General features: G+C 63.7%; 55 protein-coding genes (2 of these 55 cut by a window edge). 28 read left to right on the top strand and 27 right to left on the bottom strand.

What is annotated here, in order from left to right:
- Positions 1-229: the start of a Rieske 2Fe-2S domain-containing protein gene (locus D2V17_RS18695; protein WP_220474162.1), read on the bottom strand. Its footprint begins 1085 nt before the window's first position; only the first 229 of its 1314 coding nucleotides appear in the window; it begins with the start codon at positions 227-229; its stop codon lies off the left edge, out of view.
- 348 nt (positions 230-577) lie between these two features.
- On the opposite strand from D2V17_RS18695, the gene D2V17_RS18690 reads away from it, so the two are divergent.
- Positions 578-2767: a TonB-dependent receptor gene (locus tag D2V17_RS18690; RefSeq protein ID WP_245978811.1), complete on the top strand. Its 2190-nt coding sequence runs from the start codon at positions 578-580 to the stop codon at positions 2765-2767.
- Positions 2768-2793: 26 nt separating this feature from the next.
- Positions 2794-3570 (top strand): SDR family NAD(P)-dependent oxidoreductase, encoded by a 777-nt coding sequence (locus tag D2V17_RS18685; RefSeq protein WP_119594666.1) that lies wholly within the window; start codon positions 2794-2796, stop codon positions 3568-3570.
- 182 nt (positions 3571-3752) lie between these two features.
- Here the strand turns inward: D2V17_RS18685 and D2V17_RS18680 are convergent, their stop codons facing one another.
- The 3 genes from D2V17_RS18680 to D2V17_RS18670 are packed head-to-tail and all read right to left on the bottom strand — an operon-like array spanning position 3753 to position 6618.
- Positions 3753-4682, bottom strand: a complete 930-nt coding sequence (locus tag D2V17_RS18680) for an electron transfer flavoprotein subunit alpha/FixB family protein (protein ID WP_119594723.1) — start codon at positions 4680-4682, stop codon at positions 3753-3755.
- Between the two features lie 25 nt (positions 4683-4707).
- The gene (locus D2V17_RS18675) at positions 4708-5454 is read right to left on the bottom strand and encodes an electron transfer flavoprotein subunit beta/FixA family protein (protein ID WP_119594665.1); all 747 of its coding nucleotides are present in this window, start codon (positions 5452-5454) and stop codon (positions 4708-4710) included.
- A gap of 27 nt (positions 5455-5481) precedes the next feature.
- Positions 5482-6618 carry an acyl-CoA dehydrogenase family protein gene (locus D2V17_RS18670; RefSeq protein WP_119594664.1) on the bottom strand — a complete coding sequence of 379 codons (1137 nt, stop codon included), beginning with the start codon at positions 6616-6618 and terminating at the stop codon, positions 5482-5484.
- A 409-nt stretch (positions 6619-7027) separates the two neighbouring features.
- Here D2V17_RS18670 and D2V17_RS18665 point away from each other — a divergent pair, with 409 nt between their 5' ends.
- Entirely contained in the window at positions 7028-8071 is a 1044-nt protein-coding gene (locus D2V17_RS18665; RefSeq protein ID WP_119594663.1) for an aromatic ring-hydroxylating oxygenase subunit alpha, read from the top strand.
- A gap of 87 nt (positions 8072-8158) precedes the next feature.
- Here the strand turns inward: D2V17_RS18665 and D2V17_RS18660 are convergent, their stop codons facing one another.
- The 4 genes from D2V17_RS18660 to D2V17_RS18645 all read right to left on the bottom strand — a co-directional run bounded on the left by D2V17_RS18660 (position 8159) and on the right by D2V17_RS18645 (position 14919).
- Complete coding sequence (locus D2V17_RS18660; protein WP_119594722.1) at positions 8159-9253, bottom strand: Zn-dependent alcohol dehydrogenase; 1095 nt, start codon at positions 9251-9253, stop codon at positions 8159-8161.
- Between the two features lie 83 nt (positions 9254-9336).
- Complete coding sequence (locus D2V17_RS18655) at positions 9337-10845, bottom strand: aldehyde dehydrogenase family protein (RefSeq protein WP_281270613.1); 1509 nt, start codon at positions 10843-10845, stop codon at positions 9337-9339.
- A 494-nt stretch (positions 10846-11339) separates the two neighbouring features.
- Positions 11340-12671: a PepSY-associated TM helix domain-containing protein gene (locus D2V17_RS18650; protein ID WP_191229296.1), complete on the bottom strand. Its 1332-nt coding sequence runs from the start codon at positions 12669-12671 to the stop codon at positions 11340-11342.
- Between the two features lie 28 nt (positions 12672-12699).
- On the bottom strand, positions 12700-14919 hold the full coding sequence (locus tag D2V17_RS18645; RefSeq protein ID WP_119594660.1) for a TonB-dependent siderophore receptor: 2220 nt from the start codon (positions 14917-14919) through the stop codon (positions 12700-12702).
- Positions 14920-15192: 273 nt separating this feature from the next.
- Between D2V17_RS18645 and D2V17_RS18640 the strand changes: the two genes are divergently transcribed.
- Genes D2V17_RS18640 through D2V17_RS18625 form a run of 4 tightly spaced genes read left to right on the top strand, consistent with a single transcriptional unit; the run spans position 15193 to position 19473 of the window.
- Complete coding sequence (locus D2V17_RS18640) at positions 15193-17319, top strand: TonB-dependent siderophore receptor (protein ID WP_245978810.1); 2127 nt, start codon at positions 15193-15195, stop codon at positions 17317-17319.
- A gap of 20 nt (positions 17320-17339) precedes the next feature.
- Positions 17340-17648, top strand: a complete 309-nt coding sequence (locus D2V17_RS18635; protein ID WP_119594658.1) for a hypothetical protein — start codon at positions 17340-17342, stop codon at positions 17646-17648.
- A complete protein-coding gene (locus D2V17_RS18630; RefSeq protein ID WP_119594657.1) occupies positions 17645-19198 on the top strand; it encodes a PepSY-associated TM helix domain-containing protein in 1554 nt (517 codons plus the stop codon). Before D2V17_RS18635 ends, D2V17_RS18630 begins: the two co-directional genes overlap by 4 nt.
- Positions 19195-19473, top strand: a complete 279-nt coding sequence (locus D2V17_RS18625) for a DUF3325 domain-containing protein (protein WP_119594656.1) — start codon at positions 19195-19197, stop codon at positions 19471-19473. The genes D2V17_RS18630 and D2V17_RS18625 overlap by 4 nt, the downstream gene beginning before the upstream one ends.
- A 24-nt stretch (positions 19474-19497) precedes the next feature.
- On the opposite strand, the gene D2V17_RS18620 is transcribed toward D2V17_RS18625, so the two are convergent.
- From D2V17_RS18620 to D2V17_RS18580, 9 genes are all read right to left on the bottom strand, one after another.
- Positions 19498-21495 carry a TonB-dependent receptor plug domain-containing protein gene (locus D2V17_RS18620; protein ID WP_245978809.1) on the bottom strand — a complete coding sequence of 666 codons (1998 nt, stop codon included), beginning with the start codon at positions 21493-21495 and terminating at the stop codon, positions 19498-19500.
- A gap of 53 nt (positions 21496-21548) precedes the next feature.
- Entirely contained in the window at positions 21549-22340 is a 792-nt protein-coding gene (locus D2V17_RS18615) for an energy transducer TonB family protein (protein ID WP_119594654.1), read from the bottom strand.
- A complete protein-coding gene (locus D2V17_RS18610; RefSeq protein WP_119594653.1) occupies positions 22337-22708 on the bottom strand; it encodes a hypothetical protein in 372 nt (123 codons plus the stop codon). The genes D2V17_RS18615 and D2V17_RS18610 overlap by 4 nt, the downstream gene beginning before the upstream one ends.
- A complete protein-coding gene (locus tag D2V17_RS18605) occupies positions 22705-23532 on the bottom strand; it encodes a DUF3325 domain-containing protein (protein ID WP_119594652.1) in 828 nt (275 codons plus the stop codon). Before D2V17_RS18605 ends, D2V17_RS18610 begins: the two co-directional genes overlap by 4 nt.
- On the bottom strand, positions 23529-23834 hold the full coding sequence (locus tag D2V17_RS18600; protein ID WP_119594651.1) for an iron transporter: 306 nt from the start codon (positions 23832-23834) through the stop codon (positions 23529-23531). The genes D2V17_RS18605 and D2V17_RS18600 overlap by 4 nt, the downstream gene beginning before the upstream one ends.
- The gene (locus D2V17_RS18595; RefSeq protein ID WP_119594650.1) at positions 23831-25474 is read right to left on the bottom strand and encodes a PepSY-associated TM helix domain-containing protein; all 1644 of its coding nucleotides are present in this window, start codon (positions 25472-25474) and stop codon (positions 23831-23833) included. Before D2V17_RS18595 ends, D2V17_RS18600 begins: the two co-directional genes overlap by 4 nt.
- An 18-nt stretch (positions 25475-25492) precedes the next feature.
- Positions 25493-27973 carry a TonB-dependent siderophore receptor gene (locus D2V17_RS18590; protein ID WP_191229295.1) on the bottom strand — a complete coding sequence of 827 codons (2481 nt, stop codon included), beginning with the start codon at positions 27971-27973 and terminating at the stop codon, positions 25493-25495.
- Positions 27974-28159: 186 nt separating this feature from the next.
- On the bottom strand, positions 28160-29137 hold the full coding sequence (locus D2V17_RS18585) for a FecR family protein (RefSeq protein WP_191229294.1): 978 nt from the start codon (positions 29135-29137) through the stop codon (positions 28160-28162).
- Between the two features lie 72 nt (positions 29138-29209).
- On the bottom strand, positions 29210-29707 hold the full coding sequence (locus D2V17_RS18580; protein WP_281270612.1) for an RNA polymerase sigma factor: 498 nt from the start codon (positions 29705-29707) through the stop codon (positions 29210-29212).
- A gap of 153 nt (positions 29708-29860) precedes the next feature.
- Between D2V17_RS18580 and D2V17_RS18575 the strand changes: the two genes are divergently transcribed.
- The 3 genes from D2V17_RS18575 (at position 29861) to D2V17_RS18565 (ending at position 33127) form a co-directional block, all read left to right on the top strand.
- Entirely contained in the window at positions 29861-32194 is a 2334-nt protein-coding gene (locus D2V17_RS18575; RefSeq protein WP_119594646.1) for a heavy metal translocating P-type ATPase, read from the top strand.
- Positions 32191-32598 (top strand): Cu(I)-responsive transcriptional regulator, encoded by a 408-nt coding sequence (gene cueR / locus D2V17_RS18570; protein ID WP_119594645.1) that lies wholly within the window; start codon positions 32191-32193, stop codon positions 32596-32598. The genes D2V17_RS18575 and cueR overlap by 4 nt, the downstream gene beginning before the upstream one ends.
- Positions 32599-32665: 67 nt before the next feature.
- Positions 32666-33127 (top strand): DUF411 domain-containing protein, encoded by a 462-nt coding sequence (locus D2V17_RS18565; protein ID WP_245978808.1) that lies wholly within the window; start codon positions 32666-32668, stop codon positions 33125-33127.
- Positions 33128-33146: 19 nt separating this feature from the next.
- On the opposite strand, the gene D2V17_RS18560 is transcribed toward D2V17_RS18565, so the two are convergent.
- Entirely contained in the window at positions 33147-34535 is a 1389-nt protein-coding gene (locus D2V17_RS18560; RefSeq protein ID WP_119594644.1) for an aminotransferase-like domain-containing protein, read from the bottom strand.
- A gap of 86 nt (positions 34536-34621) precedes the next feature.
- On the opposite strand from D2V17_RS18560, the gene D2V17_RS18555 reads away from it, so the two are divergent.
- Genes D2V17_RS18555 through D2V17_RS18545 form a run of 3 tightly spaced genes read left to right on the top strand, consistent with a single transcriptional unit; the run spans position 34622 to position 35965 of the window.
- Entirely contained in the window at positions 34622-35215 is a 594-nt protein-coding gene (locus tag D2V17_RS18555; protein ID WP_191229292.1) for a LysE family translocator, read from the top strand.
- Between the two features lie 11 nt (positions 35216-35226).
- Positions 35227-35610, top strand: a complete 384-nt coding sequence (locus tag D2V17_RS18550; RefSeq protein ID WP_119594642.1) for a YybH family protein — start codon at positions 35227-35229, stop codon at positions 35608-35610.
- A 43-nt stretch (positions 35611-35653) separates the two neighbouring features.
- Positions 35654-35965, top strand: coding sequence for a cupin domain-containing protein (locus tag D2V17_RS18545; RefSeq protein WP_119594720.1), 312 nt, complete (start codon positions 35654-35656; stop codon positions 35963-35965).
- Positions 35966-35994: 29 nt separating this feature from the next.
- On the opposite strand, the gene D2V17_RS18540 is transcribed toward D2V17_RS18545, so the two are convergent.
- Positions 35995-36429: a VOC family protein gene (locus tag D2V17_RS18540; RefSeq protein ID WP_220474161.1), complete on the bottom strand. Its 435-nt coding sequence runs from the start codon at positions 36427-36429 to the stop codon at positions 35995-35997.
- A gap of 81 nt (positions 36430-36510) precedes the next feature.
- Between D2V17_RS18540 and D2V17_RS18535 the strand changes: the two genes are divergently transcribed.
- Both D2V17_RS18535 and catB read left to right on the top strand, forming a co-directional pair.
- The gene (locus D2V17_RS18535) at positions 36511-37437 is read left to right on the top strand and encodes a LysR family transcriptional regulator (protein ID WP_119594719.1); all 927 of its coding nucleotides are present in this window, start codon (positions 36511-36513) and stop codon (positions 37435-37437) included.
- 189 nt (positions 37438-37626) lie between these two features.
- Positions 37627-38265, top strand: a complete 639-nt coding sequence (gene catB, locus D2V17_RS18530; RefSeq protein ID WP_119594718.1) for a type B chloramphenicol O-acetyltransferase — start codon at positions 37627-37629, stop codon at positions 38263-38265.
- 54 nt (positions 38266-38319) lie between these two features.
- Here catB and D2V17_RS18525 read toward each other — a convergent pair whose 3' ends face one another.
- The 4 genes from D2V17_RS18525 to D2V17_RS18510 form a co-directional block, all read right to left on the bottom strand.
- A complete protein-coding gene (locus D2V17_RS18525) occupies positions 38320-38937 on the bottom strand; it encodes an isochorismatase family protein (RefSeq protein ID WP_119594640.1) in 618 nt (205 codons plus the stop codon).
- Between the two features lie 189 nt (positions 38938-39126).
- The gene (locus D2V17_RS18520; RefSeq protein ID WP_119594639.1) at positions 39127-40011 is read right to left on the bottom strand and encodes a class I SAM-dependent methyltransferase; all 885 of its coding nucleotides are present in this window, start codon (positions 40009-40011) and stop codon (positions 39127-39129) included.
- 97 nt (positions 40012-40108) lie between these two features.
- Positions 40109-40756, bottom strand: a complete 648-nt coding sequence (locus D2V17_RS18515) for a LysE family translocator (protein WP_119594638.1) — start codon at positions 40754-40756, stop codon at positions 40109-40111.
- Positions 40753-41301 (bottom strand): RBBP9/YdeN family alpha/beta hydrolase, encoded by a 549-nt coding sequence (locus D2V17_RS18510; RefSeq protein ID WP_119594717.1) that lies wholly within the window; start codon positions 41299-41301, stop codon positions 40753-40755. The genes D2V17_RS18515 and D2V17_RS18510 overlap by 4 nt, the downstream gene beginning before the upstream one ends.
- Positions 41302-41466: 165 nt before the next feature.
- On the opposite strand from D2V17_RS18510, the gene D2V17_RS18505 reads away from it, so the two are divergent.
- The 8 genes from D2V17_RS18505 (at position 41467) to D2V17_RS18465 (ending at position 48185) form a co-directional block, all read left to right on the top strand.
- Positions 41467-42168, top strand: a complete 702-nt coding sequence (locus D2V17_RS18505) for a 2OG-Fe dioxygenase family protein (protein WP_191229291.1) — start codon at positions 41467-41469, stop codon at positions 42166-42168.
- A gap of 4 nt (positions 42169-42172) precedes the next feature.
- On the top strand, positions 42173-42712 hold the full coding sequence (locus D2V17_RS18500; RefSeq protein WP_220474159.1) for an AAA family ATPase: 540 nt from the start codon (positions 42173-42175) through the stop codon (positions 42710-42712).
- A gap of 515 nt (positions 42713-43227) precedes the next feature.
- Complete coding sequence (locus D2V17_RS18490; RefSeq protein WP_119594635.1) at positions 43228-43854, top strand: DNA alkylation repair protein; 627 nt, start codon at positions 43228-43230, stop codon at positions 43852-43854.
- 91 nt (positions 43855-43945) lie between these two features.
- Positions 43946-44674: an SDR family oxidoreductase gene (locus D2V17_RS18485; protein WP_119594634.1), complete on the top strand. Its 729-nt coding sequence runs from the start codon at positions 43946-43948 to the stop codon at positions 44672-44674.
- A gap of 8 nt (positions 44675-44682) precedes the next feature.
- Complete coding sequence (locus tag D2V17_RS18480; protein WP_119594633.1) at positions 44683-45837, top strand: alpha-hydroxy acid oxidase; 1155 nt, start codon at positions 44683-44685, stop codon at positions 45835-45837.
- Between the two features lie 86 nt (positions 45838-45923).
- A complete protein-coding gene (gene ribB / locus D2V17_RS18475) occupies positions 45924-47213 on the top strand; it encodes a 3,4-dihydroxy-2-butanone-4-phosphate synthase (protein WP_119594632.1) in 1290 nt (429 codons plus the stop codon).
- Positions 47214-47215: 2 nt separating this feature from the next.
- Positions 47216-47635, top strand: a complete 420-nt coding sequence (gene ribH / locus D2V17_RS18470) for a 6,7-dimethyl-8-ribityllumazine synthase (RefSeq protein WP_119594631.1) — start codon at positions 47216-47218, stop codon at positions 47633-47635.
- 238 nt (positions 47636-47873) lie between these two features.
- Positions 47874-48185 (top strand): hypothetical protein, encoded by a 312-nt coding sequence (locus D2V17_RS18465; RefSeq protein ID WP_119594630.1) that lies wholly within the window; start codon positions 47874-47876, stop codon positions 48183-48185.
- A gap of 33 nt (positions 48186-48218) precedes the next feature.
- On the opposite strand, the gene eno is transcribed toward D2V17_RS18465, so the two are convergent.
- Positions 48219-49505 carry a phosphopyruvate hydratase gene (gene eno, locus D2V17_RS18460; protein ID WP_119594629.1) on the bottom strand — a complete coding sequence of 429 codons (1287 nt, stop codon included), beginning with the start codon at positions 49503-49505 and terminating at the stop codon, positions 48219-48221.
- A 180-nt stretch (positions 49506-49685) separates the two neighbouring features.
- Here eno and D2V17_RS18455 point away from each other — a divergent pair, with 180 nt between their 5' ends.
- From D2V17_RS18455 to D2V17_RS18435, 5 genes are all read left to right on the top strand, one after another.
- Complete coding sequence (locus D2V17_RS18455) at positions 49686-50180, top strand: hypothetical protein (protein ID WP_245978807.1); 495 nt, start codon at positions 49686-49688, stop codon at positions 50178-50180.
- A gap of 3 nt (positions 50181-50183) precedes the next feature.
- Positions 50184-50648, top strand: a complete 465-nt coding sequence (locus D2V17_RS18450) for a phage holin family protein (RefSeq protein ID WP_119594628.1) — start codon at positions 50184-50186, stop codon at positions 50646-50648.
- Entirely contained in the window at positions 50641-51030 is a 390-nt protein-coding gene (locus D2V17_RS18445) for a hypothetical protein (protein ID WP_119594627.1), read from the top strand. The genes D2V17_RS18450 and D2V17_RS18445 overlap by 8 nt, the downstream gene beginning before the upstream one ends.
- Positions 51027-51518 carry a hypothetical protein gene (locus tag D2V17_RS18440; RefSeq protein ID WP_119594626.1) on the top strand — a complete coding sequence of 164 codons (492 nt, stop codon included), beginning with the start codon at positions 51027-51029 and terminating at the stop codon, positions 51516-51518. The genes D2V17_RS18445 and D2V17_RS18440 overlap by 4 nt, the downstream gene beginning before the upstream one ends.
- Positions 51519-51617: 99 nt before the next feature.
- Complete coding sequence (locus D2V17_RS18435) at positions 51618-51851, top strand: DUF4170 domain-containing protein (RefSeq protein ID WP_119594625.1); 234 nt, start codon at positions 51618-51620, stop codon at positions 51849-51851.
- A gap of 43 nt (positions 51852-51894) precedes the next feature.
- On the opposite strand, the gene greA is transcribed toward D2V17_RS18435, so the two are convergent.
- From greA to D2V17_RS18420, 3 genes are all read right to left on the bottom strand, one after another.
- Positions 51895-52362 (bottom strand): transcription elongation factor GreA, encoded by a 468-nt coding sequence (gene greA / locus D2V17_RS18430; RefSeq protein ID WP_119594624.1) that lies wholly within the window; start codon positions 52360-52362, stop codon positions 51895-51897.
- Between the two features lie 99 nt (positions 52363-52461).
- Positions 52462-55788 (bottom strand): carbamoyl-phosphate synthase large subunit, encoded by a 3327-nt coding sequence (gene carB / locus D2V17_RS18425; RefSeq protein ID WP_119594623.1) that lies wholly within the window; start codon positions 55786-55788, stop codon positions 52462-52464.
- A protein-coding gene (locus tag D2V17_RS18420; protein ID WP_119594622.1) for a hypothetical protein crosses the window boundary here: on the bottom strand, positions 55788-56111 show its 3' portion. 198 nt of this gene lie beyond the right edge of the window; only the last 324 of its 522 coding nucleotides appear in the window; the start codon falls outside the window, past its right edge; the stop codon is at positions 55788-55790. Before D2V17_RS18420 ends, carB begins: the two co-directional genes overlap by 1 nt.

Raw genomic sequence — 56111 nt, 5'->3', positions numbered from 1 at the left:
TGAACAGCGAGGCGCAGCGATGCGGACAACGATGGTCCATGATTCCCACCCGGCCCTCGCTGTCGCGGAAAGCGATCAGTTTCTCGCACAGAAGCATCAGCCGGACCGGATCACCATCAGCCACCAATTCCGACGAAAGACACGCCGGAATCCAGTACTGACGCATGAAGGTGCCCATAACGGTGCCGGGGCCCACGCGAGTTAGATCTTCACTGTCCTTGGTCTGCATCTCATCCTCGTAGTTTTTGTTTTGTCGTCAGTGCGGGCCCGACTTCCTGCCGGCCCTCATGTCTGCCCGGAGATCCGAACGCCATTTCCATTCCCGAGCTAGATCGTCAGTCCGCCGGTCCCCAATCGGATTATGGTTGTACCATTCAAAAAACGGGATGAAGCTATTGATATTCTTCCCGTTCGTCGCTCTTTCTGCGCTCGATAACAACGCGGGCCACAAGGTCCTAGGGAGAGACATCTAGAAATGAGACATATTTTCCAGACATTTACGTCGCTTACTGTCATTGCTGTATGCTGTGCCGCCCCGGCTGTTGCACAGGATGGCAACGCACCGACGTCATCGGATTTGGTCGGAGATACTAATCAGGGGCAGGCTACCCCTGCTGCTTCCTCTGCTCGCCGCAACGAAAGCCAGGATATCATCGTCACGGCACAGCGTCGCGAATCGACCGTACGCGAAGTGCCTTTCTCGATCGCGGCTTTCAGTGGCGGCGAACTGACCCAGCAGCAGGTATTCAGCCCCTCCGCGCTGACGACCGAACTTCCCGGCATCACCGTCAACACCTCTGACAAGTCCCTCTCGATCCTGTCGATCCGCGGCAATGTCTCGACCTTCCGCACCGCCACGCTGGACACGCCCGTCGCCTACTTTCAGGACGACATCTATTACGTCTTCAACAATGACCTGAACGCCAACTTTTATGACGTGGAGCGCGTCGAGGTCCTGCGCGGTCCGCAGGGCACGCTTTTCGGCCGCAACGTGGTGGGTGGCGCCATCGCGGTGGTGACCAACAATCCCAAGTTCGACGACGAGTTTTCGATGCAGGTGACTGCCGGAAACGGCGGCTACTTCCGTACCGAGGGCATGGTCAACACCACTGTGATCGAAGATAAGCTCGCAGCCCGCTTCGCCTTTTCGACCGAGAGTTCCGAAGGGCTGATCAAGACCCCCAACCAGCCTGGCAACTATGGCGAGACCGACGGCTACGCCATGCGGGGCAAGCTGCTGTTCAGGCCGACCGACACGCTGGAGATCGTGCTCGCGGGCGACTATTCCTACACCACAGGCAATGCCGGTTCGATCCAGCTCGGCATCGGCGGCGATCAGGTCGTGCCCGCCTCATTTGGCGACTTTACCAACGACGAGTGGACCAACAACGACTACGCCCCCTCGCCCTATCGCCAGCGTTTGCGGGGCGGCTATCTGCGCGGTGATCTTGACCTGTTTGGCGGCACACTGACGGCGATTACCGGCTATCGCATGAATGACAGCCACGCGATCAACGACGATATTCCGGTGGGCACGGTGGTTCCGGTCTTCGATCGCCGTCAGGATGTGAGGAATCGCAGCTTCACGCAGGAGATTCGCTTTGCCTCTGCGCCCAATCGTCTGTCCTATGTCGTGGGTGCCTACTATCTGAACGCGGATGTCTCGACGACAAACACCTTCTATTACAGTCCGCTGCCCGGAAGTGTGTTCGACGGCAGAATTCCCACCAATCCGGACGTCTCCAACATCACCCGTGTGCAGGACGGTCAGGTTCGTTCCTATGCCATCTTCGGTGAACTGACTTTCGAGGTTACCGACCGCCTCTCTGTGGTCGCAGGCGGGCGCTACACCAAGGACAAGAAGTCGATCGACTATCGCGCTTTCTCAACCACCGATCCCACCGGCATTCCGGGCCTTGGCTTTCCGGGTGAAGTGGATGCCTCCGGTGGCCAGAGCTGGGATGCGTTCACCCCTCGCTTCACCATCAAGTACGAGCCGGTCGATGGCGTGAACCTTTATGCGACCTACGCCAAGGGCTTCAAATCGGGCGGCTTCGTCGACAATGCCTATCTGAACCCCACCATCCCGCTCGACCCGGAGAAGGCGCGTAACTTCGAGATCGGTGCCAAGACGCGCCTGTTCGACAACATGCTCGATCTCAATATCGCGCTGTTCGACCAGCAGACCAAGGACCTGCAGAACTTCTCTGGCGCAGGAGGCGTTGCCCATACGTTCAACGGCACGCTGAAAATGCAGGGCATGGAGCTTGAATCGAAGCTGCGTCCGCTCGACGGTCTACTGCTGACCTTCAACTACACCTACCTCGATGGCGAATATACCTCGCTCTACGATCCACTGGTCGATGTCGACTATTCGGGCAATCCGGCAAAATATGCCCCGAGGCACTCGTTTCTGGCTCGCGTGAAATATGATGCCTACCTGCCCGATGGTGCCATTCTCACCCCGCAGGTCGAGTTCAACTATTCGTCGCGCATCTCGACCGACGATGCGAACGATCTTTCGACCTGGCAGAACCTCTATGACGACACGCGCGGGCGCACACTCAACGCGCGTCTGAATTATGAAAGTGCCGATGGCCGATGGAATCTGGGCCTGTGGGGCAAGAACCTCACCAATAACTACCAGATAATGCATGCCGACGACATCACGGCGTTCCTCGTCGTGCCGAACGGCCAGAGCCGATACTGGAAAATCTTCACCAACACCCCGCGCAGCTATGGCGTGACACTGGGCTATAAATTCTGAGCCCTTGGGCGCAACTGGATGGCAACATGACCCTTACCAAACTACCCGAACCCGGCTCCTTCTCTTTCGAAGGACGGACCGCAATGATCACCGGCGGCGCCAAAGGCGTCGGCGAAGCTATCTGCCGCGAAATCCATGCCGGCGGCGGGCATGTTGCGATCTGCGATATCGACCTGGCGGCGGCTCAGACCGTCGCCAGGTCACTCGATCCCTCGGGCGATACCGCGATGGTCGTTTCACTCGATGTCCGCAGCAAAGATGATTTCATCGCCGGACGCGATGCGGTGATCGCAAAATGGGGCAAGGTCGATATCGTGGTCAACAATGCGGGCTACGCCAAGCGCACGCCCGTGGACGACATCACGCCCGATGAGTTCGATGAAATCGTGGCCATCAACATGCGCAGCGTGTTTCTGAGCTGCCAGGTTTTCAAGGATCACATGGCGGAAAACGGCTATGGCCGGATCGTCAACATCACCTCATTGGCGGGCCAGAACGGCGGCACGGTGGCATCACCGCATTATGCTTCGTCCAAGGCCGGAGCGATCATGCTGACGAAGTACTTTGCACAGTTGCTGGCTGACAAGGGCGTCACGGTGAACGCGATTTCGCCGGGCCCCATTGCCACCGCCAAGGCACGTCTGTCGGACGAACAGATCGCCATGGTCGAAGGCAAGGTGCCGGTCGGACGTTTCATGGAAGTCAGCGAAATTGCAGCTGCTGCGGCGCTGCTAGCATCCGACCGTGGCGGCTTTTTCGTGGGCGCGACGCTCGATATGAACGGCGGGCTCTATGTTCGCTGATAAGGTTCGTTGAGTTCTAACGCCGCCTTCGGGAGCGATCCGTGAAGCGTTCTGGGGCGGGCTGATAATCCACCTTGTGCCTGCCTTTTGGTATTTCAGGAGGCCGCCACGCGCACTCGGCCAATAATAAGACCCCGCCACGTCCTCACCGACGTGGCGGGGCCAAGCGCATTCTCACTGGATCATAGTGCGGCGGTCAGTTCCGGCACGGCCTGGTAGAGGTCTGCGACGAGACCGATGTCGGCAACCTGGAAGATGGGCGCGTCCTCGTCCTTGTTGATGGCGATGATGGTCTTGGAATCCTTCATCCCGGCAAGGTGCTGGATCGCGCCGCTGATGCCGATGGCAATGTACACTTCCGGGGCGACGATCTTGCCTGTCTGGCCGACCTGATAGTCGTTCGGGACATAGCCTGCGTCCACCGCCGCGCGTGAGGCGCCCACGCCTGCGCCGAGCTTGTCGGCCAGCGGCATGACGATGTTCTCGAAAGTGGCGCTGTCCTTGAGCGCGCGCCCCCCTGAGACGATGATCTTCGCACTGGTGAGTTCCGGACGTTCACTCTTGGCGAGTTCCGCAGACACAAAGCTGGACTTACCCGCATCGTCGGTGGAGGCGACCGCCGCGATCTCGGCGGCTCCACCTTCGGCTTCGGCTTTGTCAAAGGCAGTACCGCGCACCGTGATGACGAGCTTGGCATCGCTGCTCTCGACCGTGGCAATGGCATTGCCTGCATAGATCGGGCGGGTGAACGTCCTCTCGCCCTCGACCGACAGGATATCGGATATCTGCATCACGTCGAGCAGTGCGGCCACACGCGGGGCAATGTTCTTGCCCGTGGTGGTGGCGGGGAACAGCACCGCATCATGATCCGTCATCAGCCCTGCAATCAGCGGCGCAATATTCTCCGCCAGCTGGTGTTCGCAGGCAGCATCGTCCGCGACATGAACCTTGCCGATACCCGCGATCCTGCTCGCGGCTTCGGCGACTGCACCACAGCCGGCGCCCGCAACCAGCAGGTGAACCTCACCCAGCTTCGAGGCTGCGGTTACCGTGGCCAGCGTCGCGTCGCCCAGATGCACATTGTCGTGAGCGACATAAACAAGTGTCTTCATCATTTCTTCCTTCCCACGCCTGTTCTCAAGCGACGCCCATGGCCTTCAGCCTGGCAATCAGTTCATCGACATCTGCGACCTTCACGCCAGCCTGCCGGACCGGCGGTTCGGACACGTTCAGCGTCTTGAGGCGCGGTGCGATGTCGACGCCGTAATCGGCGGGAGTCTTGATCTCGAGCGGCTTCTTCTTCGCCTTCATGATGTTGGGAAGCGATGCGTAACGCGGCTCGTTGAGGCGCAGGTCGGTGGTGATGATAGCAGGCGTTGACAGCCGCACGGTCTCCAGCCCGCCATCGACCTCGCGCGTAACGCGCACATGGTCGCCCTCAAGTTCGACCTTGCTGGCGAAGGTGCCCTGCGGCAGATTCATCAGCCCGGCCAGCATCTGTCCGGTCTGGTTGCTGTCGTCGTCGATCGCCTGCTTGCCAAGGATGATCAGGCCGGGCTCGACCTCTCCGGACACGGCCTTGAGCATCTTCGCAACCGCCAGCGGCTCTATCGCCTCTTCGGTCTCGATCAGCAGCGCGCTGTCCGCGCCCATCGCCAGCGCTGCGCGCAACGTCTCCTGCGCCTTTGCCGGGCCGATGGAAACGACCACGATCTCGTCGATCTGGCCGGCTTCCTTCAACCGAACCGCCTCTTCCACCGCGATCTCATCGAACGGGTTCATGCTCATCTTCACGTTGGCAAGGTCGACGCCCGACCCGTCTGCCTTCACGCGAGGCTTCACATTATAGTCAATTACCCGCTTCACGGGCACCAGGGCTTTCATGATTCCAGACTCTCCATGTTGGCGGGATTAGCGGAGCAGCTCGCGCGCAATGGTGTTCTTCTGAATTTCGGAAGACCCCTCATAAATGCGCGTGATACGAATATCGCGGTAAAGCCGCTCGATCGCGTAGCCCTTGCAATAGCCTGCGCCGCCATAGATCTGCAGCGCCGTGTCGACCGTGCGGCTGCCCGCCTCGGTTGCAAACAGTTTCGCCATCGAGGCCAGCTCGCGGCGCTTCTCGCCCTGATCGTAGCGCCAGGCCGCATCGAGCAGGATCAGGCGCGCCGCACGCATGTCGGTTGCCATCCCCGCAAGGTAGTGGCGGATGGCCTGGAAATCGGCAATGACACTGCCGAAAGCCGGGCGCACCTTGGCCTCCTCCGTGGCGAGTTCGAGCGCGTACTCGCCCATGCCCACCGCAGTGGCACCCACGTTCATGCGACCCTCGTTCAGGCATTCCAGCGCATAGTGGAAACCCTTGCCTTCTTCACCGATAAGCGCGTCGGGACCGACCTGACATTCGTCGAATGTGAGTTCGTAGACGGCGGGCGATGTCCCCATCAGTTCGATCACACCGGTGACCGCAAAGCCGGGCGTGTCAGCTGGCATCAGGAAGGCTGAAATGCCGCCGCGCGGCCCTGCACTCTTGTCTGTATAGGCATAAACCGTGACGTACTTGGCGTTCTTGCCGTTCGAAATATAGGTCTTCGAACCGTTGATCACCCAGCCATCGGCGTTGCGGGTGGCAGTGGTGCGCATCGAGCCCGGATCGGACCCCGATCCCGGCTCGGTGAGCGCAAAGGCCACCGGAATTTCGCCCGTCGTCATGCCGGGGATCAGCAGTTCCTTCTGCGCCTCGGTACAGTGATAGGCGATGTTCTTCGCGCCCGGCCCCATCAACGGGCGGATCTCGGTCCAGAACTGCGGTGGTAGGCGGGCAAGTTCGATCTGCACCGCCGCCTGTGCCAGCGCGCCGAGACCGAGTCCGCCATATTCCTCTGGCAAGGCCATGCCGAAATAGCCGTTCTCGATCAGCGTCTGGCGGACGATAGGCGGCACGACCCCCGTTTCAACGAAGTCGCGCTCCAGCGGCAGCAGGTCGTTTACAATGCTCCGGGTCGCCTCGCAGAAGTCCCTGATTTCGTCGGGAAGTTCAAAATCCATGATGTGCCTTTCAGGTAGCTTGATCGCCTTCCATCCTGAAGAAGCATAATGGTCCTACCATTGCAAGTGCCCATCGTTTAAATCGTGATGGCGGAATGGTCAGATTGGGCCCAAACCTAAGGGTGTCGGGACCGATGTGGCCGATGAGTTCATGATATAATATTGAATTAGTGTTATTTTATTGGCGACGACACAGGCGCATTCGATTTCGGTAACGCCATTCGAAGGTTGCCTCCTTGCGCCAATCCGGCTCGGCGGCGGCTATGTGCGTGAATTTTCGGCTCTCTCGATCCCGGAAATCTAATGGCATTATTCTATTGGAATTGGCTTGCCCGCACCCATCCACCATACTGAAAATACAGAGCAGAACACGGCCGCACCAATCGGCGAGAATTTTCTGGAGAGAGACATGTTCATCAAGAACACCTGGTATGTTGCCGCCTTCGCTGCCGAGATCGAAGCCGGCAAGACGCTTGCGCGCAAGTTCCTTAACAAGCCGGTGGTGCTGTTCCGCACCGAAGAGGGCGCGATTGCTGCGCTCGAAGATCGTTGCAGCCATCGCGCCATGCCGCTTAGCGCTGGTCACGTCGCAGGCTGCCGCATTCGCTGCGCCTATCACGGCGTCGAGTTCGAGGCCGACGGCAAATGCGCGCGCATCCCCAATCAGCAGCGCATTCCGCCCGCCGCCAATGTCCGCAGCTACCCGGTGGTCGAGAAGGATCATCTGATTTGGATCTGGATGGGCGATGCCGAACTGGCCGATCCCGAGCAGATTATCGACAATCCCGAACACAACGATCCACAGTGGACCTGGCGCCCGAACAACTTCCCCGTGAAGGCCGACTGGCAACTGATCGTCGATAACATCATGGATCTGACGCACGTGCCCTACATCCACGCTGGCACGATCGGTGGTAATCCGGAACAGCACTACGGTGCCGACACCAAGGTCGAATTTGACGGCAAACGTGTCGAACTGCTGCGCAAGATGCCGAACTCGGTTCCGCCGCGTTCCTATATCGATGCCGGCGGCTTCAAGGGCCGGGTCGATCGCTGGCAAGAGGTCCGCTTCCAGCCTGGGCGCGGCATGTGCCTGCGGGTCAATGCCGGTGGATGCGATGCCGGCACGGGGGCCTATGAAGGCAGGCGCGACAACGGTTTCGTGCTGGCAAACAACCATTTCATCACGCCTGAGACCGAAACGACCAGCCACTATCTCTGGACCATCTGCACCACTGCCGATCCGGCGACCGGCGTGCCCGAGACTCTGTTCGATCAGTTCTTCGACACGATTACCGAGGACGAGGAAACGCTGGAGCTGCAGCAGCAGCGTATCGACGATGAGCCCGAACGCAATTTCGTGGGCATTGCCAGCGACGGTGCCGTCAACCAGGCACGCCGCCTGTTGAGCGCGATGTACGAAGCTGAAAACGATCAGAACATCGCCGCCTGATCGGGCATATTTTCCCCGAACCTGAACGAAAGAAGGAGCGATGCCGCAGCACCGCTCCTTTCTTTTGCCTAACTGTATACAAAAGCCTCAGAACGACGTGATCACGCTGCGCGCGATCGCACCACCCTTCAGCTCGGCATAGGCATCGTTGATCTCGTCGATGGCAATCTCGCGCGAGATCAGATCGTCGAGATTGAGCTTACCCTGCAGGTAAAGCTCGGCATACATCGGAATGTCATGCTTGATATTGGTCGAGCCCATGTAGACGCCGCGAACATCGACCTGGTTGGTCAGGAGATCCACCGTGACGTTGACCTCGATCGTCTCTGTCGGGGCGTGGACGCCGATCAGATAGGCGCCGCCTCCCTTGCGCGCCATCTGGATTGCCTGCTGCGAAGTAGCCTTGGTGCCGACGACCTCGAACACGTGGTCGACGCCGCCGGAGATCAGTTCGCGGACCGCTTCGACGCTGTTGCCAGCTGATGCATCGACAAAGTCGGTCGCCCCGAATTTGCGGGCAAGTTCCTCCTTCTTGGACTGCATGTCGACCGCGACAATACGGCCAGCACCCGCCAGCTTTGCCCCTGAGATGACGTTGAGCCCCACGCCTCCGATGCCGATCACGGCGACCGTGTCGCCGGGACGGACGGAGGCGGTGTTGATCGCAGCACCGGCCCCGGTGATTGTGCCGCACCCGAGCAGCGAGGCCTGTGCGAAGGGCAGTTCCCTGGGCACCTTGGCCAGCTGGTTTTCATGCACCAGCGCCTTTTCCGCGAACGCCCCCGTACCGAAGACCTGGGTGACCGGCGCGCCGTGGCTGCACAGGCGCGGATGCTCGGCCTCATCGGTACGCAGGGTCTGCTCCGGCTGCGTGCATTGCCAGGTGCGACCGCCCTGACACGCCTTGCAGTGGCCGCAGAACTGGATCAGCGAACCCACGACATGGTCGCCAATCGCGAACTCGCGCACCTCGGGGCCTACGGCAATCACCACACCTGCCAATTCGTGCCCCAGCACGGCAGGAAGCGGCACGCCAAAATCGGTTTCGGCAAAATGCAGATCCGAATGGCAGAGGCCCGATGCCTTCACTTCCACCAGAACCTCGTGATCGCGTGGCTCGTCGATCTCGATTTCCTCGATCTGGAACGTACCATCGAGATTGTTGAGAATGGCTGCTTTCATGCTGTCCTCCATACGCGCCTTGACGCGGAAAATTCACTGCCGGTGCGACGGGGTAATGTCCCCGCCGCGCGCCAGCACCGGGATCACTCGTCCAAAAGGGCGGTGACGGTCTTGGTTTCGGTGTAGTGGAGCAGGCCTTCTTCACCGACTTCGCGGCCCCAGCCCGATTCCTTGACCCCGCCGAACGGCGCCGAAGGGTCGTTCATGCCGTGGGTGTTGATCCAGACCACGCCTGCCTCAAGCCTGCGGGCCGTCAGATGAGCGCGCGACAGGTCTCGAGTCCAGATGTTGGCGGCAAGGCCATAGCGCGTGTCGTTTGCCGCCTTCACCACTTCGTCGATATCGTCGAAAGGCGTGGCGACCAGCACCGGGCCAAAGATCTCTTCACGCACGATGCTGGCTTCAGGCGAAGGATTGGCGAAGATCGTCGGTTCGACGAAATAGCCGTCCTTCCCGCCGGTGCCGCCGCCCGTCACGACTTCTGCGCCGCAGTTGCGGCCCTGTTCGATATAGTCGAGCACGCGGCTTTGCTGCTGGCGCGACACCAGCGGGCCGAGCATGGTCTCCGGGTCGCGGCCATGGCCAAGCTTGAAGCTCTGCGCCGCCTTGGCGATGCCTTCCACCACCTCGTCATAGACCTTGCGCTCGACGAACAGCCGCGACGCCGCGAGGCAAACCTGCCCCGAGTTGAAGAAGATGGCGAGTGCAGCCCCCAGCGTCGCCTTTTCAAGGTCCGCATCTGCGAAGATCAGCGAGGGTGACTTGCCGCCGAGTTCCAGCGTCACGCGTTTGAGATCCTCGGCCGCCGTGCGCACGATCTGCTTGCCCACGCGGGTCGATCCCGTGAAAGCGATCTTGTCGATGCCGGGATGTTCGACCAGCGCTTGGCCCGCTGCCTGCCCATAGCCGGTCACAACATTGAGAACGCCCTCGGGCAGTCCCGCCTCCAGCGCCAGTTCAGCCAGCCGCAGTGCAGTCAGCGGTGTGAGTTCGGAGGGCTTGAGGACGATGGTGCAGCCCGCAGCCAGCGCCGGTGCAATCTTCCATGCGGCCATTGCCAGCGGATAGTTCCACGGAACGATCTGGCCCACCACGCCGACCGGCTCACGCACGGAATAGCTGTGATACTGCTGACCATCGCCCGAAATCGGGTTGACCTGCCCACCGATCTTGGAGGTCCACCCCGCCATGTAGCGAAAGATATCGACCGCCGCCGGCACATCGACAGCCAGCGCATGGTGCACCGTCTTGCCGTTGTCGTAGCTTTCGAGAAGGGCCAGTTCCTGAGCATTTTCTTCGATCTTGCGGGCAATGTTTTCGATGATCTTGCCGCGATCCAGCGGACGCATGCGCGCCCAGCTCCTGGCCTCGAAAGCCCGCCGCGCGGCCTTTACCGCACGGTCGACATCCTCGACGGAGCCATCGGGCACACTGGTGAACACCCGGGTGGTGGCAGGATCTTCGACATCGATGCTCCGCCCGTTTGCGCTTTCGACCCATTCACCGCCGATAAGCATCCGGGCTGGCGGCAGTCTGACCTCATGCCCTGCGTCTCCATGCAGCGCACCATGCGCAATTGTTGCTGCGTTCATCGATCTTCCTCAACCTTGCTTGCATCTCTTTTGGGCAACTTCGTACTCGTTCAGCGATCTTTCCTTACGGAAAGCGCCTGGTAACGTCGGTTTGGGAGCGCTGAGGAGGATCATTTGCGCCACTACGCTGCGGTCAGAAAGAGCATTTGCGCCCATCACAAGCAGCCGTGGTATCCTCTCCTCGGTCACGCATCTTCCACCGTGCGTATGTCGTATACGTAATCTGGGGCTGGCAGAGGAGCAAACGATTTAATGGAGGGGCCATTTGCATGGCGTGCACCCGAGAACGGCTGACTTCAGCCAGAAAATTCGCTGATCGGCTGCATCCGCTATCCAAAAATGAATAGCACAGCCAATTTCCAATAGGCGAAAAGGGGCAATAAAGTCGGTGCTGGTGATCCGTGCCGATTGTTTGAACACGACGATGACGGTCCATCGCGGTATTCGCCTTCTGTATGCAAGAGCAGATCTGAGCCGCCCGTCCTAAAGCGATCCTACCTTCGCCTCTGTAATGAGCGAGGACGAAGGCAATATATCCAGCTAAGGCCGACACCGAAGGTCGAGGCAAACCAGATCGCACCAATCACTGCGGTGCCCAGCGTCACGCCGGGCCATGCCGCGCCTTGCGGCGGACCGGCTGTAAAGGCTGCAACAACCGCCACCGCAAGACAATAGAGCGTGATCGCGATGCCTGTGCCAGCGGCAAGAGCTGTGCCCCGCCACCGCATGCCCGGTCTCTTGTTCAGCAGGCGTTGCAGGTGAAGCCATCCGCCGGTAAGCGACAGACCTGATAACGCCAGTCCGGACAGGCACCAGAGGATCTTTGTCGTCAGCCCGCCCCATGTCCCGAAGTGAATGGGATCGGCCATGTGGGTCCAGCGCCAGTAGGGGCTGAGGTCGGCGGCGGTCTGATAATAGACTACCTTGCCCGTTGCCGGATCGAGAAACATCTTGTTCGCTCGATCTCGCACCAGCAACGCGTCGGTCTGGCCCTCGACGTAGAAATAGCCTGCGCGATCGGCGCTCGCCCCCGTGATTTTGAGGCCGGGAGCATGGCGCTGAGCAGCGGCGATGAGCTTTTCGAAGGGCAGCTCTTCGCTGTCTTCGCAGTTCAACTCCGCTAGCTGATGCACCGCCAACGGATAGGAGTCCACCAGCGCGAACTTGCCGTCGATTGCCTTCAGCCGGGTTTCTTCGACCAGATACCAGGTGCCGGTAATACCGATCACCAGCGCAAACCACAGACTCCATAGTCCGGTCACCTTGTGCAGGCTGCTCCAGAACACCTTGGGACCCTTGTCGGTGCGCAGGTCGAAAAAGCGTCGCCACCAGCGCTTGTAGAACAGCAGCGGGGTCAGTGCCGAGATCAGCAGCGGAATCGCGAAGATGCAGACAGCGAACTTGCCCCAGCCAAGCAGCCCGAAGAAATCCATATGCAGATCGCGGAAGAACCGCTGAGTGGTAAGCGCCGAGGTACTGCCGGTCACCTCCAGTGACGCCGGGTCGACATAGACATGGCGCATCTGGCCATCGGGCATCGTCGCATGAACCAGTGCTGCGAAGTGCGCCCGGTCAGGGGCCCAGACATTAATGATGGTGGCATCGGGCATTGCCCTTGCCACTGCATCATGAATGTCGATCACGTCCGGCGGCGCCGTCTCGCCGGCACTCACCCGCATGGCAGGCGTGGTCAGCCAGTCCAGTTCGTTGGATATTGTCGCGAAGGTGCCGCTCCAGCAGATGATGAACAGCAGCAGCCCGGTGACGACGCCAACCCAGCTGTGCCACTCAAACCAGCGGCGCACCCCCGGCGGCTTGCGGGACACAGGCTTGGCGCTGGTTCTCGCAAGCACCTCAGAAGGTCACAGCGACCGACCCGAAGACCGTGCGCGGCGCGCCGATGCTGACACGCAGATCGCCGCCGCTCGCCGGATAGTATTCTTCGTCGAGAATGTTCTTCACCGAGAGCTGCAGGCGGACATTGTTGCTGCGCTGGAACAGGCCGAACGGCAGATTGTACCAGACAGACCCGTCCACCAGCGTGTAGCTGCCCAGATGCCAGCTGTTAGCATCGTCGCCATAGCGGTCGGACATGTAGAACGCACCTGCCCCCGCCCCGAGGCCGCGCAGCGTGCCGGCCTTCTGCTCGTAGCTCATCCAGAAGTTGAACGTGTGCTCGGCCACATTGCGCGGTCGATTGCCGGCGTCCGCGCCAGTCAGGATTTCGGCGTCGGTATAGCCATAGCCGGCCACGACATTGAGGCCGGGCAGCGGCTGACCATTGGCGCTGATCTCGAAGCCCTTGGAATCCTGCCCGTCGGTCAGCTGCGGCACACCATCGACCACCGAGAGCACGTTGGTCTTCTTGATCTTGTAGGCCGAGGCCTGAAGGTTGAGCTTGCGGTCGAACAGCTGAGCCTTGAGCCCCCCCTCGTATTGGGTGGAATCCTCAGGATCGAACAGCTTGCTGGTCGACGGCATTCCGCCGAGATCGAGCATGAAAGCCGTATTGGGCTGGAACGCTTCGGCATAGCTGACGAAGGCGGAGACATTGTCGACCAGCCTGTAGGTCAGCGCGGCCTGCGGTGAGAAGGCGCTCACCATTTCGGCCGGGCCATTGCCGTCGACATCGGCGAAATCGAACCGCCCGCCGAGCAGCAGCGAGAGCCTGTTGGTGAGGTCGATGTAGTCGTTGAGGAAAAAGCCGTAATCGCGGGTATCGTCGATAATCGGGTCGAGTCCGTCGATGGAAATCTGCGTGGGCAGCGTACCGTAAACCGGGATCTGCACGTCGAACAGCGGTCCGCCACCGCCATCGGCGACAGGCACGCCGTTGGTGAGGGGCGTCGCCGCGAAATAGCGGGTCGAACTGTACGAACGCCAGTTGCCTCCCAGCGCCACGCGATGGTTCAGCGCGCCCGTCATGAATTCGCCATTGATCTGCGCGTTGGCATACCAGGACGTCTGATCGTAATCCCGGCTTCCATCGGTGCGGCGCACGAGAAAGACCTGATCGGTAGGGTCGCCGAAGAATTGCTTGGGTATGGGGCGTCCGGTGAGGAAGCCATTCTGGATCGGGGCATCAGCGCCAAGGACGAGCACGGATGCCGGGCGCGACTGGAGGTCGTCGGAGTCCGAGTGCTCCCAAGCACCTGCAACACGGATACTCCACTGGTTGCTGAACTCATGCGTCAGGTCGGCGGTGGCGAATTGCACCTGCGTGTCGAACTTCTCGTAAGCCTCGCCGAAGCGCCGCGAGATCGGGATGTCGAGCAAGCGATTGACGATTTCGCGCCCCTGTGCGGTCGGCACTGTGATGGTGCCCCGGTCGAAGGTGCGGAACTCGTCGCGATATTCGTAGGACAGGTTGAGCCGGGTGCGGTTTGTGATGTCGTAGCGACCGGTCAGCGAGACCGTGTCGCGGCGGATATCAAACAGGTCGCGGAAGGAATCGGACCGCTCGCTGGCGGCGTTGATGCGTACTGCCACCTTGTCGCCCAGCGGCTGCGACCAGTCGAGCAGCAACAGGCTGCTGTCGTAAGAGCCAAGCCGGGCCTCGGCATAGATGCGCTGATCGTCGAGCGGCTTCTTGGTTACGATGTCGACCAGTCCGCCCGGCTCGACCTGCCCATAGGTGATCGAAGCGGGCCCCTTGATCACACGGACCGCCGCCAGATTGGTCGTATTGACGCGGAAGTTGGAGGCTGTGCGCAGCCCGTCGCGATAGACGGTGTTGCGGCGGAAACCGCGAATGAAGAAGTCATTGTTGCTGCCGCCGAAGCCATCGCCGAGGCTGACTCCCGGCACGTTGCGCAGCGCTTCATCGAGTTCGGTGACCTTCTGGTCGAGCAGGATCTGTTCGGGGATCGTCTCTACCACCCGCGGGAGTTCGAGGAATTCCAGCGCAATCCCGGTAAGTTGATCGACCGCATTGACATCATAGCGCTCCTGCGGCGTGCCGGTGACGATGATGACATCGTTGGAAGAGACCTGCCGATCCGCCTGTGCCTGTTCCTGAGCAAGTGCGGGTACGGCGACGGTCGCGAGAAGCGGTGCAATATGGGCGAGTTTCATGGGATCCCTCAGTTGATGGCTCGCCACTAACGCCAATCACTCGCAATAGCAATGATCGCTCATATTCGATTTCTCTAGCAGACCTGCGGCCGTTTCGGCTGCGCATCCGCCCAAGCCGGCGGCAAACGGTTGCTGCGAAGGCTATCGTTGACATCATGCGTAGCCCCCTCTAACCGACCCTCAAATGCGACTCATTCGCATTATTAATTTCACCAGATGGGGGCTATTTTGGCTATTCGCACAGCACTATTTTCCGCTTCGAGTTTGCAGACTTTGGCAATTTCGGCAGCGCTTGGCGCTATCGCCTTGGCCTCCCCCGCTGTAGCGCAGGCGAGTGACGAACGCGCCGGTTCTGACGAAAGCGCCGACATTATCGTCACCGGCTCCTACACCACTGACGCGAATATCGATTCTGCCACGGGGCTTGGCCTTTCGATCCAGGAGACCCCCCAGTCGGTCACCGTGATGACCGCACAACGGATGGAGGATCAGGCGATCCGTACCCTGTCGGACGTGGTGAACAACGCCGCCGGTGTTTCGGCCCGTGCCTACGACAGCGCCCGCAACGGGTTCTCGGCCCGCGGCTTCGGCATCAACAACTACCAGATCGACGGTGTGCCGCTGCAATGGGGCGCAGGCGATTCCGCTGGCGAAACGCTGCTCGACATCGCGATCTACGACCGCGTTGAGATCGTGCGCGGGGCCACCGGTCTGCTGACCGGCGCGGGCGAACCGTCGGCTTCGATCAATCTGGTGCGCAAGCATGCCGACAGCGACCGGCTGACCGGCACCATCTGGGCCAGCGCCGGGCGTTGGGATGCCTATTCGGTGATGGGCGACATCAGCAGCCCGATCACGGCCGACGGCTCGGTCCGGGCCCGCGCCGTCGCCAAATATGCCGAGAACGACAGCTACGTCGACCTGCTGCACGACAAGAAGCTGGTGCTCTATGGTGTGATCGATGCTGACCTCACGCCAGACACCAAGCTCAGCTTCGGCGCGAGCTATCAGGATAACGATCCGCGCGGCACGCTGTGGGGCGGCCTGCCTGTCTGGCACGCCGACGGATCGCGCACCGACTGGTCGCGCTCGAAGACCGTAGGCACCGACTGGAGCAGCTGGGCATCGACCAACGAGACCTATTTCGCCAACCTGACACAGGACATCGGATCGTCATGGTCGGTCGAGCTTTACGGTTCGCATGCGGTCAACAATGGCGACCTGCGGCTGCTTTATCTTTCCGGCCAACCCGACGAGGCGACCGGCCTTGGCATGGGGTCATCCGCTTACCGCGCCGATACCGAGCGCTCGCAAATTGACGTCGGCTTCCGTGCCAGCGGCACCTATGGTCTGTTCGGCCGGACGCACGATCTCGTCTTCGGGGCGAGCTATGCCAGCCAGGATTTCGAATCGCAGACCTCTCCCTCCGGTGCGCTGCCGCCAGTCGGCGATTTCAACGCCTGGGATGGCTCCTATCCTGAACCTGCCTGGGGTGCGTTCTCACAGGCCGTTGACCTGACCACGAAGCAGTGGGGCTATTTCGCCGTCACGCGTCTGTCGCTGAGCGATTCCCTGAAGGTGATCGGTGGCGGGCGTCTGTCGAGCTGGGAGCGCAAGGGGCTGAGCTATGGCGCGACTGTCGATTTCGGGGACGACAATCGCTTCCTGCCTTACGCCGGCGTGCTCTACGATATCGTTCCACACCACACGGTCTATGCGAGCTACACCAAGATCTTCAATCCGCAGAGCAACCGCGACCGTAATGGCGACTTTTTGCCGGCCGTAACTGGCGAGAACTTCGAAGCCGGTCTCAAGAGCAGCTTCTTCAACGGCACGCTGAACACGGCTTTGTCGGTGTTCCACATCAAGCAGGAGAACCTGGCTCAGCCCGACGTGGGCCAGATCGTGCCGGGCACCACCCCGCCCGCTCAGGCCTATTATGCCGCCAAGGGCGCGACCAGCACCGGCTTCGAGGTCGAGGCCAATGGTGAGATCCTGCCCGGCTGGTCGGTTGCCGCCAACTACACCCAGTTCACGGCGGAAGACGCCAACGACCAGCGCATCAACACGCTCTATCCGCAAAAGCTGCTGCGCGTGTTCACCACCTATCAGTTCGGCGGCGCGCTCGACGGCCTGATGCTTGGCGGCGGCGTCAACTGGGAGGACACGAGCTATACCGCCACCATCAATCCGGTGACGGGGCTCGACGAGCGGCTGGAGATCGAGAGTCATGCGCTCGTCAACCTGATGACCCGCTATCAGTTCGATAACGGTCTCTCGGCTCAACTCAACGTCGAGAACCTGCTCGACAAGACCTACTATTCGCAGATCGGGTTCTACAGTCAGCTCGCTTACGGTGAGCCGCGCAATGTCACCTTCACATTGCGCTACCAGTTCTGATCGACGGTGGTGAACTGACGATGGCAAGCAAGGCGGTCAAAGCCAGGACGGGCAACGGCTGGGGCATCGCGGCGCGCGTTGTTGCAGCGATACCGGCGAACTATCTGCTCACCTCGCTGGCAACGGCCTGCCTTGCGCGCCTGCTGCCAATGCCCACGGCGGAGGCGACCCTTACGGCGACACTGTTGTCATTCGCGTTGCTCGCGGTGATCGCCCTGATCGCTTTCGCCGTGCGCTCGGTGCGGGCGCTGTGGTTGTGGATGCTCGTAGCGGGCGGCGTCATGGCAGGCACCTTATGGCTGTCGATCGTGCTGGGAGGCCGGCTGTGAAGGATAGTCTGCGTCAGTCGATGGCCTTGCTGCATACCTGGGCCGGGCTGCTGTTCGGATGGCTGCTGTTCGCGGTCTTCGCCACCGGCACCGCAGCCTATTTCGAGAGCGAGATCACCCGCTGGATGCAGCCCGAGATCGTCGGCAGCAGCGATCCGTTGACGGCGGCGGAACAGGCGGTGGACTATCTCGGGCAGACCGCGCCCGATGCCGATAGCTGGATCATCACGCTGCCCAACAGCCGCAGCGCAACAACCCAGCTGTTCTGGAGCCCGTCCGAGGAGGAGGGCAAGACCTACAGCAGCGCGATTCTGGCTCCCGATGGCAAGGAAGTCTCCGCGCGGGAGACGAGCGGCGGCTACTTCCTCTACCGGTTCCATTTCGATCTGCATTACATGCCGGTGATTTGGGCGCGCTATCTGGTGGGGCTTGCGGCGATGTTCATGCTGGTCGCGATCCTGTCGGGCGTCATCACGCACAAGAAGATCTTTGCCGACTTTTTCACGCTGCGGTTCGGCAAGGGCCAGAGAAGCTGGCTCGACGCGCATAACGTGACGGCGGTACTGGCCCTGCCATTCCACCTGATGATTACTTTCACCGGGCTCGTGACACTGGCGACCATGTATATGCCCTGGGGCATCGCCGCCAACTACACCGCGCCGCAGACCTTCTTTGAAAGCCTGTTCTCATCGGCGCCGGAAGTTCCGCGAACGGGTGAAAAGACGCCGTTGGCGCCGGTCGATGCGATGATGCGGCAGGCTGCCGCCCACTGGGATGGCGCGATGCCCGGATCGGTCACTATCACCAATCCGGGCGACAGCTCGGCCAGCGTAACACTCAAAAGCTCATCAGAAGATGCCATCGGCGTCAGGGGCGAAGTGCTGCGCTTTGATGGCGCGAGCGGGCAACTGGTGCAGCCCGCACAGGCCAAGGGCCCCGCGCTGGAAACCGAAAGTGTGATGATCGGTCTCCACGCTGGCCGGTTTGCGGATTGGGGCCTGCGCTGGCTCTACTTCATCTCCGGTCTCGGCGGCACGATCATGGTTGGCAGCGGGCTGGTAATGTGGACCGCCAAGCGCCGCACGCGCCTGCCCGATCCGCAGCGCCCGCACTTCGGCTTCCGTCTGGTCGAGCGGCTCAACATCGCCGCCATCGCCGGGCTTGGCGCGGGTATAGCCACCTATTTCCTCGCCAACCGTTTGTTGCCGCTCGGCATGGAGCAGCGTGCCGATTGGGAGATCAACTCCATGTTCCTGGCCTGGTCTGCAATCGGGCTGTGGGGAGCGATCCGACCGGTCCGCCGCGCGTGGGTCGAAACGCTGGGCATAACGGCGGCGTTGTTCCTCGCGATTGTGCCGGTCGATGCGCTGACGACATCGCGCGGCCTGCTCGCCAGCCTGATGGCAGGCGACTGGGCCTATGTCGGGTTCGACATCGTCATGCTGCTGCTGGCGGCGGGCTTCGGCTTTGCCGCGCGCAAGGCCAGCGGTGCGAAGCGTTCGACCTCGGCGCGAAAGACCTACCGGACGCCTGAAAGGACACCGGCATGATTCACCTGCTTGCGATTGTCCTGTCACTGGTTGGCTTTGCCGCACTGGCGCTGGCGATGAAGCGGCACCAGCGCGAGGTGATCGGGCGAGCCCTTACCGATAAGGAACGGCACCTGACGAGGTCTGCCGGGGCGCTTGCCATCGCGGCGAGCCTTGCCGTCGCAATGGCGGCTTTCGGCGCTGGTTACGGGGCGGTCGCCTGGTTCGGTTACATGTCGGTTGCAGCCTGGATCGTGGTGGCGGCGCTGTGCTGGCATGCGCGCCTCAAGTCGTAACCCGAGACGCGCTTCGCCATCAGTTCAGAGCTGCCGCGAGAGGCTGAGCGAGACGCGCATTCCCTTGGTCCGGTCGCGCTGTTCGCTGCCCGTGAAAGCACCGATCCGGCTCGGGCGGTAGAAGCGGCGGCGGCGATAGTCGTCCTCACCGCCGATCGCGGTGAACGTCAAGGTAGCCTTGTATCCGGCCAGTGCCGTGGTTTCGACATAGCCTCCCCACACCGCCGCTTCGCGCCAGAACAGGTGCTCGGCGCTGTAGAACACCTCGCCCTGCTGGGCGGCCTTGTAGGTCACGCCCCATGAGGACCTGAGGGCAGGAACATCGTGGCGGAACTCTGCTGAGAGCTTGAACGGAAGCGCATCGTCCATGTCGCGCACTTCCTGCGTCAGCGGGTCGCGGAAATGCGAGCCGCGCACCGTTCCTTCAGCGCTCAGCCGCGCGCGGGGCAGCAGCGCGTCGAGCGGCAAGGCACCCTGCGCGGTAAGGCCCCATTGCCGGGCATTGCCGATAGTTCCCAGCGCCTCGTCGCCAGAAGGCAGCAGGAAGTAGCCCAGCATGCCTTCGTGCCATTGATGGAACCCTTCAAGCGAAAGCGCCCCGCCCCCGCCCCAGCGATGATCGAGCCGCAGCGACGCCTTCGTTACCCGCGCCGGACGCAGCTGGGCATTCCCACCGAGCGGACGGCCGTCAGCCTGATCGACCGAGGCGGCAAAATCGCCGAAGTCGAGCTGGTCGACTGTACGGCGCGCGCCGAGGCGCAGCTGCGTGTTCGCAGACAGCGACCAGACCAGCGCGGCGGACGGTTTGAGGTAGGACAGGCTCTCCTCGCTGGCCGTATCGCCGGTGACGCGGATGCGGGACATTTCGAAGGCCGCGCCCGTTTCCAGTTCAAGCCTTGAGGAAAGCCGCAAGGTCAGATTGGCGAAGGCCTCGCCGCGCAATTCGGAGACCCGCGTGTCGGCATTGCTGAGCGCGACCGGGACCAGACCTGCCCCGGTATCCTCGGCATAGTCGAGCGTGCTGGTGAGGCGGTTGTAAGCGATCTCCGCCCCAAGCTCGGGCCGGAAGGCCGCGCTGCCCCCACGCGTGATCGTGCCCCGCGCCACCAGTTCGAGCGGCTTCTGCTCAAGCGCGGACACGCCGCGATAGCCGGGCTCGGTGTAGTCCTCGTCCGAGGTAAAGGCCTCCACCCGGCCAAGGCCGACCAGCTTGGCGCTCCATCCTTTGCCGAGCGCGCGCGTCCAGTCGACGCCGAGTTCGCCGCTGGACTTGTCCTCATCGTAGTCGATGGTGCGATATCCGTCGGGCGCGCCGGACGCTTCGCCTGCAAACAGCGCGATTGTCTGGTCGATCAGGTAGGGATCCCAGTTAAGCCTGCCGTTCAGCGTCAGCGTGCCACCGAAAGCAGCGCGCGAGGCCGAGGCGGCAAGGCCCAGTTCGGGCGACCGGCCCGATATTTCCTCGATCCGTGTGGCGGTCAGTGCGCCGCCTGCGTCTGCAATGCGATAGACCGCATCGGAGGGATAACGCGCAATCTCGCCCGACAGTTCGATACTGGTCTGCCAGCTGCCGATTGCCCGTGCATAGCTGATCGTCGCCTGCGGGGAGATAATGCCATCGGCCGTATGCTCCAGGGTCAGCGTGGCGTTGCCCGATCCGGTGGCATCGGCGCGCAGCACGACATTGGCGACCAGCACCTGCCCCTGTGCCTCGGCTGTGTCCGCTCCGCGCAGCAGCACGATCCGTTCGACGCGGGCGGCGGGGATGCGGCGGAGCACTTCGCCGATCCCGCCAGCCTTCACCGTCGGGCGCTGCCCGTCGATCAGGACATTGCCCGCAGCGCCGCCAAAGCCGCGCACCGAGCTGCCTTCCGACAACGTGAAACCGGGCGTGCGTTCGAGCATGTCGAGCGCGGTTTGCGGCTGGAACGCGGCATAGAACTCCGCCGGATAGACCGGCTCGGGCTCTACCGTTACCGTGGCGGTGCGCTCAGGCGCGGCACCTGCGTTGGAGGCAGCCAATCCCGTTCCTGCCGCCACGGCGGCAAGGCTTGTAAACACCAAAGACATAATTTTTACCGTCCGCCGACAAAGAACTCGATGGGGACCACCAGCTCGATGGTCTGGCCCGTCACCTCTTCGGGAGGCGCGGGAAGTGGCGCGGCGCGTGTCGGCAAGCGCACCGCCTCATCGTCGAGCGCCCGGAAACCCGAGGAGCGCTCCAGCGTGACCGAGAGCACCTCGCCCTGCCGGTTCATCACGAAGCGGACCCACGGGACGCCCTGTTCACGGCGACGCTGCGCCGCCGCGGGATAGCGCTTCTTCTGGTTGAGCGCGGCCAGCACCCTGCCCTGCCACGTCGGCGCGGCATTGCTCACTTGCGGAGCGGGCGGCGCGGGGCGGCTTTCGGGTGCGGTGGTCTGCTCCACTGGCGGGGCCGGATCGGGAGCAGGCTGGATGTCGGGCAGCGTGATCGGAGTGTTGCGCGGGATCCGGATCGCGGGCGGCTCGATCTCTGGGCGGACCGGCTGGGGGACCGGCTTTTCCTGCTGCACTTGCTCCGGGCCGGGCGGTGTTTCGCTGGCAGGTTCGGGCGGCGCGGCTGGCGGAGCGACATCGAACACGCTCAGCGTGGTCTCTTCCTGCTGCACATAGCTGACGCCCCAGTTGATGAGGAACGCGCCGAGGACAACCACATGCAAGCCGATGGTAAGGATCAGACCGAAGGAGCGTTCGCCCGTGCCGTGCCCGGTGTAGCCGCCCTGATCGGTGAAGGTCTCCGGCACTTGGGCGACCGGCGTATAGGACGCATAGGCGTCGCCAATCGCATCCGCGGGCTCCTCCTCGGCAAAGTGCAGGAGGGTCATCGGCGGCTCCGCATCCAGCGCGCGCGGTCGTTTGCACGCGGCGGGCCGATCTCGTCGTGCTCGACGATGGCCTGACTTCCCGGCCCCTCGTTAAACAGCACGTAGTATCCAGTGGCTGGCCGCTGAAAGGTGAGTATCGACCCTTTGTCGAGCTTGCCAGAGAACACTGTCTGGCCCGAATAGGCGATCACCTCGATCGTGCCGCCGGGCGCGGCCTCGCCCTCGGCATAGCCGCCGCGGCAGCGCACGGTATCGGCATCGAGCAACACGCATTTGAGTACAGGCTCATGAGCGAAAGCCGGCACGGCGATACCGCCAAGGAGCGCGCCCGCCAGTGCACAGCGCAGAGTGTATCGCAAAGGTTTCATCGCGTCTTCTCCTGCTGCTCGAACCAGCGCACGGTCGCAGGCGAGACCTCGCTCATCGGCCATGATGCCCGGTGCACCGAGCCATCCTTGCCGACCACCGTCAGCCAGAGTTCGCTCTCGGCGGTGAGATTGGCGGGCAGCTGGATTTCCACGTCGCGGTCCCAGCTGTTGCCGCCGAAGGCCATGCCTGAAGCCCGCAGCGCGCGCGGCTTGTTCACCTTCAGATAGGCGCGCAGGATCTCCAGATCGCAGGTCTCGCAAAAGCGGATGCGGTAGGCCTTGAGCGGCACGTCGAGGTGCATCACCTCGGGCGGATCGCGGTCGATCTCGGCAAGGGTGAAGCTCCAGGGGCCGACCGTGCCTTCGATGGTATCTTCACGGCTCAGCGGCATCGTCTCGGTGCGCAGCAGCGACGCGATGCTGACCACGGCAGTCGCGGCGAGCAGGCTGAGGCCGATCCAGCGACGCGGCTTGCGCACCGGCGCGTTATCGTTGCTGGCCGCCTTTCCACGCGGAGCACGGCGCGGCGCGGATCTGGCTGCTTTTTGCCACGGAAGCTCGGGCATGAGGAACACCAGCGACACCCCGGTAAGGCTGAGCCAGCCGAGCCATACGACGATGCCCACCACTGCCGTCTCCATGCGCTGTGTGGCGAGGGCCAGCGCGAGGGCGAGCAACAGCCAGCCCATGATCCAGCTGGCCTTGCGTTCGGGCTTCGCGGGCTTGAACCCGACCAGTTGCGGAGCATAGCGCTCGGTGCCGATGGCCAGCCCGGCAAAGCCGAGCAGGTTGAGCGAGAGGATTGCCAGATGGGCACCAATCATGCCGCACCTCCTGCGCCCAGCGACCAGGCCGCCAGCGCAAGCATCGCCGTACCGAGGGCCATGACTGTCCATACACGGCGCAGGCTCCGGCAATGGAAGGCCCAGAGCACCACGATGGTATAGAGCACGAAGCTCAGCATGGATGCCGCCAGCAGCGCTTGCGCTTTTGGCAATGGCCAGAGCAGCGTCAACACGACGGTCGCCGCTGAGGTCAGCGCATAGCCGCCCAGAGCCGCCGCTGCGACACGCGATGCCACCGTCCAGCGATAGCGCGCCGACATCGTTTCGATCTTGCCGCTCATGCCCGGCTCTCCTTCAGGGTCGACGGCAGCGGCGACGGAATCGCCGCTTCGGCCGGTGGTGTTTGCGGCCTGAGCCGCGTCGTCACTTTGCGCGCGGTTAAGCCGAAGGCGGCGCCCAGCCCCAGCATGGTGAGGTCGAAGCCCGCCAGCGCCCAGTCGCCGTGCGCTATGGTCACGCCCAGATGCCGGTCGGTGGTCAGCGCATTGACTATCGGGATCAGCGCGAAGGCACCGCTTGTTGCCCACAGGAGTTCGCTCCACGCCTGGCGCAGGGGCCGCCCCAGCGCGTAGAACAGCGTGCCCAGCCAGACCGCGAACAGGCAGTGGAATTCCCAGGCGGCGCGGTCGGTCATCTCAACCGGCAGCAGCCGGTTGGCCCAGAAGAACCCGGCCACGGCGAGCGGCAGCCCGGCAATGGTGGCGACATTCAGTATTTCGACCAGACGGATGCCGAAATGCTCGTCGGCCTCGCGCCCTTCGCTCAGATGACGACGACGGCGTTTGGAGGCCCACAGCGACAACCCCGTGCCGATCATGCCGCAGCCGAGCAGCCCGGCGGCAAAGTAGAGCCAGCGCCCACCGATATTGACGAACTGGCCCTCGTGCAGCGCATACATGACCTCTGCCGTTGCCAGCGCGGTGCCGCCTTCGCGCGGCTCGTCAGGCAGGCGCGCGCCCGTATCGGCATTGAAGTGCAACTGGGCCGGACTGTAGTACTCGATGCCCGAAGCCACGCGCGAAAGCACGATCTCAGCCGGTTCGCCCGGATGACGTTCGACTGCAATCCCGGCGAGGTTGCCCTTCCCCCAGGCCTTCTCCGCCTGCGTAATCAGAGGCGCGATCGAGGCCGCCGGGCGGCTAATCGCCGCATGCTCATGGTCGCCGTAAAGTTCCTCGTAGTAGACATCGGCGTTGGCGTCGCCGGTGCCGTAGAGCACGTCACGCCCCGCGGGCATGTACTCGAACAGGAAGAAGACGAGCCCGGTGTAGGTAATCATCAGGAAGAACGGCAGCGCCATCACGCTCACGGCGTTGTGCGCATCGAGCCAGCTGCGCTGTCCCTTGCCCGGACGGAAGGTGAAGAAGTCGCGGATGATCTTCTTGTGCGTGATGACCCCGCTGACAATCGCCAGCAGCATCAGCATGGTGGCAATGCCGACGATGCGGATCGCCCATTGATAGGGCAGATAATGCAGCTGATAATGCATCCGGTAGAGGCCGAAGCCCCCCGATGTTTCGCGTGGCTCGGCTTCGGGCGGCAACACGGCCCCGGTCGCCGGATCGAGCCGTTCGCGGGTGCTCGCCCCGAAGCTGTGACCGGGTTGCGGCATTTCTTCCCAGCGGATGGAGAAGTCGGTCCATGCGCGCTTGCTGCCGTCCTGATGCGGCAGGGTGATGCTCCAGCTGGCGGCAACCGGAGCCACCTGTTCCAGCCGATTCATCGCCAGCGTGGCCAGCGCGGCAGGCTCGAACGCTGGCGGAGCGATTTCCAAAGGCCGCTCCGGCTGCATCCAGCGGGTGATCTCGCGTTCGAAATAGCCTGCTGTCCCCGTCACGAAGACGAAGAACAGCAGCCAACCGGCCACCAGCCCCACCCAGGTGTGGAGCCAGGCCGCTGTCTGACGGAGCGTTTCCTTCATGATCCTGCTCCCGGCCGATCAGAAGCGGTATTTTGCATTGAAGATCGCCTGCCGCGGCGTGCCATAAATGCCGACGTAATTGTGTCCGGCGAAGTAGGTCTTATCGAAGACGTTATTCACGTTCAGCGACAGGGTAAGCTGCGGCAGCACCGGGTATTGCGCCATCAGGTCGACGGTGATGAGCGCATCCTGCGTGAACCGCTCGCCGTTGGGGCCAACGTCGTCGATATAGGTTTTTCCCTGCCAGCGCATGTTGCCGCCGATCATGAGGTCTTGCAGGGCACCGCTGAAGCGATAGCTGGTGAACAGTTTGGCCGAATCCTTCGGCGCATAGGTGGTGAGCGGCTGCCCGTCGCGATCCTCAACCTTGGTGTAGCTGTAGCCACCGGCGATCTGCCAGTCGGGCAGCACTTCGCCGGAGACTTCCAGTTCCACCCCCTTGGATTCGGTGCCGCTGACGGCCTCGTAGGCCTGACTGCCGCTCGGGGTGAGCTGTCCCGGCACGGCCAGTGCGAAGTTGTCCTGCTCGATCTTGAACACGGCAAGGCTTGCGTTGAGGCGGCCTTCGTAAAACTCCGCCTTCAGCCCAGCCTCGTAGTTCGCGCCTTCCACCGGGGAGAGCCGGTCGCCATTCGCGTCCTCATTGGTTTGCGGGTTGAAGATGTCGGTATAGCTCGCATAGGCGGTGAGATTGTCCGTCAGATCGATGGTGATCCCGCCATAGGGCGTAAACACCCCCTTATCGCGTGTAAGCAGACGATAGATGCGCCCTTCGCCGGGGGCCTGATTCCATGCCTTCTCGGTCCAGTTGGTGAGTCGCGCGCCGAGAATGACCTTTACCCGGTCGTGCAGGTTCAGGCGGGTCGAGGCATAGGCCGCCAGTTGTTCGCTATACCCGCCAAAGCGTCCGCCGGTCGGCTCGTAGTTTCCTCGAGGCACTTCGCCGGTTTCGAGGAAGGCGATGGCGTCGGGGATGGGAAACTGGTTGGTGGCAGCTCCCGCGCCATACCATCCGGGCACTTCGGGGCCGTTGTCGCTGCCCCGGCTGTAGCTGCCGCCCAGCATCAGTTCATGGCTGCGCCCCAACAGCTCGAACGGCCCGGACAGGCGCAGCGAGGCCGACCATTGTTCGAGATCCGACGCCCAGCGCGTGGTGTAGAACTCGCCGCCTTCGCCGGTCACGGGATCGATGGTCGTCGCGTACATCCCGCCAAAGGTGGAATCGTATTTGGGCCGCGAATATTCCCCATCGAGCTTCGCATTCCAGCCGCCGCCCAGATCCTGCTCCAGCCCGGCGAAGATCATCATGTCGGAGTTCGTCATCTCGCTCCATGCGGAGCCGGAGTTGTAGTGCCGCGGCAGGTTTGCCTTACTGCCGTCGGCGAAGAACAGCGGCAGGCCGAAATTGGACGAGCCATCGTTCTCGAACCGCTGATACTGCGCCCCGAGGGTGAACAGCGTGCTGTCGGTGAGATCGGCTTCGACAATGCCGTAGAGGACATATTTCTCCGAGTGGCTGCGCGCGGTGAACCAGTCGCTCTGCTGGTATGCGGCAACGATCCGACCGCGAATGTCACCGCTGGCGGACAAGGGTCCGCTGACGTCCGCTTCGACGCGATAACGGTCCCACGATCCGACCTGCCCGGCCAGATGCGCCTGGAAATAAGGCGTCGGCTTCTTGCGCACGAAATTGACCGTGGCCCCCGGCGTTCCAACCCCGCTCAGCAACCCGGTTGCACCGCGGATCACCTCAAGGCGATCGTAAACGGCAAGGTCGGCGGTTGAGTCCTTAAATCCGTAGATGGTTGACTGGCGCGAGACGCCATCGACCTGGAAGTTCTCGACCAGAAAGCCGCGCGAATAGAAGCTGACACCGTCCGACCCGAGCGCACCGCTCGGCACATAGGAAATCCCGACGGTCTGCTCGAGCAATTCGCTGACCTCGTTCACCGCCTGATCGTCGATCCGCGTTCGCGTGAACACCGTCACCGACTGCGGCGTTTCGCGCATCGACAGCCGCAGGCCGGTGGCGCTGTTGGTCGATTCCGCGGTGTAGGAGCCGCTCCCCTCGGTGGCCGAGGGATCGCTGCTGATGCTGGGCGGAAGTGCCGACGAGCTCGTGCCCGCCGCGCCTTCGATCCGCACCGGCCCAAGCTGGATCGCGCTGCTGTCTGACATTTGCGGAGCCGGCTCCAGCGTAACGCGGTTGGCGCCGGTGAAGCGGAATGTCAGCCCGGTGCCGGCCAGCATCCGCGACAAGGCTTCGACCGGCGTGAACCGGCCCTCCACGGGGGCACTGCGGCGACCGGCGACCTTGTCGTCGGTGTAGACGATCTGGAGGCCCGCGCGCTGGGTGAACTGGAGCAGCGCCGAGTTCAGATCCTGTGCGGGAATGGCGACGTCAATGCGGCGCTCGGCGCGCGATTGCGCTGCGGCCTGTTCGGGGAAAACACCCGCTCCCGCCACCAGCGCCGCCGCGCTGACCGTCGCAGCCAGCAACAGATGCCTGCCGCGCCCAATCCGTGCCCCAGCGTGAACCGCCATCATATACCCTTTCGAACAAATCCAGACATTGATCGCTAACCATTCGCATTAGCGTATTGCCTAGACGTCTGGCGGGCTGGAACTCGGTAAAGATTTTCGCAGTTTTTGTTCGAAGGCACGCAAGGTGCTGATTTGGCAGGGTCAATAAAGCGCGGTGAACAGCGGCGCGCCCACGATGCGGGCATCGACCTCGGTGGAAATCGAGGTCAGAGCGCCGTCGATGTCGCTGGCATCGAACACGCCGCTGATCGTTTCGCTGCGCAGCCGCTCGCCGATCACGACGATGCGGCCCGCGCGATAGCGGTTAAGTTCGGCCACCACCTGCTCCAGCGGAATCCGGTCGAACACGAGCTGGCCGTTCTGCCAGGCCAGAGCCTGCTCCTCACTTATCGTGCCGAGCGGCGAGAGGTTGCCCCTCCGGTCATAGCGAACCTTCTCTCCGGGCGAGAGAACGGCGCGGCCGGATCCGTTATCCGCGCTGACAGCCACCTCGTGTTCCATCACGGTGACGGCAACAGCGTCTGTCAGGCGCTCGACCTCGAACCGCGTGCCCAGCGCGCGTGCTTCGCCATTGGCGGCTTCGATCACGAACGGGCGCCCCTGCGCCTCGCCTTGCGGTACGGCCACGACATAGGCCACGCCTGACAACAGTGTGACCCGGCGTTCGCTTTCGTCAAAGTCCACCGCGATCGCGCTCGCCGGGCCAAGGTCGATCCGGCTGCCATCGGGCAGCGTGAACGAGCCTGTCTTTGCGATGGCCGTCCGGTGATCGGCACGCAGGAGGGTGATCGGGTCACCAAGCCAGGCACTGCTGATTGTCAGGACCAGCGCCACGCTGGCGGCCAGCGCGGCGAGTTGCGGCCAGCGCACGGGCGCCTTGCGCGCTGACGGGGCATCGACACTGTACCGGCGCAACGATCCGGGCGCGCGCGCAAGCCGATCCATCTGTCCAAGCGCGGACTGCGCCTCCTTGAAGGCAGCCGCATTGGCGGGCGCAGCGGCCAGCCAGGCGTCCAGCTTGCGGCGTTCCTGCGGGTCGAGCGGGCCGCCCGCCAGGCGCACGACCCATTCCGCCGCCGCGAGGTCCGGATCATCCGTCTGGTCTCTATCGCCCGACATGCAGCTGAATCGCCTCTTCATACATGACAGGACGTTTGAGGTTCCCGGTTTCAGTAATCTGCTTGCGCCCGCTTATCGCGTTTTCATTCGCTGCATCACATGATGCACGGCGCGAGCGAGGTGTTTCTGCACTGAAGACTCCGAAATGCCGAGCTGTTCCGCCGCCTGACTGTAGGTCATCCCGTCGATCCGGGTGGCAACGAATACCTGCTGGGTGCGCTCGGGCAGTTCGCCCAGCACCGACCTTACCCGGTCGAGCGTGCTCCGCGCGGCCGCCATGTCGTCAATGGCGGGCGTGTCGTCGGGCACGGCGGTCAGTTGCGCGGTATCGACCGTATCGGTGCGATGACGGGCCTCGCGCCGGTGATGGTCGATGGCGAGGTTGTGCGCTGTGCGATAGAGCCAGGCGCGACCGTTCAACACCGCAGTGCCCCCGCCCTCGGCCAGCCGCAGGAAAGCTTCCTGTGTAAGGTCATCGGCAATCGCCGTGTCACCGACCTTGCTGTTCAGATAGGCCCTTATGCCGCGCCGGTGAGCGACATAGAGGCGCGTCAACGCCTTATCCGCCAAGGCCCGTTCCCCGCAATTCCCTGATTCCGCCTCCCCATAGACTAATTGCGAGACGTTCGCAACAGATGGTTGCGCGGTCGGTGCGGGAAGAAGGGCTTGACCCTGACATGATGTCAGGCCCTAGATTGGGCATCGGCCAAGGAGATCTGCCCGATGCACGAACACGATCACTGTCACCACGACCACGCGGAAAAGACGGCTACAACCGTCATCGACCCGGTATGCGGGATGACCGTCGACCCGGAGAAAACCGCGCATCACGCCAGCCATGACGGGCAGGCCTATCACTTCTGCAGCGCGCGTTGCCGGACCCGTTTCCTGGAAACTCCGGAACGCTGGCTGAGCGGAACGGCGGATGACGAGCCGGTGCCGGAAGGCGCCATCTGGACCTGCCCGATGGACCCCGAGGTGCGGCAGGACCATCCCGGCGCCTGCCCCATTTGCGGCATGGCGCTGGAGCCGGAGATGGTCGACCTCGATGCCGGGCCGAACGAGGAGCTGGTCGCCATGACCCGGCGCTTCTGGATTGGCCTTGCGCTCGCATTGCCGGTGTTCGTGCTCGAAATGGGCGGACACCTGTTTCCCGCGCTGCACCACCTTGTGCCGATGCATATCTCCGTCTGGGTTCAGCTCGCGCTGGCAACGCCGGTGGTCCTGTGGGCGGGCTGGCCCTTCTTCGAGCGCGCGGCGGCCTCGGTCCGCACGCGCAACCTCAACATGTTCACGCTGGTTGCGCTCGGCACGGGTGTCGCCTGGACATACAGCATGGTGGCCACGCTCGCGCCGGGCCTTTTCCCGCCAGCCTTCCGCGGGGCGGACGGCACCGTCGCGGTCTATTTCGAGGCTGCTGCCGTTATCACCGTGCTGGTGCTGCTCGGACAGGTGCTCGAACTGCGCGCGCGTGAACGCACCTCGGGTGCGCTCAAGGCGCTGCTGGGCCTTGCCCCGCGCACCGCACGGCGCATCACCGATGCAGGTGACGAGGAAGTCGCGCTCGATGCGCTTCAGATCGGCGACCGGCTGCGCATCCGCCCCGGCGAGAAGATCCCGGTCGATGGCACCGTGGCGGAGGGGGCGTCGTCGGTCGACGAATCGATGGTTACGGGCGAATCCATGCCTGTCTCCAAACAGGCGGGCGATGCGGTGATCGGCGGCACGATCAACACCACCGGATCGCTGGTGATGACGGCAGAGAAGCTGGGCCGCGATACTCTGCTGGCCCGCATCGTGCAGATGGTGGCGCAGGCGCAGCGCTCACGCGCGCCGATCCAGCGACTGGCCGATCAGGTGTCGGGCTGGTTCGTGCCGCTGATCCTGCTGATTGCGCTGGCGGCCTTTGCGGCCTGGGCGATCTGGGGGCCGGAGCCGCGCTTTGCCCATGCGCTGGTTGCGGCGGTGGCGGTGCTGATTATCGCCTGTCCCTGCGCGCTGGGACTGGCCACGCCGATGTCGATCATGGTCGGGGTCGGGCGCGGCGCAGAACTGGGCATTCTGGTCAAGAATGCCGAGGCGCTGGAGCGGATGGAAAAGGTCGATACGCTGGTGGTCGACAAGACCGGCACGCTGACTGAAGGCAAGCCGTCGGTGACGAAGCTGGTGCCGCTTGGCGGCCTTGATGAAGAGGAACTTCTGCGGCTCGCGGCGGGTGTCGAGCAAGCGTCCGAACATCCGCTGGCCATGGCGATCATGGACGAGGCGTCACGCCGCGACGTGTTGGTGCCTGCGGTCGAAGATTTCGATTCGCCCACCGGCAAGGGGGCCTCGGGCCTGGTCGAGGGCAAGCGCGTGCTGCTCGGCAACGCTGCCTTCATGCAGGAGAACGGCGTCGATCCGGCTCCTGTTGCTGACGATGCAGACCAATTGCGCCAGGACGGCGCCAGCGCGATCCTTGTCGCCGTTGATGGCACGGTGGCGGGCGTCATCGCCATTGCCGATGCGATCAAGCCCACCACTGCCGGTGCGATTGCTGCGCTCAAGGCCGAGGGCATGCGCGTGCTGATGCTGACGGGCGACAACCGCACCACCGCCGAGGCGGTCGCACGGCAGCTCGGTATCGACGAGGTCGAGGCCGACGTTCTGCCCGACCGTAAGAGCGCCGTGGTTGAGCGGCTGCGCGCTGAAGGGCGGATCGTCGCTATGGCAGGCGACGGCGTCAACGACGCACCGGCCCTCGCGGCAGCCGATGTCGGCATCGCGATGGGATCGGGCACCGACGTGGCGATTGAAAGTGCCGGTATCACATTGCTGAACGGCGAACTGACCGGCATCGCCCGCGCCCGCACGCTCAGCGGCAAGGTGATGTCGAATATCCGCCAGAACCTCGTGTTCGCCTTCGGCTATAATGCGCTGGGCGTACCGGTCGCGGCAGGGGTGCTCTATCCGCACTTCGGCATCCTGCTTTCGCCCGTGATTGCGGCGGCGGCGATGTCGCTTTCCTCGGTCAGCGTGATTGGCAACGCTCTGCGTTTGAAGGCAGCGAAACTATGAATATCGGACAGGTTTCCAAAAGCAGCGGCATCTCGCAACGGATGATCCGCCATTACGAGAAGATCGGCCTGATCCCGGCGCCTCACCGCCGGGACAGCGGCTACCGCGACTATGCCAGCGAGGATGTCGCGCGGCTGCGCTTCATCGCCAATGCGCGCGATCTGGGCTTTTCCATCGACGAGATCGGAGGCCTGCTCAACCTGTGGCGCAACGACCATCGGGCCAGCGCCGAGGTAAAGGCCATGGCGCTCGCCAAGGCGGAAGAGCTGGGCCGCAAGGCCGCGGCGCTTTCGGCGATGTGGTCGAGCCTGCTGCACCTTGCCGCCAACTGCCATGGCGATGAACGGCCGGATTGCCCGATCATCGACCGCATTTCGGGCTGCGAGTCCGCACCCGAACATTGACCCGCATCATGGGCAGACCCGATCCCCGAGGGGATAGAGGGCAGATCAGCTACGAAGGAGCGCGTTCATGACTTTTTCAGCCCGGACATTCGCAAGGTCCGGCGCGATTGGCTTCGCGGTGTTTCTTGCCGCCTGCACCAGCGCAACACAGGCCGCAACCTATGTGATGTTCCGCGATCCGGGCTGCGGTTGCTGCCACCAATGGGCGGACCATGTGCGCGGGCAGATGCAGGCCGAAGTCCAGACGCGCGAGGACGTGCCGATGGCGCAGGTCAAGGCGCAGATGGGCGTACCGGGTGATCTGGTCTCCTGCCACACCATGGAGGCCGATGGGTATGTCATCGAGGGCCACGTGCCCGCCAGCGATATCGCCCGTCTTTTGCGCGAGCGGCCCGAGGGCGTGCGCGGACTGGCCGTCGCGGGCATGCCGCTGGGCTCGCCGGGCATGGAGATGGGCGGTCGCAGCCAGCCCTATCAGGTGATCGCCTTCGGTGATTTCGGCCAGCGGGTCTTCGCCAGCTACGAGTGACGCGCCTCTCGGTTGCCGCTCAGACCAGACCGCGCGCCGCGCTGACATCGGTAGGCGTCAGCATCGCGGCAATGTCATGCAGAGCCTGTTCGAGCGTGTCGCGCGAGCGGACACCGCCAAGACACAGGCGAACGCCCGATGGCGCCGCGGCGTCGACAATCGGACCCTCCGGCGGGGTCAGCGCGATGGAGGCGCGCAAGGCCCGCGCGCTCAGCCGTTCGGCATCGAGCATCGGCATGGGCATCCACACATGAAGGCTGCGCCCTGCCCCCGGCACCGCTATTGCCTTGCCCAGGATCGTGGTCGCGAGCCGTGTCCGCGCTTCGCATTCGGCGATCACACCGTCAGCGATGCGGTCGGCGGTTCCGTCCTGCTCCCATTGGCTGAAGACCAGTCCGCCGAGCGACGGCGGGCTATAGCCGAAAGCGCGAATGCCCAGCAGCAGGCGGTCGCGCACATCCTCGTTCTCGGGCGGCAGCAGGTAGCCGAGCCGCAGGCCGGGCACCACCGCTTTGGACACGCCGGCCACCATCAGCGTGCGCTCTGGCGCAAGGTCGGCAAAGCTTGCCGCCACACCGGCATCGGCGAACAGGCGATAGGCCTCATCCTCGACGATCATCAGATCGTGCGCACGCGCGACCTCGACCACCTCTTCCCGGCGCGCGGCATCGAGCGTGATCGTAGTCGGGTTTTGCAAAGTCGGAATCACGACGAGCACCCTCGCCCCGGTCTCACGGGCACAGCGGGCGAGCGCCTCGGGATCGATCCCTCGTTCGTCCATCGCCACGCCGCTGAGACGGTAACCGATATGCTCGGCCAGGTTGCGAATGCCGGGATAGGTGGCGGCTTCGCACAGGATGGTGTCACCCGGTCGTGCCAGTGCTGCGAAGGCGAGCGCAAGGCCATGTTGCCCGCCGTTGCACTGGATGACGTGCTCGGCAGCCGCACGCATCACACCGTGGCGACGTTTCAGCCACGAGGCCCCTGCCTCGCGGACCGCGGATAAGCCCTCGGGCGGCGCATAGTTCACCACCGTGGCGAGGTCGGCGCGCTGGCGCACGCGCAACAGCCCCTCCGCGATCCAGCGTTCCGCGAAGTCAGGCGGCGGCACGTTGTGCGCCATGTCGAGCGGACCGGTGTCGAGCGGCACGGCCTGCGGGCGCGCCCGGTCGGCAACGAAAGACCCTCTGCCCACATGGCTGGAAATGAACCCGCGCCGCTCCGCCTCGACATAGGCGCGGCTGACGGTGCCGACGCTCAGCGACAGGCGATGCGCCAGTTCGCGCTGCGGAGGCAGACGGTCGCCCGGCGACAGGCGGCCATCGCGCACATCGTTCTCCAGCGCTGCGATCAGCCGCTCGTAAACCGGGGCACTGCCCTTCGAGATGTCTGGCTGCCAGTGCGTCATCGTGACCTCCGCAAAATATTGAACTGGTTCAATATCACATTTGACTCATGGTTCAATGCGCATCATCGAGCGGTGAGGAGAACATCATGGACCCGAGTCAGCTTGCACCGCTCGTGTTGTACAGTTTTGTCTGCACGGCCACGCCCGGCCCCAACAACATCATGCTTGCCTCATCCGGGCTGGTGTTCGGATTTCGGCGAACCATACCGCATATCTTCGGGATCAGCTTTGGCTGCGCGCTGATGCTGGCGCTGAGCGGGCTGGGTCTGGGCGCGCTGTTCGATGCCTGGCCGGTGCTGCGCTGGGCGGTGCGGATCTTCGGCGCGGTGTACCTTGGCTGGCTGGCAATAAAGCTGTGGCAATCCGAAGGCGTCGAGCGCCGCGAGGGCGCACATCCGCTGACCTTCCTGCAGGCGGCGGCGTTTCAGTTCGTCAATCCCAAGGCCTGGGCGATCACCATGCCCGCTATCGCCAGCTTCACCGTTCCGGGCAAGCCGCTGGCGTTGCAGCTTGGCGTGATCGTCGCCGCCTTTGTGCTGGTCGGCCTGCCCTCGATCGCGACCTGGGCGGCCATGGGCGCAGGCGCGCGCGAGCTGCTGGACAGCCGCCGGGGTATGACCGCGTTCGTGCGCGTGATGGCCATCCTGACCGGGCTCACCGCGCTGCTGTTTCTGATCTGAAGGAGAAGGCCATGACCCGCGAGGAGATGGAACGCTTTGCGGCGGACTGGATCGCCAACTGGAACGCGCGCGATGTCGAGGCCATTCTCGCGCATTTCGCGGAGGATGCCCGCTTTATCAGCCCGCTTGCTGCCGAAATTACCGGCTCCGCGGTGGTGACGGGCAAGGCCAACCTGCGCGCATACTGGGTCAAGGCGCTCGAAGCGACGGCCCAGCTGCATTTCACCTTGATCGGCGTGGTGTGCGATCTAGAGGCGCAGGTGCTCGGCGTGCACTATGTGGCGCGCCGCAACGGCAAGGCGCGACGTGCGCTGGAAGTGATGCGCTTCGTCGGCGACCGGCAGGTCGAGGGCGAGAGCTTCTACAGCGCGCACCAGACCGCGGTAGCCGATTAATTGCAAACCTCGCTCGTTGCGGGCGAGCAACAAGGTAACGGCAATGCAAGTAATCCGTGCCAGCGACTTTACCGGCGAGCGAGCCTGGGCTTCCCTCCTGATCGAGCGGATCGACGATGCGACTGTGCGCCTCCACTGGACCGACAAGCCTTATCGCTGGCACGTCAACGATGGACCGGAGGTCTTCGCCGTGCTCGACGGGCGGGTCGATATGCATGTCCGCACGGCCAGCGGCGAAGAGGTGTTGCACCTTGAGGCAGGCGATATCTTTCACGCCGAAACGGGTGACGAGCATGTTGCCCACCCGCACGGCGAGGCGCGCGTCCTCGTGATCGAGCGGGCGGGAAGCGTGTGAGAATGCCACCCACCTGAGGCGGCTTCGCCTTAGCGCGGGGTCTTCACCGTGAAAGCGATCTCCTGCCCGAATGAGAGTTCGAGCGTATTGCCATCGGGGTCGGCGATATAGGTCCACAGGCCCACCGGCGGTCCGTCGTCGCGCGGAGCCGAGCGCAGGATACCGCGCTGCTCGGCTTCGGCTGCGAGGCGCAGCACCTCGTCCGGGCTCTCACAGGCGACCCCGATATGCCCGAACGGGCCGAGCGGAGTATCGTTGAGCGCGTTGGACCCGATCAGGACGAGCGCGAAGGGCCGCAGGCCATCGGCCATCCACGCGACTTCCTTCACATCACCGCCAGCAGTGCGGCGATGCACCACGTGAAGCGCGGCAAATTGCTCATAGAAGGCGATGGTCTTGTCGATGTCGCGCACCACGAGCGCGATGTGCGACATGCCAAGATCTGTTGCAGGCGACGGGGTCATGGTCATTTCTCCTTCTCCCCCTATCTGGGTAATTAGCCATACGAATGGAAATTGCCATTCGATATGATTACCATGCATCAGATGAATGACATCAACCCGTCTGACCTGAGCCTGCTGCCGATCCTCGAAGCGCTTATCGAAGAGCGGCATGTCTCGCGCGCGGCCTTGCGGCTCAACCGTTCGCAGCCTGCGGTCAGCCATGCGCTGGCCCGGCTCAGGGACCTGTTCGACGACCCGCTGCTGGTGCGCGGCGAAGGCGGTCTGCAACCCACCGCGCGGGCCCTGCAACTGGCCGAACCGCTGGCGCAGGCCCTCGCGCTGGTCCGCACGATGATCGAACAGCCTGCATTCGATCCGCTGCAGTGCAGCCGCCACTTTCGCCTTTCCTTGTCGGACTATGGCGCGGCGATCCTGCTGCCCCGGCTTGTCGCGCAATTGCGCAAGTCCGCGCCGCTGATCGACCTCACGGTCGTATCCTATGGCCGCGAGCGGGCATTGGCCGCGCTGGTGGACGGGGAGATCGACCTTGCGCTCGGCGTTTACCCTGCTCTGGCGCAAGTGCGGTACAAGGCTCTCGCCAGCGCGCTGCTGTTCGAGGAATCCTTCGCCTGCCTCTATGATGAGGCCGCCCTGCCCGGCCCCTTGTCGCTCGAACGCTATCTTGCCGCCCCTCATGTCCGCGTTACCGTCGCGCTGGAGGACGATAGCGAGATCGACGAGGCACTCGCACGCCTTGGCCACAAGCGCCGGATTGCGGTGCAGCTCCCGCATTGGTCGGCGGCGCCCGAAACGGTCAGAGGCACCGATCTGGTGCTGACCGCGGCCCGGCGCAGCATCCAGCATCTGGGCACCGGAGGGTTGCGATGCGGCGATCTGCCGTTTGACCTCGCCAGCTTCCCCTTCGTGCAGACCTGGCACCGCCGCCGCGAGATGGACCCCGCACACCGCTGGCTGCGCGATCACATCGCCGGGATCGTCAGCGCGACAAACGCGGAGAGCTTGCCTTGAGGCCGATAATCGCCCCATAGAGAGCCAATGAAGTCCGCAGACTGTACCATCTGAAGCCTCTCCCGCGCAGGTTCGCGTGAGGAGTTTGCGCGGCGGCCACACTCGTGGTCCGCCGTTGGTGGTTCTGTGTGCGTGAAGCGCATGAAGAACGGCATGGCCCACAGCGGCCAGCATTCAGTGGAACATCTCATGAGCAATTTCTTCGAAAGCCCGTTCAAGGGCATCCCTCTCGACCGTCAGGTCAGCAATCCCAACATTATCGTCGGGCGCTACAGCTACTACTCGGGCTACTATCACGGCCACAGTTTCGATGACTGCGCCCGCTTCCTCGTGCCGGACGAAGGCGCGGACAGGCTCATCATCGGCAGCTTCTGCTCGATCGGATCGGGCGCCGCCTTCATCATGGCAGGCAATCAGGGCCACCGGAACGACTGGATTAGCACCTTCCCATTCTACTGGATGCCGGAAGTCGAGGCCTTTGCCGGAGCGGAAAACGGCTACCTGCCCGCAGGCGACACTGTGATCGGCCACGATGTCTGGATCGGTTCGGAAGCTGTGATCATGCCGGGCGTGAGGATCGGCGACGGCGCGGTGATCGGCACCCGCGCGCTGGTGACGAAGGACGTAGCCCCTTACACTATCGTCGGCGGCAACCCGGCCAAGGCGATCCGCACGCGGTTCGACGAGGCCGACATTGCCCGGCTGCTGGAGCTGCAATGGTGGCATTGGAGCGACGACCAACTGCGTGAGGCGATGACCTTGCTCACGGCGTCGTCGGTGAGCGAGCTTCACGCCTATTGGCGAAGCGCCGTTCAGAGCGCGAGCTAGCATCCATGCCGGCGCCCGTCCGCAAACAACAGCGGACGGGCAGCTACGCGCCATTCAGCAGACATCGATGCGATGCGAGCGTGGCCTGCGCGCCGCATCGCCAAGGCATTCCGATACCTGAGCCGTCGTGACGATGCGAGCGCAGGTCCTGGCGGCAGTGGCCAGTCCGGCGGCATGATCGGCCTGATCGAAATCGGCCGAGGCGTCGGACACGATAAAAGGACGAATGTCGCGCATGAAGGCGTCGGCGGCAGAAAGGTAGCAGCCGATCGAGGTGTAAACCCCGGCGATGATCAGCGAATCCCGGCCAAGCCGGCGCAACATCACATCGAGGTCGCTGCCGTAGAAGGCGCTGTAGCTCCTTTTCGGCAGCAGCCGCACCTCATGATCCGCGAGAGCCAGTTCCGGGTCGAGCGCTGCCGATGCGGGCGCAGGCCCCCGCCCCCACATCTCGCACAACAGACCCCGTTCGCGGGTTTCCCGCGCGCCCGGCACTTGCGAGGCAAACACCGGCACGCCGTGGCTCACACATTGCCGGGCGATGCTGCCGGCGTTGACGATCACCCTGTCGCGCCCGGCAACTCCGGCCAGGTAGTGGGGCTGAAGATCATGCAGCAGCAATGCACATCGATCCGGGGCGAGCGCCCAATGCACCTTGTTCAGAAACGTCACTGGCTTTCCCTTTCAAAAAGGGCCGCCGTGAACGGAACCGTGACATTGGATTGACCATGCGCGTGCCGAACACGGCGGCGATGGTCACAAATGATGACGACATGCCGCTCCTTAGAAGGAGCGCCAATAGCTCACGCAAAGAGGGGCGATTCTGCCGGTCATCGGGCGATCCGGTAGTCGATCCCGAGGTCAATCGCAAGCGGCGGAAGGATCGCCGCCATTGCGCGCCGTCACGATCCACGCGGCGCCATTGATGAACACCGCCGACCCGCGCAGCTTGTGTGCGAAAGCCTCGCGAACAGCGGCGCTCGCCTGCTGGCGGACATCGTCGCTCTCGTTCGCCAATGCGCGCGAGAGCGGGCCGATGTCGAAGGCCATCTGCACGGCGTCGTCTATCGCCGCCTCGGGCGTATCTCCTTCGCCGAACATGATCTCGTGATCGAAGGGTTGAAAGGTGATGTCGGTAAAGCCCGCCTGCTGCAAAATCGTCGCAACGCGATGGCGGTCTCCGAACGAGAACGGACCCGGCGCATCGGCCGGCGGCGGCGGGGGCGGTGCGGGAAGTATCCTGCGGATCGCGCCCATGGGCAGGCGGATCCAGTCATTCGCGCCCGCCTCGCGCCAGCAGATGAACGCCAGCCTGCCCGATGGACTGAGGCTCTGGCGCAGGCGTGAAAAGGCTCTCACGGGATTGGTGAAGAACATCACGCCAAAGCGCGAGAAGATCAGCTCGACCGGATGGGGCGAAAGCTCGGCCTGCTCGGCGTCCGCCACGTGGAAGGTGGCCCGGCTGCTGAGGCCGTAGGTCTCGCGCGCCCGCGCGATCATCGCCTCGGAGATGTCGATCCCCGTCACGCGGCCGGTGGCGCCGACGCGGTCGAATATCTGCGCGGTGGTCGCGCCAGTGCCGCAGCCGATATCGAGCACCGCCTCGCCCGTCGTGGGAGCAGCTGCATCGATGGCGGCCTCGCCGAATGGAAGCATCATCTGGTCAAGTCTGGCCTGATGCACAACCCATGGGACATCTGCCTGTCCCCGCCAGTCCTTGATCTGCTCTGACATACGCTTGGCCATATCTTCTTCTCTGCAATTAAGTTGCAATAGCGCTAGTGGACGGGTCGCAGCGATGCAAGCTTCTGGCTGCGCTGCGGGGAGGAATTGATAGCGGGCTTTATCGCTGTGCCGGATGGAGTGCGAGCCGCAGGCCGAGGGCGATCAGCACGCCGCCGGTCACCCCATCGAGCCAGCGCGCCACGGTCGCTTTGGCGAACCAGTGCCGCAGCGGCTTGCTGCCGAGGATCAGCGCCGCGAACCATCCCATGCCGAGCACGGCGTGAATGCCCGCCAGCAACAGGCTGAACCCGAGCACGGAGGCTCCAGCCGGAATGAACTGCGGCAGGAAGCTCACATAGAAGACGCCCATCTTGGGGTTCAACAGATTGGTCAGCAGCCCCTTCACGAACCAGTTGCCGGAACGCGCCGGGGCGGCTGACAACGCTGCGTTTACGGCTGCGGAAGGGGCGCCCGGCTTGCGCGCCGACCAGATCATCCCCAGCCCCAGCCAAAGCAAGTAGGCGGCACCTGCATATTGCAGGATCGCGTAAAGCGTGCCGGAGAGCGCCAGCACGGCCCCCAGCCCGAGGGCCACGATCAGCCCCCAGCCGAGCACACCGGCCACCACGCCAGCCGCGGCGGCGAGAGCCTGTCGCGGCCCCTCGACCGCCAGAGTGCGCAAGACCAGCGCCGTGTCCAGACCGGGGGTGAGCACAAGCAGCCCGGCGGCCAGCGTGAAACCGGTAAGCGATGTCCACAGAGTCATGCCCGATTGCCTTCCAGTTCAGTGCGGAACACCGCGAGGATTTCCCGCCCCCTTGCCCATTCGCCCAGATTGCTGTCGGCGTTGATATGGCCGAGCGAACCCACTGCAATCAGCCGCGAGCCCCACTGGCGGGCGCGTCGTTCGCTATGATCGAGGCTGCCGTAAGGATCATCTGCGCTGGCGACCACCACACTGGGAAAGGGCAGCGGTTGTTCCGGCACTTGCGCGAAGGACCGTGCTTCGACAGGAAACTGAGGTCCGCTCGGGTCGGGAACCGCGACGAGGATCGCCCCGGCTGCGCGCGGCCCGCGTGCCTGCGCCCAATGTGCCACCAGCAGACAGGCCAGGCTGTGCGCCACGAGGATCGGCGGACGGGCATGGGCGTTCACCGCGCGGTCCAGCGCGGCGCACCAGTCGGCCAGCTCCGGTCGGTCCCAGTCGGGAACCGAAAGCCGTGTCATCGCAGGATCGGCCCGCTGCCAGTGGCTTTGCCAATGGCCTGGCCCCGAGCCGCCCAGACCCGGAAGCAAAAGTACCGGCAGCATCATTCTCTGCCCGTTTTCGTGCGCATCAACTTGTTCCTCAGCCTCCATCATTGTATCAAACCGTGAGTCGATCAAATCATACATTGTACTGGTTCAATTATGGACGCGTCATCCAGCCCCACTGCTCCTTTCCACGATTTCGATCTGCATGCACGTGGCCCCGTCATGGGCGAGGCCACGTTGGACAGGGGGCTGATCGTGCTGCCGCAGGGCAAGCTGGTTGACCCGGATACTCCCACATGGAACTCCTTCGCGAACAGTTGGGCCGATCTGCCGCGCGATACCTGGATGGCCGACGGTGGCACCTATCGTCGGCGTCGCTATGCTGCCTACGAGGTCGCTGATGGCCAGTGTACGCGCCTGCCGCATCGCCCGCATTTTCAGGATCGCGGCTACAATCCGCTCAATGGCGGGGTCGAGCGTTGGTTTGCGCCGATCGAACAGGACCAGCCGTGGTTGCCGATGCTTGCCACGCTCATTCACGACACCGCAGCCGCTATTGCGCGTGCCAGCGGACGGGAGCCTCATGCATGGTCCGTCGAAGCGCATCAGTTTCGCATCGAAGCTCTGTCTGGCCACCCCGGTTTGCCCACACCTGAGGGCATGCACCGTGACGGTCGCGACTGGGTGCTTATCCTGCTTGTCGGTGGCAGCAACTACGCTGGCGGCGAAAGCCGCGTCGAGGATGCGGACGGGGCCTGTCTGCTGGAGCACAGGCTTGCCCAGCCCGGTGAAGCCCTGCTTTTGAATGACCGCGAGGTCCGTCATGGGACAACTCCGATCGAGGCTGTGATACCCGGCGTCCCGGCGTGGCGCGACACGCTTGTCCTTACCTTTGCCATGATCGGGTGCGCTGAGGGAGGATAAGGACTTGGATCGCTTTTTCGTCATCACCGGCGGCCCCGGATCGGGCAAAAGCACTCTGCTCGAGGCCTTGGCCGATGAGGGGCTGCCGCATATGCCCGAGGCCGGGCGCGCCGTGATCCGCGAGGAAATGGCCGCCGGCGGAACGGCGCTGCCATGGGATGACCGCGAGGCCTTTGCCGACCGGATGCTCGTGCATGACCTCCACGCCTATGCGCAGGGCCAGATGCGCGAGGGAGTCCTGTTTTTCGACCGCGGCATTCCCGACATCATCGGCTACCGGCGGCTTTGCGGCCTCCCCATCCCGGACCGCCTGGTGCACGAGGCAGAGCGCCGCCGCTACAACCGGCACGTCTTCATCGCCCCGCCGTGGGCCGAGATCTATGCCAACGATGCCGAACGCAAGCAGGACTGGGCCGAAGCCGTGGCGACACACGACGCAATGGTGCGCGTCTACGAGGAGCTGGGCTATGTCCTCGTGCCTCTTCCGCTCGTTTCGCCCGCAGAGCGCGCCGCCTTCGTACAGGCCCGGATTGTGAAGGCATGACGAGATCCGGCCCTTCGACAGCTGGCCTATCAACCGGCCTGCTCATTATTCCCAAACTGGACCGCCCAGCCGGTCCGGAGCCAATCTATGGCCAGCCCATCTTTCGAGGAGGGCAGAAATGCTGAAAACCGCGGTGGCGATCCGCCATGTCCCGTTTGAGGACCTCGGCATTTTCGAGCAGCCCCTCGAGGATGAGGGGTTTTCGCAATGGCTGAAGGAGGTGGGAGCGTAACCCTCCACCCCCTGCCCTTCTCCTGAAGCCATAGTTCGGCACCGCCTCCCAGTTGGGTGGTGAGGCGGTGCCGGACACCATGACTGGCGAGATCCTCGTCAGCCAGTCCCCCGTTCCTTTCAAAACCGCGATGACAATTCCGGCGAGCATGTCGTCGACGCAAGGTCGACGCTGTAAAAAAGACTGGTGCAGAGGGCGAGCGATCTGTGCCATCGCAATGCGTCCTTCGCGGTGAACCGGGAAGACCCTGGGCCAAAGTCAGTATGTGCGAACGAGGTGGTGAATGGGCGTTGTCGAAGATCTGATCAGCCGGAGCCGGAATACCGCGCATGGTTTCACGGACCTGCAGGCCGCAGCCGACGAGCTTGTGGCAGGCTGCGACGGTCAGGCCGCCAAAGCTGTGGCCCTGGACTTGCTTTGCACCGATGTGCATCAGGCTCGCTGCATCGCAACCTTCATCCTCGGACGCCTTGCCGCAAGCGATCCTGATGCGCTGCAAATCCTGAAGCAGCGCATCAGCCTCGATCCCGATTGGCGCGTGCAGGAAATCCTCGCCAAGGCGTTCGACCGGTTCTGTCAGGATACCGGATATGAAAAGGCGCTGCCGGTTATTCGTGAGTGGCTGTCCGCCGATCACCCGAACACGCGACGGGCGGTGACCGAAGGGCTGCGGATCTGGACCGGGCGCCCCTACTTTCGCGAACACCCGGGTGTGGCGGTTGCGCTTCTCTCCGCGCAACGCAGCAGCGAAAGCGACTATCTGCGCAAGTCCGTCGGCAATGCCCTGCGCGACATCAGCAAGAAGCACCCGGACCTCGTCCGCGAGGAGATAGAAGGCTGGGATCTGACCCACAGCGGCGTTGCCAAGGTCGCCAGGCTGGCGACCCGCTTCATCGCCTCCAAGGGCTGAGCGGCCGCTATCCTTCCTGCAAAATTGACGGTTCCGTTTGCCGCGCCCCTCCTGTACGCCCGGCGCAAATTGGAGAGGAGAATTCAGCACCATGTCGATCCTTGCGGGCCGTGTGGCCGTCGTCACAGGGGCAAGTTCTGGCATTGGCGAGGCCTGTGCTGTCGAGTTCGTCAACCGTGGTGCCAAGGTTGTGCTTGCCGCGCGCCGGGTGGAGCGGCTCGAAGGGCTGGTGGCGAGGATCGAGGCGATGGGCGGCGAAGCGCTGGCCGTGGCCACCGATGTCACCGACGAGCAAGCCGTCGCCAACCTGTTTGCCGAGGCCGTGGCGAAATTCGGCACCGTCGATGTGCTGATCAACAACGCCGGGATCGCCGAGAATACCCCCGTGCATGAGACCAGCCTTGAGCAGTGGATGCAGGTCATCAACACCAACCTGACCAGTGCTTTCCTGTGCGCCAAGCATGCCTGGCCGATCTTCCTCAAAGGCGGCCACGGGCGCATCGTCAATGTCGGTTCGATCTCGGCCAAGGTGCCGCGTTCGGAGTGCCCCTCCTACACCGCCAGCAAGTTTGGCCTCGCCGGGCTGACCCATGCGCTGGCGGTTGACGGGCGCGACAGCAATATTGCGGTGTCGATCTTCCACCCCGGCATCGTTGTCACCGAGATCATGCCGGGGTCGGTCAAGCTGCCCGAGAACTTCGCCGCCACGCCGGAAGAGGCGGCAGGCATTATCGTCCACATGTGCGACATGCCCGATCACCTCAATTTCTATGAGGCCTTGATGGTGCAGAACAAGCTGCCCTTCCTCGGACGCGGATAAACCCTCCGATGTCGGCAGATCTGGCCTGCTGGAATATCGCCGATCTGCGCCGCAAGGCCAGGCGGCGCCTTCCGCGCGGTGTTTGGGAGTATCTCGAACGCGGCGTTGAGGACGAGATCGGCATGGACCGCAACCGCGCCGCGCTCGATGCGCTGACCTTCGTGCCGCGCGTGGCGCGCAATGTCGAGCGGGTCGACCTCTCGGCTGAACTGCTGGGTGAGCCGAGCGCCCTGCCCTTCGCCATCGGCCCGACCGGTGCCGCTGGCTTGATCCATTACAACGGCGATATTGCCCTGGCGCGGGCGGCACGGGCAGCAGGCATTCCGTTCACGATCTCCAGCGCCAGCACCCTCGATCTGGAGATGATCGCGGTCGAAGCCGGGCGTGTGTGGTTCCAGCTTTACCTCTGGGAGAACCGTGAGTTGTCGTTCGATGTCGTGCGCCGTGCGCAGGATGCGGGATGCGACACGCTGTTCGTCACGCTCGATCTGCCGGTGCCGCCCAACCGCGAGTATCTGTTTCACAACGGCTTCGGCATACCGTTCAAGCCCAATCGCCAGAATGTGGTTGACGTGCTGACCCATCCGCGCTGGCTGCTTGGTGTGATCGGGCAGTATGTTTTGCGCGAGGGCAAGTTGCCGCAGCAGGCGAACCTGCCGCCGCATCTGCGTCATTCGATTGGCAAGGGCGGCAAGCCGGGGGCACAGTTCAAGCAGGACAATCTCGACTGGGACGGCATTGCGCAACTGCGCGCGATGTGGCGCGGCAAGATGGTGCTGAAGGGCGTGCTGCATCCCGATGACGCACTTGAGGCGGCGCGACGCGGGATCGACGGCGTGGTCGTCTCCAACCACGGTGCGCGGGCGCTCGATCACTCGGTTGCCGCCATCGATGCCCTGCCCGCCGTGCTGGCGGCAGCGGGCGACCGGCTCGACGTGTGGTTCGATAGCGGAGTGCGGCGCGGCAGCGATGTGGTCAAGGCGCTGGCCCTGGGTGCGAAGGGGGTGTTGCTCGGGCGGGCGACGCTCTATGGTCTTGCCGCTGGTGGCGAAGCCGGCGTGACGCGCGCGATCGATCTGCTCGCGCAGGAGCTGCGACGGACCATCGCCTATCTCGGCGTCACCAGTGTGGCAGAGCTGGACCACGCCGTATTCGGTCCTTGACGACAATAGCTCGATTTTGGCGCTTGATCACATTCAATGTGACCACTAGATGGGGTTCACATTGAAATGTGATTTAGGAACTGTCTATGTCCGATCAGGTTCTCGCCAAGGTTCTGGCCCTTATTGGAGAGGGCAAGATGACCCGCGCCGGGCTCGCCCGTGCTGCCGGCCTCCATGCCAACACCCTGCGCGACTGTACCGAGCCGGGCTGGAACCCGACGGCCGAAACGCTCGGCAAGCTCGACCGCTTTCTCTCCGAAAACGACGACAGCCCGGTGCTGGTCGGGATCGAGGAGCTGATCGAGGAAGCGCGCAACGGGCGCATGTTCATCCTCGTTGACGACGAGGACCGCGAGAACGAGGGCGACCTCATCATCCCCGCGCAGATGGCGACGCCCGATGCGATCAACTTCATGGCGACCCATGGCCGCGGGCTGATCTGCCTCGCACTGTCCAAGACCCGCGTGGACTCGCTGGGGCTCGAACTGATGAGCCGCAAGAACCGCACCCGCCACGAAACCGCCTTCACCGTCGCCATTGAGGCGCGCGAGGGCGTCACCACCGGGATCAGCGCCGCCGACCGCGCGCGCACCATTTCGGTCGCGATTGACGCCTCGAAAGGCCCGGACGACATCGTCACCCCCGGTCACGTGTTCCCGCTGGTTGCGCGCGAGGGCGGCGTGCTGGTCCGCGCCGGGCATACCGAGGCGGCGGTCGATATCTCGCGGCTCGCCGGGCTCAACCCGAGCGGCGTGATCTGCGAGATCATGAACGAGGACGGGACCATGGCCCGCTTCGACCAGTTGATCGCCTTTGCCCGCAAGCACCGGTTGAAGATCGGCACGATCCGCGATCTGATCGCCTACCGCCGCCAGAACGATCACCTTGTCGAAAACCGCGGCGAAGCGCGGTTCTCCAGCCGCTGGGGCGACGACTGGCGCGCGATCAGCTTCTGGAACAAGGCCACGAAGGACGAGACCCTGGCGCTGGTCAAAGGCCATATCGATCCCGCCAGGCCGACGCTGGTGCGGATGCACGCGTTCGCCATCTTCGACGACGTGTTCGCGCGCGATATCGAGCGCTCGCGGTTGCTCGAAGGCGCCATGCGAGCCATCGGCGAAGAAGGCTCGGGTGTGGTGGTCCTGATCAACCGTCCCTCGGCCGACTATGTTTCGCGCGCGATCCGGGCGCTTGAACGGCGTCCGCGCGAAAGCGAGGAAGAGCAGCGCGACTATGGCGTCGGCGCGCAGATCCTCACCGAACTGGGCGTGCGCGACATGATCCTGCTTACCAACACCTCGCATTCGCTGGTCGGCCTCGATGGCTATGGCCTGTCGATTGTCGGGGAACGCCCGATTGCCTGCGGAGAAGAATAATCATGGCCCGTTTCCTTATCGTCGAAGCCCGTTTCTACGACCACCTCAACGATCTGCTGATCGCCGGCGCCCGTGCCGCGCTGGAAGAGGCAGGGCACAGCGTCGATGTGCTGACCGTGCCCGGCGCGCTCGAGGTGCCCGGCGCGATTGCGCTTGCTGCCGAAAGCGGGCGCTATGATGGCTTCGTCGCCATCGGTGTGGTGATCCGGGGCGAGACCTATCACTTTGAAATCGTGGCCGGCGAGAGCGCGCGTGCGATCATGGCGCTGACCATGGATGCGGTGGCCATCGGCAACGGTATCCTCACGGTCGAGAACGAGGAGCAGGCGCTGGTGCGCGCCGATCCGGCGCAGAAGAACAAGGGCGGCGAGGCGGCCGTCGCGGCCATGCGGTTGCTCGAATTGCAGGAGACGTTTCAGTAGCTGGACGCCCCTCGTTCGGCGCGCTGCCCATCGTTCTGGGTGGTCATGTGTTCGGCGACGAGGGGTACAATTGATTCAATCGTGCGCCGCGAGGAGCGGCCGGCGATTGTGCGCGAGGTGGATCGCAGGAACTCCAATCTACTCTCCTGCGACCCCGTTTCCAACATCGTTCACATCGTAATGTGATCGATGCTGGATTTCGAGGAACCAAACCTGCATCTCGCCGCTTGCTCTGGTAATGAACGGACCTCTTGAATGGATCGCGGCCATCGGCGCGATGCTCGCCGCAGGCCTGATTGCCGCCGACCTCGGACGAAGGGCTACCGGCTATGCCTTCATCCTGTTTTGCGCGGTGTCGATCATCTGGATCGTGTCGGGACTGACATCGGGTGCGATGCCGATTGCGGCGATGAACGCCATCCTGTTGCTCATCAACGCCTGGGGCGTGTGGCAGTATCTGCTCAGCCGCAAGAACCGTAAGGTGATGGAGCGGCTGGAGCCGATCGAAAAACGGATCGAGCAGGAAGTCGAGGCCGAGCCCGAGCGCTGATTGCGCCCTGCCCGGCCCCGTGATTTCGCCCTGTCAGCCGCCCAGACGGCCGAAGCAGCCCTTGCCCGCATAGCGCGCACCGCTGCCCAGTTCTTCCTCGATGCGGATCAGCTGGTTGTACTTCGCCAGCCGGTCCGAACGCGCGAGCGAGCCGGTCTTGATCTGGCCGCAGTTGGTGGCAACCGCCAGATCGGCAATCGTCGCATCCTCGGTTTCGCCCGAGCGGTGGCTCATCACGTTGGTGTAGCCCGCACGGTGCGCGATCTCGACCGCTTCCAGCGTCTCGGTCAGCGAGCCGATCTGGTTCACCTTCACCAGCATCGAATTGGCGAGACCCTGCTCGATGCCCATGGTCAGGCGCTTGGGGTTGGTCACGAACAGGTCGTCACCCACCAGCTGGACCTTGTCGCCGATCATGTCGGTCAGCGCCTTCCAGCCCTCGAAGTCGTCCTCGGCCATGCCGTCCTCGATCGACTTGATCGGATAGTCGGCGCAAAGCTTGGCGAGGTATTCCGCCATTTCCAGCGAGTTGAGCGAAAGCTGCTCGCCCGCAAGGTCATAGCGGCCATCGGTGAAGAACTCGGTCGAGGCGCAGTCGAGCGCCAGCACGATGTCTTCACCCGGCTTGAACCCGGCCTTCTCGACCGAGGCCATGATGAAGTCGAGCGCATCGCGCGTGCCAGCGAGGTTCGGCGCGAAGCCGCCTTCGTCGCCAACCGAGGTCGACAGGCCCTTCTCCGCGAGGCCCTTCTTCAGCGTGTGGAAGATTTCCGCGCCCCAGCGCACGCCCTCGGCCAGCGTTTCCGCACCGACCGGCATGACCATGAATTCCTGCACGTCGATCGGGTTGTCGGCGTGTTCGCCGCCGTTGACGATGTTCATCATCGGGGTCGGCAGCACATGGGCCGACACGCCGCCGACGTAGGAGTAAAGCGGCAGGCCGCGCGCGTTGGCTGCAGCCTTGGCGGCGGCGAGGCTCACGCCGAGGATGGCGTTGGCACCGAGGCGCGCCTTGTTGGCGGTGCCGTCAAGCTCGATCATCGCATAGTCGAGGTCGCGCTGGTCTTCCGCGTCGAGGCCGAGCAGCGCATCGGCGATCTCGGTGTTCACCGCATCGACTGCCTTCAGCACGCCCTTGCCCAGATAGCGGCCCTTCTCGCCGTCGCGCAATTCCACGGCTTCGTGAGCGCCGGTCGAGGCGCCCGAGGGCACCGCCGCGCGGCCGAAGCTGCCGTCTTCGAGCAGGATGTCGACCTCGACCGTGGGGTTGCCCCGGCTATCGAGAATTTCGCGGCCGTGAATGTCGATAATGGCGGTCATTGCTAAGCGCTCCAGAGTGGCGTGTTTAAGACAGTTGCGCGCCTCCTATGCCGCGGAACATTCAAGGGCAAGACGCGTTGAAGTCTTGAAAGTGGGTGTATTAACATCATAATACCCCTGCAAAGTAGTTCGCGCGCGCCGGAGGGGATGTCCGGTGCGCTCCGCAAGAAAGGGAATACCATGGCTCCTACCCAGAAGACCGACGCTCCCAAGCCCGCCACCGCCGTTGCTGTAACCGCACCCGATCCGACCTCCACCGCCGGTACGGAAGAGGCGAAGTCGCGCTTCAACGCCGCGATTGGCGAGGCGAAGGCCGGTGCCGCTGCGCTCAAGAGCGAAGCGAGCGCGCGGGGCCATGACATGGCTGACGATGCGCTGGCCCGCGCGGGCGAACTGGCCGTTGAAGGAAAGGCCAAGGCGAGCGATGCGCTTGTCAGCCTGTCCAAGCTGGTCGACGAAAATGCTGCCGCCATCGACGAGAAATTCGGCGCCAAATATGGCGACTACGCTCGCCGCGCTTCGGGCTACCTGACGGATTCGGCAAAGACGCTGAACGACAAGAGCTACGAAGAGTTGGGCGAGGATGCGCGCGAAGCCATCCGCAAGAGCCCCGCGACCGCTGTCGGCATTGCCGCGCTTGCCGGTTTCCTGGTCTCGCGTCTGTTCCGCCGCTGACGCGTGGTTGCCAGCACGCCTGATCCATCCGCACCGCCCCGGCCCGATTCCGACGATCAGCCGGGGCCCACGCAGCAAGGCTCGGCGGGGGGCGACCCCGACGAGTCCTTTGCGCGTGTGCTCGCCGACGATATCGGGGCGCTCGTCAGCGATGCGTTCAACTATTTCGATGCCGAGATTGCCTTCCAGAAGACGCGCGTGCGCCTTGCAGGCAATCGGCTTATCGCGGCAATTGCGCTCGGGGTTGTCGCGCTTGTGCTCGTGCTGCTCGCAGCGGTCGGCCTGACCGTTGGCCTGCTGATTGCGCTGATCCCTCTGGTAACGGCATGGGGCGCGACGGCGATTGTCGTCGGCATCCTGTTGCTGCTGGCCTGGGTGGCGGTGCTCGGGGCGAAGGGGGCAATCGGTTCGATCCGGCGCGCCTTTGCGCCCGGCGATGCGGCAGCGGAGGATCGCCCCGATGCCTGACCTCGAACTGCAATTGCGCGAGGACCGCATGCTGCGCGATGCCGCGCGCGCGCTTGTCCTTGCCGATATTGCGCACCTCAAACGCGAACTGGACCCGGACTCGCCGCCTGGCCCCGACATGACCAGCCGCGCGCGCGATCTTGCTGACGACACCCGCGACTATGTCGCCGGTCACCGGTGCCAGCTTGGGACCGTGATCGCCGCGCTGGTGGCTGCCATCGCCTTGTGGATCTTCCGCGAACCGCTCGCCGCCATGGTGCGCGAAATGTTTGCGGACGACGAGGAAAGCGATGACGAGGCCGCCCACGACAGCGCGGAACAAGCGGACGACACCGATCGTTCGCCAGATGAACCTGAAATTCCAGCGGAGACACAAGCATGAGCGATGACAAGCGCGCTGCTCTCAAAGAGCGGATCGAAGCAGCCCAGGAGAGCGAGGCTGCGCGCCGCGCCCGCAAGCTGGGCGATAGCGCCAAGGCCGGGGCCGTCGAGGCGAAGGACAAGTTTACCGCCTTTGCCAAGGAGCACCCGGTCGCCACGGTGGCTGGCGGCGTCGTGGCGGGCGTGTTGATCGCCAGCCTGTTCAAGGGGCCGCGCCGGGCGGCTGCGCGCACCGGTGTGAAGGCCGCTGGCCTTGCCTCGGTCGGCAGCGAGATCGCGCTGGGCTTCCTGTCCGAGCTGCGCGACAGCGCCGGGCACGCAGGCGAGGAAGGCAAACGCAAGCTGACCGACCTCGGTGACAGTGCCGGCGACGCCGTGCGCAGGGTGGGCCGCGAGGCGAGCTATCGCGCGGGCAATGCCGGCGACAGCGCACGGATCGCCGGGCGCGAGGTAACCAAGACGATCATGCGGGCGCTCAAGCGGCACTAGGCGCGGGGGCAAGGCCAATTGCGATCTTGCACCATTCGAGCCAGACGATAGAGCGGAGCGCAATCCTCTCCCTCTCCTCTATCAGAAAGGCCGCCCTTCATGCCCACGTCCGAACAACTTCTGCACCTCGTCATCGGTGGCCGGGTAAAAGATCCGCGCACGGTCGAGTTTCAGGATCTGAAGGACATCCACGTTGTCGGCTTCTATCCCGATTTCGCCACCGCGCAGGAAGCCTGGCGCGGTTGGGCGCAGCGGACGGTCGACGATGCGGAGATGAAATATGTGATCGTGCATCTGCACAAGCTGCTCGAACCCTCGCTCGACGGCGAGTGAGCCATACGAAAAGGCCCGGATCGATGTCCGGGCCTTTTTTGTATCAGATGAATTCGATCTTCTCGATCAGGTAGAACTTGTCGCCAGAGGGCACGGTCACTTCGACCTCCTCACCCAACGACTTCCCGATCAGCGCGCGTGCAAGCGGGCTTTCGTAAGAGATGCGGCCCTTCTTGGCGTCGCTCTCGGCCATGCCGACGATCTGGTAGGTCGAAGCCTTCTCGTTCTCGTCGAGCACGGTGACGGTGGCACCGAACACCACCCGGTCGCCCGAAAGCGTGGTCGGGTCGATGATCTGAGCGCGGCTGACCTTGTCCTCGATGTCGGAAATCTGCGCTTCGACCTGGCCCTGCCGCTCCTTCGCGGCATGGTATTCGGCATTTTCCGAAAGATCGCCGTGGGCGCGGGCTTCCTCGATCGCATCGACGATACGCGGACGTTCTTCCCGCAAAGCCTTCAAATCAGCGGTCAGCTTTTCGTAGCCTTCCGCCAGCATCGGCACCTTTTCCATCGTATTCCCTGTCCAGTCCACATTCGCCCGTCAAAGCGGCCCCCTCCGCCCGGATGGCGGAAGAGTGAGCCTGCTTTGTCGGGGAAAGCCTACATTTGTCTACGAGCTATAATAGTCCTGCAACGATCGTACTTCAAGATCGGCGACCTTTACCGAGACAATAGCCTGCGCCGCCGCCGCCGAAGCCGCGGCCGTGGTGTAGTACGGCACCTTCATTTCGAGCGCGGAGGCGCGGATCGACTGGCTGTCCTTGTGGCTCTGCCAACCCTCGGTGGTGTTGAACACCAGCGCCACCTCGCCATCGACGATCCGGTCGACCACATGCGGACGGCCCTGCGCCACCTTGTTGACCAGCTTCACGTCGAGGCCCTGCTCGGCAAGGTAGGCCTGCGTTCCGCCGGTGGCGATGACCGAGAAGCCGGCCTCGATCAGCGCCTTCACCGGGGCGAGGATATGCGGCTTGTCGCTATCCTTGACCGAGACGAACAGCGTGCCGCTTTCGGGCAGGCTCGACCCCTGGCCGATCTGCGACTTGGTGAAGGCGGTGGCGAAATCGCGGTCGATGCCCATCACCTCGCCGGTTGACTTCATTTCCGGCGTCAGCGCCGGGTCCGAGCCGGGGAAGCGCGCGAAGGGGAACACCGCCTCCTTCACCGCGACATAGTCCAGCTCGCGCTTGATCGGCGGCAGGTCGGCGAGCTTCTCGCCCGCCATCACGCGCGCGGCGATCTTGGCGATCTGCGAGCCGGTGGCCTTGGCGACAAACGGCACCGTGCGGCTCGCGCGCGGGTTCACCTCGATCAGGTAGACCTCGCCGTCCTTCACCGCGAACTGCACGTTCATGAGGCCCCGCACGCCGAGCCCGTTGGCCAGCGCCACGGCCTGACGCTCCATCTCGTCGATGATGTCCTGCGGCAGGCTGTAGGGCGGCAAGCTGCAGGCGCTGTCGCCCGAGTGGACGCCCGCCTCCTCGATGTGCTGCATCACGCCCGCGATCACGACCTGCTCGCCGTCACACAGGGCATCGACGTCGCACTCGATGGCGTCGCGCAGATACTGGTCGACCAGCACCGGGCTGTCACCCGAGACCTGCACCGCGGTGGCGATGTAGTTGGCGAGCTGCTCGTCGGAATCGACGATCTCCATCGCCCGCCCGCCGAGCACGTAGGACGGGCGCAGCAGCACCGGGTAACCGATGCGGTGCGCCACGGCGAGCGCCTCTTCGCCGCTGTGGGCGATGCCGTTTTCGGGTTGCTTGAGGTCCAGCTTGTCCACCAGCTTGGCGAAGCGTTCGCGGTCTTCGGCAAGGTCGATGGCGTCGGGCGTGGTGCCGAGGATCGGAATACCAGCCTTCTCCAGCGCACCCGCGAGCTTGAGCGGAGTCTGCCCGCCGAACTGCACGATCACGCCTTTGAGCGTGCCCTTGCTCTGCTCCACCCGCAGGATTTCGAGCACATCCTCGGCGGTGAGCGGCTCGAAATAGAGCCGGTCGGAGGTGTCGTAGTCGGTCGAGACGGTCTCGGGGTTGCAGTTGACCATGATCGTCTCATAGCCCGCATCGGCCAGCGCGAAGCAGGCGTGGACGCAGCAATAGTCGAACTCGATGCCCTGCCCGATCCGGTTCGGACCGCCACCAAGGATCACCACCTTCTCGCGCTCGGAGGGGAACGCCTCGTCTTCGGGCGTGCCGAAGCTCGGGGCCTCGTAGGTCGAATACATGTAGGGCGTGATCGCCTCGAACTCGGCGGCGCAGCTGTCGATGCGCTTGAACACCGGGAACACGCCGAGCTTGTGGCGCAGCGCGCGCACCTCGTCCTCGCTGGTGGCCCCGGCCATGGCGCGCAGGGCGTCGTGCAGCAGGCCCGAGCGCTTGGCCTGGGTCTCGGCCAGCCCGCCCGCGACATTGACCGAGCGCACCGCCAGCGTGGCCAGCCGCTTGTCGGAGAAGCCCATCGCCTTCAGCTTGCGCAGGCCCTCGGCATCGTTCGGCAGGCCGTCGGTGGCGATGGCCTTCTCCGCCGCGATGATTTCCTCGATGTGGCGCAGGAACCAGCGGTCATAGTGGGTGATCGCGTGGATTTCCTCGACCGTGAACCCCTCGCGGAAGGCCTGCGCGACACAGAGCAGGCGCTCGGGCGTGGCGCGGCTGAGCGCGGCGGTGATGACATCGCGGCTCGCGCCCTCGATCTCGACCACGCGGTTGAACCCGTCGAGCCCGGTTTCGAGCCCGCGCAGCGCCTTCTGCATCGATTCCTTGATGTTGCGCCCGATTGCCATCACCTCGCCGACCGACTTCATCGCGGTCGACAGCAGCGGCTCGGCGCCCTTGAACTTCTCGAAGGCGAAGCGCGGGATCTTGGTCACGACATAGTCGATGGTCGGCTCGAAGCTGGCGGGCGTCGCGCCGGTGATCTCGTTGGTGATCTCGTCGAGCGTGTAACCCACCGCCAGCTTGGCGGCGACGCGGGCGATGGGGAAGCCCGTCGCCTTCGAGGCCAGCGCCGAACTGCGCGACACGCGCGGGTTCATCTCGATCACGATCAGGCGGCCATCGGCGGGATTGACCGCGAACTGCACGTTCGAGCCGCCCGTCTCCACGCCGATCTCGCGCAGCACCGCGATGCTGGCGTTGCGCATGATCTGGTATTCCTTGTCGGTCAGCGTCAGCGCCGGGGCGACGGTGATGGAGTCACCCGTGTGGACGCCCATCGGATCGACGTTCTCGATCGAGCAGATGATGATCGCGTTGTCCTTGCGGTCGCGCACCACCTCCATCTCGTACTCTTTCCAGCCGAGCAGCGATTCCTCGATCAGCACCTCGGTGGTGGGGCTGGCGTCGAGGCCCGAGCGCACGATGGCTTCGAACTCGGCCTTGTTATAGGCGATGCCGCCGCCGGTGCCGCCCATGGTGAAGGAGGGGCGGATGATCGAAGGCAGGCCGGTGCGTTCGAGAATTTCGAACGCCTCGTCCATCGAGTGGGCGACGCCGCTGCGCGCCGATTCCAGCCCGATCTTGTCCATCGCCTCGCGGAAGCGCTGGCGGTTCTCCGCCTTGTCGATGGCATCGGCCTTGGCCCCGATCATCTCGACGCCGTGCTCGGCCAGCACGCCCATTTCCTCCAGCCGCAGCGCGCAGTTCAGTGCGGTCTGTCCGCCCATGGTGGGCAGCAGCGCGTCGGGCTTTTCCTTGGCGATGATTTTCGCGACGATCTCGGGCGTGATCGGCTCGACATAGGTGGCGTCGGCCATGTCCGGGTCGGTCATGATTGTGGCCGGGTTCGAGTTGACCAGGATGACGCGGTAGCCATCCTCCTTCAGCGCCTTGATGGCCTGGGTGCCGGAGTAGTCGAACTCGCAGGCTTGGCCGATGATGATCGGGCCGGCACCGATGACGAGGATCGAGGAGATGTCAGTACGTTTGGGCATCAGGAGGGGATTTCCGTAAGGGTGTCTAGCGAAGTGGCGGCGGCGGGATCGGCCTCAGCCGGTGCTGCAAGCGCGAGCACGAAGCTGGTGTGGCGATCCACATATTGAAAGAAGTTCTGGCGGGCGACCTGCCCGTCGCGCAGGAACTGGCAGGTTTCACGCAGGTTCACGAGCTGGGTGCCGGTGCGCACGGCGATATAGCTGCGCACTTCATAGCGCAGCGGATCGCGGCGACGGCCGAGCACGTCGAACCGGCTGGAGAGGGCGTTGGCCTCGGTGCGGGTGTCGATCTCGGTGAAATCGCCGAGCGAGCCTTGCTGGTG

The organism is Aurantiacibacter xanthus, from assembly GCF_003584015.1.
In the GTDB taxonomy this organism is placed as follows: domain Bacteria; phylum Pseudomonadota; class Alphaproteobacteria; order Sphingomonadales; family Sphingomonadaceae; genus Alteraurantiacibacter; species Alteraurantiacibacter xanthus.
Note: the sequence above shows the minus strand (reverse complement) of the source record. Positions and strands in the feature narration are given on the sequence as shown.

What these genes read in the sequence shown, in the direction of transcription:
- D2V17_RS18685 (WP_119594666.1), top strand. Translation starts at nt 2,794, where the DNA reads ATGACCCTTACCAAACTACCCGAACCCGGCTCCTTCTCTTTCGAAGGA.
- D2V17_RS18680 (WP_119594723.1), bottom strand. Translation starts at nt 4,682, where the DNA reads ATGAAGACACTTGTTTATGTCGCTCACGACAATGTGCATCTGGGCGAC.
- D2V17_RS18675 (WP_119594665.1), bottom strand. Translation starts at nt 5,454, where the DNA reads ATGAAAGCCCTGGTGCCCGTGAAGCGGGTAATTGACTATAATGTGAAG.
- D2V17_RS18670 (WP_119594664.1), bottom strand. Translation starts at nt 6,618, where the DNA reads ATGGATTTTGAACTTCCCGACGAAATCAGGGACTTCTGCGAGGCGACC.
- D2V17_RS18665 (WP_119594663.1), top strand. Translation starts at nt 7,028, where the DNA reads ATGTTCATCAAGAACACCTGGTATGTTGCCGCCTTCGCTGCCGAGATC.
- D2V17_RS18660 (WP_119594722.1), bottom strand. Translation starts at nt 9,253, where the DNA reads ATGAAAGCAGCCATTCTCAACAATCTCGATGGTACGTTCCAGATCGAG.
- D2V17_RS18655 (WP_281270613.1), bottom strand. Translation starts at nt 10,845, where the DNA reads ATGAACGCAGCAACAATTGCGCATGGTGCGCTGCATGGAGACGCAGGG.
- D2V17_RS18645 (WP_119594660.1), bottom strand. Translation starts at nt 14,919, where the DNA reads ATGAAACTCGCCCATATTGCACCGCTTCTCGCGACCGTCGCCGTACCC.
- D2V17_RS18635 (WP_119594658.1), top strand. Translation starts at nt 17,340, where the DNA reads ATGGCAAGCAAGGCGGTCAAAGCCAGGACGGGCAACGGCTGGGGCATC.
- D2V17_RS18625 (WP_119594656.1), top strand. Translation starts at nt 19,195, where the DNA reads ATGATTCACCTGCTTGCGATTGTCCTGTCACTGGTTGGCTTTGCCGCA.
- D2V17_RS18615 (WP_119594654.1), bottom strand. Translation starts at nt 22,340, where the DNA reads ATGACCCTCCTGCACTTTGCCGAGGAGGAGCCCGCGGATGCGATTGGC.
- D2V17_RS18610 (WP_119594653.1), bottom strand. Translation starts at nt 22,708, where the DNA reads ATGAAACCTTTGCGATACACTCTGCGCTGTGCACTGGCGGGCGCGCTC.
- D2V17_RS18605 (WP_119594652.1), bottom strand. Translation starts at nt 23,532, where the DNA reads ATGATTGGTGCCCATCTGGCAATCCTCTCGCTCAACCTGCTCGGCTTT.
- D2V17_RS18600 (WP_119594651.1), bottom strand. Translation starts at nt 23,834, where the DNA reads ATGAGCGGCAAGATCGAAACGATGTCGGCGCGCTATCGCTGGACGGTG.
- D2V17_RS18595 (WP_119594650.1), bottom strand. Translation starts at nt 25,474, where the DNA reads ATGAAGGAAACGCTCCGTCAGACAGCGGCCTGGCTCCACACCTGGGTG.
- D2V17_RS18585 (WP_191229294.1), bottom strand. Translation starts at nt 29,137, where the DNA reads ATGTCGGGCGATAGAGACCAGACGGATGATCCGGACCTCGCGGCGGCG.
- D2V17_RS18575 (WP_119594646.1), top strand. Translation starts at nt 29,861, where the DNA reads ATGCACGAACACGATCACTGTCACCACGACCACGCGGAAAAGACGGCT.
- cueR (WP_119594645.1), top strand. Translation starts at nt 32,191, where the DNA reads ATGAATATCGGACAGGTTTCCAAAAGCAGCGGCATCTCGCAACGGATG.
- D2V17_RS18565 (WP_245978808.1), top strand. Translation starts at nt 32,666, where the DNA reads ATGACTTTTTCAGCCCGGACATTCGCAAGGTCCGGCGCGATTGGCTTC.
- D2V17_RS18560 (WP_119594644.1), bottom strand. Translation starts at nt 34,535, where the DNA reads ATGACGCACTGGCAGCCAGACATCTCGAAGGGCAGTGCCCCGGTTTAC.
- D2V17_RS18555 (WP_191229292.1), top strand. Translation starts at nt 34,622, where the DNA reads ATGGACCCGAGTCAGCTTGCACCGCTCGTGTTGTACAGTTTTGTCTGC.
- D2V17_RS18550 (WP_119594642.1), top strand. Translation starts at nt 35,227, where the DNA reads ATGACCCGCGAGGAGATGGAACGCTTTGCGGCGGACTGGATCGCCAAC.
- D2V17_RS18545 (WP_119594720.1), top strand. Translation starts at nt 35,654, where the DNA reads ATGCAAGTAATCCGTGCCAGCGACTTTACCGGCGAGCGAGCCTGGGCT.
- D2V17_RS18540 (WP_220474161.1), bottom strand. Translation starts at nt 36,429, where the DNA reads ATGACCCCGTCGCCTGCAACAGATCTTGGCATGTCGCACATCGCGCTC.
- D2V17_RS18535 (WP_119594719.1), top strand. Translation starts at nt 36,511, where the DNA reads ATGAATGACATCAACCCGTCTGACCTGAGCCTGCTGCCGATCCTCGAA.
- catB (WP_119594718.1), top strand. Translation starts at nt 37,627, where the DNA reads ATGAGCAATTTCTTCGAAAGCCCGTTCAAGGGCATCCCTCTCGACCGT.
- D2V17_RS18520 (WP_119594639.1), bottom strand. Translation starts at nt 40,011, where the DNA reads ATGGCCAAGCGTATGTCAGAGCAGATCAAGGACTGGCGGGGACAGGCA.
- D2V17_RS18515 (WP_119594638.1), bottom strand. Translation starts at nt 40,756, where the DNA reads ATGACTCTGTGGACATCGCTTACCGGTTTCACGCTGGCCGCCGGGCTG.
- D2V17_RS18510 (WP_119594717.1), bottom strand. Translation starts at nt 41,301, where the DNA reads ATGCTGCCGGTACTTTTGCTTCCGGGTCTGGGCGGCTCGGGGCCAGGC.
- D2V17_RS18505 (WP_191229291.1), top strand. Translation starts at nt 41,467, where the DNA reads ATGGGCGAGGCCACGTTGGACAGGGGGCTGATCGTGCTGCCGCAGGGC.
- D2V17_RS18490 (WP_119594635.1), top strand. Translation starts at nt 43,228, where the DNA reads ATGGGCGTTGTCGAAGATCTGATCAGCCGGAGCCGGAATACCGCGCAT.
- D2V17_RS18485 (WP_119594634.1), top strand. Translation starts at nt 43,946, where the DNA reads ATGTCGATCCTTGCGGGCCGTGTGGCCGTCGTCACAGGGGCAAGTTCT.
- D2V17_RS18480 (WP_119594633.1), top strand. Translation starts at nt 44,683, where the DNA reads ATGTCGGCAGATCTGGCCTGCTGGAATATCGCCGATCTGCGCCGCAAG.
- ribB (WP_119594632.1), top strand. Translation starts at nt 45,924, where the DNA reads ATGTCCGATCAGGTTCTCGCCAAGGTTCTGGCCCTTATTGGAGAGGGC.
- ribH (WP_119594631.1), top strand. Translation starts at nt 47,216, where the DNA reads ATGGCCCGTTTCCTTATCGTCGAAGCCCGTTTCTACGACCACCTCAAC.
- D2V17_RS18465 (WP_119594630.1), top strand. Translation starts at nt 47,874, where the DNA reads ATGAACGGACCTCTTGAATGGATCGCGGCCATCGGCGCGATGCTCGCC.
- eno (WP_119594629.1), bottom strand. Translation starts at nt 49,505, where the DNA reads ATGACCGCCATTATCGACATTCACGGCCGCGAAATTCTCGATAGCCGG.
- D2V17_RS18455 (WP_245978807.1), top strand. Translation starts at nt 49,686, where the DNA reads ATGGCTCCTACCCAGAAGACCGACGCTCCCAAGCCCGCCACCGCCGTT.
- D2V17_RS18445 (WP_119594627.1), top strand. Translation starts at nt 50,641, where the DNA reads ATGCCTGACCTCGAACTGCAATTGCGCGAGGACCGCATGCTGCGCGAT.
- D2V17_RS18440 (WP_119594626.1), top strand. Translation starts at nt 51,027, where the DNA reads ATGAGCGATGACAAGCGCGCTGCTCTCAAAGAGCGGATCGAAGCAGCC.
- D2V17_RS18435 (WP_119594625.1), top strand. Translation starts at nt 51,618, where the DNA reads ATGCCCACGTCCGAACAACTTCTGCACCTCGTCATCGGTGGCCGGGTA.
- greA (WP_119594624.1), bottom strand. Translation starts at nt 52,362, where the DNA reads ATGGAAAAGGTGCCGATGCTGGCGGAAGGCTACGAAAAGCTGACCGCT.
- carB (WP_119594623.1), bottom strand. Translation starts at nt 55,788, where the DNA reads ATGCCCAAACGTACTGACATCTCCTCGATCCTCGTCATCGGTGCCGGC.